This is a genomic window from Methylobacterium sp. WL120 (assembly GCF_008039465.1).
Taxonomy (GTDB): domain Bacteria; phylum Pseudomonadota; class Alphaproteobacteria; order Rhizobiales; family Beijerinckiaceae; genus Methylobacterium; species Methylobacterium cerastii.
Genome location: NZ_VRUT01000022.1, coordinates 1 through 43,845, shown reverse-complemented (window position 1 = coordinate 43,845; position 43,845 = coordinate 1). Strand labels below are relative to the sequence as shown.

General features: G+C 64.6%; 36 protein-coding genes and 3 pseudogenes. 18 read left to right on the top strand and 21 right to left on the bottom strand.

Annotated features, from left to right (window positions below):
- Nucleotides 1-110 precede the first annotated feature (110 nt).
- The 5 genes from FV229_RS06900 to FV229_RS06880 all read right to left on the bottom strand — a co-directional run bounded on the left by FV229_RS06900 (nucleotide 111) and on the right by FV229_RS06880 (nucleotide 6,505).
- Nucleotides 111-1,652 carry an autotransporter-associated beta strand repeat-containing protein gene (locus FV229_RS06900; protein WP_147751246.1) on the bottom strand — a complete coding sequence of 514 codons (1,542 nt, stop codon included), beginning with the start codon at nucleotides 1,650-1,652 and terminating at the stop codon, nucleotides 111-113.
- Nucleotides 1,653-2,752: 1,100 nt separating this feature from the next.
- Nucleotides 2,753-2,932, bottom strand: coding sequence for a hypothetical protein (locus FV229_RS06895; protein ID WP_147751245.1), 180 nt, complete (start codon nucleotides 2,930-2,932; stop codon nucleotides 2,753-2,755).
- A gap of 59 nt (nucleotides 2,933-2,991) precedes the next feature.
- Nucleotides 2,992-4,134 carry a glycosyltransferase gene (locus FV229_RS06890; RefSeq protein ID WP_147751244.1) on the bottom strand — a complete coding sequence of 381 codons (1,143 nt, stop codon included), beginning with the start codon at nucleotides 4,132-4,134 and terminating at the stop codon, nucleotides 2,992-2,994.
- A 2-nt stretch (nucleotides 4,135-4,136) separates the two neighbouring features.
- Nucleotides 4,137-5,327 carry an oligosaccharide flippase family protein gene (locus FV229_RS06885; RefSeq protein WP_187275080.1) on the bottom strand — a complete coding sequence of 397 codons (1,191 nt, stop codon included), beginning with the start codon at nucleotides 5,325-5,327 and terminating at the stop codon, nucleotides 4,137-4,139.
- Between the two features lie 110 nt (nucleotides 5,328-5,437).
- On the bottom strand, nucleotides 5,438-6,505 hold the full coding sequence (locus FV229_RS06880; RefSeq protein ID WP_348644174.1) for a glycosyltransferase: 1,068 nt from the start codon (nucleotides 6,503-6,505) through the stop codon (nucleotides 5,438-5,440).
- On the opposite strand from FV229_RS06880, the gene FV229_RS27970 reads away from it, so the two are divergent.
- Nucleotides 6,428-6,640 (top strand): hypothetical protein, encoded by a 213-nt coding sequence (locus FV229_RS27970; RefSeq protein ID WP_246688083.1) that lies wholly within the window; start codon nucleotides 6,428-6,430, stop codon nucleotides 6,638-6,640. The genes FV229_RS06880 and FV229_RS27970 overlap by 78 nt on opposite strands.
- Nucleotides 6,641-7,002: 362 nt before the next feature.
- Here the strand turns inward: FV229_RS27970 and FV229_RS06875 are convergent, their stop codons facing one another.
- The 5 genes from FV229_RS06875 to FV229_RS06855 form a co-directional block, all read right to left on the bottom strand.
- Entirely contained in the window at nucleotides 7,003-8,397 is a 1,395-nt protein-coding gene (locus FV229_RS06875; RefSeq protein WP_147751241.1) for a hypothetical protein, read from the bottom strand.
- Nucleotides 8,394-9,779, bottom strand: a complete 1,386-nt coding sequence (locus FV229_RS06870; protein WP_147751240.1) for an O-antigen ligase family protein — start codon at nucleotides 9,777-9,779, stop codon at nucleotides 8,394-8,396. Before FV229_RS06870 ends, FV229_RS06875 begins: the two co-directional genes overlap by 4 nt.
- Nucleotides 9,776-10,609, bottom strand: coding sequence for a glycosyltransferase (locus tag FV229_RS06865; RefSeq protein ID WP_187275079.1), 834 nt, complete (start codon nucleotides 10,607-10,609; stop codon nucleotides 9,776-9,778). Before FV229_RS06865 ends, FV229_RS06870 begins: the two co-directional genes overlap by 4 nt.
- Nucleotides 10,606-12,096 carry a hypothetical protein gene (locus tag FV229_RS06860; protein ID WP_147751238.1) on the bottom strand — a complete coding sequence of 497 codons (1,491 nt, stop codon included), beginning with the start codon at nucleotides 12,094-12,096 and terminating at the stop codon, nucleotides 10,606-10,608. Before FV229_RS06860 ends, FV229_RS06865 begins: the two co-directional genes overlap by 4 nt.
- A 221-nt stretch (nucleotides 12,097-12,317) precedes the next feature.
- Nucleotides 12,318-13,742, bottom strand: coding sequence for a GumC family protein (locus tag FV229_RS06855; RefSeq protein WP_281406700.1), 1,425 nt, complete (start codon nucleotides 13,740-13,742; stop codon nucleotides 12,318-12,320).
- Nucleotides 13,743-15,373: 1,631 nt separating this feature from the next.
- Between FV229_RS06855 and FV229_RS06850 the strand changes: the two genes are divergently transcribed.
- Entirely contained in the window at nucleotides 15,374-16,624 is a 1,251-nt protein-coding gene (locus tag FV229_RS06850) for a formyl transferase (RefSeq protein ID WP_147751236.1), read from the top strand.
- Nucleotides 16,625-17,175: 551 nt separating this feature from the next.
- Here FV229_RS06850 and FV229_RS06845 read toward each other — a convergent pair.
- Nucleotides 17,176-17,358, bottom strand: a complete 183-nt coding sequence (locus FV229_RS06845; protein WP_147751235.1) for a hypothetical protein — start codon at nucleotides 17,356-17,358, stop codon at nucleotides 17,176-17,178.
- 740 nt (nucleotides 17,359-18,098) lie between these two features.
- On the opposite strand from FV229_RS06845, the gene FV229_RS06840 reads away from it, so the two are divergent.
- A complete protein-coding gene (locus FV229_RS06840; RefSeq protein WP_348644173.1) occupies nucleotides 18,099-18,296 on the top strand; it encodes a dihydroxy-acid dehydratase in 198 nt (65 codons plus the stop codon).
- 325 nt (nucleotides 18,297-18,621) lie between these two features.
- Here FV229_RS06840 and FV229_RS06835 read toward each other — a convergent pair whose 3' ends face one another.
- Nucleotides 18,622-19,365 (bottom strand): SDR family oxidoreductase, encoded by a 744-nt coding sequence (locus tag FV229_RS06835; RefSeq protein ID WP_147751234.1) that lies wholly within the window; start codon nucleotides 19,363-19,365, stop codon nucleotides 18,622-18,624.
- A gap of 94 nt (nucleotides 19,366-19,459) precedes the next feature.
- On the opposite strand from FV229_RS06835, the gene FV229_RS06830 reads away from it, so the two are divergent.
- Nucleotides 19,460-20,389 (top strand): AraC family transcriptional regulator, encoded by a 930-nt coding sequence (locus tag FV229_RS06830; RefSeq protein WP_147751233.1) that lies wholly within the window; start codon nucleotides 19,460-19,462, stop codon nucleotides 20,387-20,389.
- 78 nt (nucleotides 20,390-20,467) lie between these two features.
- Here FV229_RS06830 and FV229_RS06825 read toward each other — a convergent pair whose 3' ends face one another.
- Complete coding sequence (locus tag FV229_RS06825; RefSeq protein WP_210246591.1) at nucleotides 20,468-21,331, bottom strand: alpha/beta hydrolase; 864 nt, start codon at nucleotides 21,329-21,331, stop codon at nucleotides 20,468-20,470.
- A gap of 252 nt (nucleotides 21,332-21,583) precedes the next feature.
- On the opposite strand from FV229_RS06825, the gene FV229_RS06820 reads away from it, so the two are divergent.
- Nucleotides 21,584-22,543, top strand: coding sequence for a LysR family transcriptional regulator (locus FV229_RS06820; RefSeq protein WP_147751232.1), 960 nt, complete (start codon nucleotides 21,584-21,586; stop codon nucleotides 22,541-22,543).
- A gap of 133 nt (nucleotides 22,544-22,676) precedes the next feature.
- Here FV229_RS06820 and FV229_RS06815 read toward each other — a convergent pair whose 3' ends face one another.
- A complete protein-coding gene (locus tag FV229_RS06815) occupies nucleotides 22,677-23,099 on the bottom strand; it encodes a MarR family transcriptional regulator (protein ID WP_147751231.1) in 423 nt (140 codons plus the stop codon).
- 93 nt (nucleotides 23,100-23,192) lie between these two features.
- Here FV229_RS06815 and FV229_RS06810 point away from each other — a divergent pair, with 93 nt between their 5' ends.
- Nucleotides 23,193-23,564 (top strand): VOC family protein, encoded by a 372-nt coding sequence (locus FV229_RS06810; RefSeq protein WP_147751230.1) that lies wholly within the window; start codon nucleotides 23,193-23,195, stop codon nucleotides 23,562-23,564.
- 168 nt (nucleotides 23,565-23,732) lie between these two features.
- Here FV229_RS06810 and FV229_RS06805 read toward each other — a convergent pair whose 3' ends face one another.
- A complete protein-coding gene (locus tag FV229_RS06805; protein WP_210246589.1) occupies nucleotides 23,733-24,260 on the bottom strand; it encodes a TetR/AcrR family transcriptional regulator in 528 nt (175 codons plus the stop codon).
- A gap of 313 nt (nucleotides 24,261-24,573) precedes the next feature.
- Here FV229_RS06805 and FV229_RS06800 point away from each other — a divergent pair, with 313 nt between their 5' ends.
- Together FV229_RS06800 and FV229_RS06795 are read left to right on the top strand one after the other, a co-directional pair.
- A complete protein-coding gene (locus FV229_RS06800) occupies nucleotides 24,574-25,362 on the top strand; it encodes an alpha/beta hydrolase (RefSeq protein ID WP_246688081.1) in 789 nt (262 codons plus the stop codon).
- A 3-nt stretch (nucleotides 25,363-25,365) separates the two neighbouring features.
- Nucleotides 25,366-26,325 carry an alpha/beta hydrolase gene (locus tag FV229_RS06795; RefSeq protein ID WP_147751228.1) on the top strand — a complete coding sequence of 320 codons (960 nt, stop codon included), beginning with the start codon at nucleotides 25,366-25,368 and terminating at the stop codon, nucleotides 26,323-26,325.
- 39 nt (nucleotides 26,326-26,364) lie between these two features.
- Here FV229_RS06795 and FV229_RS06790 read toward each other — a convergent pair whose 3' ends face one another.
- Nucleotides 26,365-27,267 (bottom strand): SDR family oxidoreductase, encoded by a 903-nt coding sequence (locus FV229_RS06790; protein ID WP_147751227.1) that lies wholly within the window; start codon nucleotides 27,265-27,267, stop codon nucleotides 26,365-26,367.
- A gap of 99 nt (nucleotides 27,268-27,366) precedes the next feature.
- Here FV229_RS06790 and FV229_RS06785 point away from each other — a divergent pair, with 99 nt between their 5' ends.
- From FV229_RS06785 to FV229_RS06775, 3 genes are all read left to right on the top strand, one after another.
- A complete protein-coding gene (locus FV229_RS06785; RefSeq protein WP_147751226.1) occupies nucleotides 27,367-28,221 on the top strand; it encodes a helix-turn-helix transcriptional regulator in 855 nt (284 codons plus the stop codon).
- A 229-nt stretch (nucleotides 28,222-28,450) separates the two neighbouring features.
- Nucleotides 28,451-28,915, top strand: a complete 465-nt coding sequence (locus tag FV229_RS06780) for an Rrf2 family transcriptional regulator (protein WP_147751225.1) — start codon at nucleotides 28,451-28,453, stop codon at nucleotides 28,913-28,915.
- Nucleotides 28,905-29,810, top strand: coding sequence for an NAD(P)/FAD-dependent oxidoreductase (locus FV229_RS06775; protein WP_147751224.1), 906 nt, complete (start codon nucleotides 28,905-28,907; stop codon nucleotides 29,808-29,810). Before FV229_RS06780 ends, FV229_RS06775 begins: the two co-directional genes overlap by 11 nt.
- 277 nt (nucleotides 29,811-30,087) lie before the next feature.
- Here FV229_RS06775 and FV229_RS06770 read toward each other — a convergent pair whose 3' ends face one another.
- The 3 genes from FV229_RS06770 to FV229_RS06760 all read right to left on the bottom strand — a co-directional run bounded on the left by FV229_RS06770 (nucleotide 30,088) and on the right by FV229_RS06760 (nucleotide 32,726).
- Entirely contained in the window at nucleotides 30,088-30,513 is a 426-nt protein-coding gene (locus FV229_RS06770) for a cupin domain-containing protein (protein WP_147751223.1), read from the bottom strand.
- Between the two features lie 250 nt (nucleotides 30,514-30,763).
- Nucleotides 30,764-32,239, bottom strand: a complete 1,476-nt coding sequence (gene fumC, locus FV229_RS06765; protein WP_281406698.1) for a class II fumarate hydratase — start codon at nucleotides 32,237-32,239, stop codon at nucleotides 30,764-30,766.
- Nucleotides 32,240-32,309: 70 nt separating this feature from the next.
- Nucleotides 32,310-32,726 carry a malic enzyme-like NAD(P)-binding protein gene (locus FV229_RS06760; protein WP_246688080.1) on the bottom strand — a complete coding sequence of 139 codons (417 nt, stop codon included), beginning with the start codon at nucleotides 32,724-32,726 and terminating at the stop codon, nucleotides 32,310-32,312.
- Here FV229_RS06760 and FV229_RS06755 point away from each other — a divergent pair.
- Nucleotides 32,712-33,853 (top strand): IS3 family transposase gene (locus FV229_RS06755; RefSeq protein ID WP_147751222.1). Its coding sequence is split into 2 segments (ribosomal slippage): nucleotides 32,712-32,979 and nucleotides 32,979-33,853, totalling 1,143 coding nucleotides; the frame shifts between segments, so codons are not numbered across the junction. The two genes, FV229_RS06760 and FV229_RS06755, sit on opposite strands and share 15 nt — an antisense overlap.
- 168 nt (nucleotides 33,854-34,021) lie before the next feature.
- Here the strand turns inward: FV229_RS06755 and FV229_RS06750 are convergent.
- Nucleotides 34,022-34,528 (bottom strand): CYTH domain-containing protein, encoded by a 507-nt coding sequence (locus FV229_RS06750; protein ID WP_147751221.1) that lies wholly within the window; start codon nucleotides 34,526-34,528, stop codon nucleotides 34,022-34,024.
- A gap of 180 nt (nucleotides 34,529-34,708) precedes the next feature.
- Between FV229_RS06750 and FV229_RS06745 the strand changes: the two genes are divergently transcribed.
- From FV229_RS06745 to FV229_RS06720, 5 genes and pseudogenes are all read left to right on the top strand, one after another.
- Nucleotides 34,709-36,412: a calcineurin-like phosphoesterase family protein gene (locus FV229_RS06745; protein WP_246688079.1), complete on the top strand. Its 1,704-nt coding sequence runs from the start codon at nucleotides 34,709-34,711 to the stop codon at nucleotides 36,410-36,412.
- Nucleotides 36,413-36,529: 117 nt separating this feature from the next.
- Nucleotides 36,530-37,000: a MarR family transcriptional regulator gene (locus FV229_RS06740; RefSeq protein ID WP_147751220.1), complete on the top strand. Its 471-nt coding sequence runs from the start codon at nucleotides 36,530-36,532 to the stop codon at nucleotides 36,998-37,000.
- 108 nt (nucleotides 37,001-37,108) lie between these two features.
- Nucleotides 37,109-38,686: pseudogene (locus tag FV229_RS06730) on the top strand (ABC transporter substrate-binding protein).
- Between the two features lie 57 nt (nucleotides 38,687-38,743).
- The gene (selB, locus tag FV229_RS06725; protein ID WP_147751218.1) at nucleotides 38,744-40,729 is read left to right on the top strand and encodes a selenocysteine-specific translation elongation factor; all 1,986 of its coding nucleotides are present in this window, start codon (nucleotides 38,744-38,746) and stop codon (nucleotides 40,727-40,729) included.
- A gap of 362 nt (nucleotides 40,730-41,091) precedes the next feature.
- Entirely contained in the window at nucleotides 41,092-42,018 is a 927-nt protein-coding gene (locus FV229_RS06720; protein WP_147751217.1) for an MBL fold metallo-hydrolase, read from the top strand.
- A gap of 234 nt (nucleotides 42,019-42,252) precedes the next feature.
- On the opposite strand, the pseudogene FV229_RS06715 reads toward FV229_RS06720, so the two are convergent.
- Nucleotides 42,253-43,467: pseudogene (locus FV229_RS06715) on the bottom strand (ATP-binding protein); the annotation flags it as partial.
- Nucleotides 43,468-43,705: 238 nt separating this feature from the next.
- Here FV229_RS06715 and FV229_RS06710 point away from each other — a divergent pair.
- Nucleotides 43,706-43,845, top strand: a pseudogene (locus FV229_RS06710) (IS3 family transposase); the annotation flags it as partial.

The following is a 43,845-nucleotide window of genomic DNA, read 5'->3' as shown; positions in this document are numbered from 1 at the left end:
CATCCTACGACGACATCGTCGATCGCTGCTGCAATGCCTGGAACGGGCTGACCGAGCAGCCATGGAAAATCATGTCTCTCGGACTGCGCGACTGGGCTCATCGGTGATGATCAACACCGATTGGTATAAGTCAGCGACGGCGTCAGGAAGGCGAAGTTCGCGGTCACGCCGGCGAACCGCCCCTGCACGCCGCCCGCGGCATCGAGGATTGTGTAGGTGGTGTTTGCGCGGTAGGTGCCGGCCTGCGCCTGCACGTCGACGAGACCGCCGCGCAACGTCGCGATGCCACCCGCCACGATCCGGTCGCTGTGGCCGGCAGCGTCCGCCTTCACCTGGTAGGTCGAGGCTGCCTCGAACAGGACGTTGCCGTTAGCCGACAGCGTACCAATCGCGTCGTAGCCGGGAGCCAAGCGGCCACCACTTCGGATGCTGAGGCCGCCGAGCGTGCCGGTACCCTCGATGATCGCGCCAGAGGCGACGGAAACGTCGGCCGCGCCGAGGTTGCCGCCGACCCGCAAGCGCCCCTCCGCCACCGTCACGCTGCCGGCGAGTGGGCTGTTGCCGGTGAGATCGAGCCGCCCGGCGCCGGCCTTCACCAGCGCGCCGGTGCCGTCGATGGTGCCGGAAAACAGCGCGTCGCCGCCATTCGAGCCCACGGTGAAGGTGGCGCCGCCGAGCGAAACCCGGCCGTCGCCATTGAGCGCGGCAACACTCTGGTTGGTGCCGGCGAGGTCGAGGCTTCCGGCCCCGGCGACGATCAGTGTCGTGCCCGTGGGGAGAGCGCCGGCGATCCCGGCCCGCAGAATCCCGTTGGTGACCGTCGTGGCGCCGGAATAGCTGTTCGCTTGGTTGAGAAGCACGGTGCCGTCGCCGCTTTTGGCAAGGGAGCCGGCGCCCGACAGAATTGCATCGACAGTGCCGGCCTGAAGCCCGTAGATTGCGCCGCGCAGGGTGCCGTTGCGGATGGTACCGGCGGTGAGCACCACCGGGCCGGCGCTCGCGCTGGTGCCGCCGAGGTCGAGCGTTCCGCCGCCGACCACGAGGGCGGCGTCCGCGGCGCCGAGGCGTCCGGTCGAGGTCAGTTTCACCGTGCCGCCGTCGACGCGGGTGCCGCCTGAGTAAGTGTTGGCGCCCGACAGCATCACCGTGCCAGTGCCGGACTTCACGAGCGGGCCGGAGCCGGTCAGCGCGGCATCGATACTGCCGGATTGCACGTCGTAGACCGAGCCGCGCAGCGTCCCGTCCCCAATGGTGCCGCTGGTGAGCCGGACCAGTCCGACGGCTTGCGTCGTGCTGCCGAGGTCGAGTCGTCCGCCCAAGACCACCAGCGCTGCGTCGGGCGCACCGAGCGTCCCAGCCCCCGTCGTCGACAGCGTCCCGGCAGTGAGACTGGTGCCGCCGGCATAAGTATTGGCGGCCGAGAGCGTGACGCTGCCCGTGCCAGCCTTCGAAAGGCCACCAGAGCCGCCGATTGAGCTCGCCAGAGTCACGTCGTCCGGCCCGTCGCAGGCGAGACTTGTCGTGGTCGCCGCGCAGGCGGCATGCGCCGGACCCACCGGCACCGTCATCGCCGCCATGCCGAGTATCAGCGGCAGCAAGGCGGTCGTCGCGAGCAGGCAACTCCGCGGCGGGCAGGAACTGGCGTGCGACATGCGGCCATCCGAAGGCGCGGAGAGACGGTCCGGCGGCCGCGTGGCCACCAGTCGGGTGCCGAGCGTGACGGCACGACGACGCGGTGAAGACGGATTCCAAGTGGCGGCGAAACAATTAACGCGACCTCAACCACGTTGAAAAAATACAATCGCGGGTTGTTTTTCTCGATCGACATCGGTGCCCCCCTTGGCAAGCCGCGTGTAAGTGCCTGACCGATCAAGGCCGTGGCGAGGTTGAGCGGCTAAAATGGCAGTGATCCCTACAACGCGCTGAAACCTGACCTGGACCTGCCATGTGGACTCCAGACAACCCGGCGGATGCATGGGCATTCGGGCCTATGCAATAAAAATGCTCTGACGGATGCCGAGTGGACCGTAATCACAGTTCATATGCTAAAACCGACGCCGTGTAATAAAATTCCAGTTCATATTATACGGGACATCCTGACAGCCACCTTCGACAAGCTGCATAGGAGTATTGCTTAGCGGCTGACCGTATTGGATCCTTAAGCACCCCAAACAGATGTGGCCCGACGGCCAATGAACGAACGCTTGCGGAGCGCGCCGACAACTATCGGCACGGCTGACAAGGGTCGAATGCGGAACGTCCGCTTCCTGGCGGGCACCGAACTTCCGCTATTGGCGCAAAGCGGCCACGCTGAATGGCGTCGTTGGGTGGATTGTTGCCGGTCCGGTTTTGAACGGCGATTCGTAAGAAGCAGACGTCCCACCGCGAAGCGATGATTGACGGGTTTGCGCCCATCTCAGCTGTTCGGCGGCGTCTGCCGAAGACTAAAGCTGGTCGAAACCCTATCCAGATAAGTGATAAGACAGTGGAATTTCTCAGGGTATGGATCGGCGTCGGAGCATGCACTTGGCAGAGTCGTCACTAACTACCTGATAGAACAGGCAAATCCAATTTTTATGTGAGATCAGAATCAAGGCCGATCGTGCTCCACCCGTGAACTAGCTTTGGTCGAACTTTCACCTACGAGATTAACCAAGTCTTTCGTGAAGTTCAAAGCATCTCCGCCCCGGCGCGTCGTAGCCCCAGCCGATCAGCTTGAGCGGCAGGCGCCAGCGTTGAATATCGGCGGGCTTCAATGGATCATTTCTGGACCGGTCATCAGCCCAACGAGACGAGCAAGCGCCATGAGATCGGCATCGCCAAGCTGCTCATCATCTACCTGCCATAAACCGAGGTCATCGCAAGTCGGCACGACCTTCCAGCCCATCGCGCGGAGAGCGTTAGCGGCTTCTTGAATGGGTTCGTCGTTCACGGTGCCTCCGTACAGTGCAACGATGCAATCGGATCACAAGGGTCGACCGAAAGCTCGCCTTAAGACAGCAGAAAATCCATGTACCGCCGACCTGCAAAGTCGAAGGAGAACTGCGTCAGGTGGGCCTTCAGCTCGACGGAAGGGAGCGGACGGGGATCGTCAAGTGTCTCCTTCATTGCGTTGGCCAGCATCTCGACATCGCCCACCGGAACCAGGCGACCGTACAGGCCCCCTCCAAGAACCTCGTTCGGCCCATGCCGGCAATCGGTGCTGACGACAGGTGTCCCGGCTGCCAGCGCCTCGACCAGGACGCCTCCTAAGCCTTCCGACAGCGACGAGAGGACGAACACGTCCGCAACGTGGATCAGCGGTAGGGGATTGGAGACAAAACCGGCGAACTCGACATGATGGACGATGCCAAGCTCCCCAGCGAGGGCTTCGAGTTCCGCGCGCGCATCACCCTCGCCCAGGATGACCAAGGTCGCCGGTATGCTGCGGCGGAGCAGAGCGAAGGCTCGCAGCAGTGTCGGGTAATCCTTGACCGGATGGAGCCTGCCCGCCGCGACGATCATCGGATGTCGGCATAGGGGTCGCGCAGCCATGGAAGGTTCGTGAAGCCGCGTCGCGAAATCCGGTAAGATGACCGGGTTGTAGACGAGGCCGATAGGGGGACCGCCTTTGCCGATTAGTCGCCGGAGCTGCCCTTCCACGCCTCGCGACACCGCGATAAGGTGATCAGCATAGCGATAGACGATTGACAGAAGAATCAGCCACGCCCATCGACGAGGGTCTCGCCATACCGTCGCAGCCCCGGTTAAGGCGTTGTCCTGCCGGACGACGAGACGATGACGATGCGACCCGCGCGCACGCGCCATGCAGGCGACGGCACTGGCGTTCTCGACGGAACTGATGACGACCCGTGGGCGAGCCTTACGAAGATACCGCTCATACCGCTTCAGGCTTAGCAAGACACGCTTGGCGTCGAGGCTCACCAGCCGCGCACCGATCGGAATGCTGTCGCCCAAAGAGCCAGCGCGCTTGCAGACGACGACGTCGACTTTGAGATGCTGCGCGAGGAAATATCGTGCTAAGATCAGCTGTATCCGTTCTGCGCCGCCACCGGTCAGGGTCGGCATGAACAGCGCCACGTCGGTTGCGCCTGCGTGCGCAGTGGCATCGCCAGTCAGGTAGCCTTCAGCCATACTCAGCTACTCATGCCCGGCGGTGAACGAATCGGGGATCCCGCATAGGCCTTCTTGTTGCGGTCTAAGCGCCACCATACGCCAGTGACGTAGGACACGACGACGGCAGAAGCGGGTCCGAGGAGGCCGAGAAACGGGGTCGCCGACAGCGTGACGGCAACGGACAGCACGAGCACGAGCAAGGCGCTGAACAAAGTGTTTCGGTCCTCATGGCGTGTGTAGAGGCCGATGCCCTCGACCTCGTACGCCATGCGCACCAAAAATCCCAAAAGCAGGACGAGCAAGACGAATCTTTGGCTGCTGAAAATCGGGCGGGGATAGAGCACGAGGCCTACGTAGGCGAGACACGCAGTCACGAGGCCGAGCGCCAAACTGGCAACCGCTGCCTCGACCCGAAGCGCGCCGAGCAGCCTCCGTTGCTCCTCGGGGTTGTGTCGCGACATGATGATCGCGGGTTGCTGCACCTGGAGCAAGCTCGTGCTGATGACGTTACTGAGCGCATTGGCAAACGACCAGAACAGGAAGTAGACGCCGGCCAATTCTAGGCCGAGCATCGCTCCCACGAGATAGCGATCGAGATATTGGCTACCGGTGTTCGTCATCTCGTTGAGGTATAAGGTTCGTGACCGCTCTATGAGGCAGGCGAGGGCCTTCGTGTCGCGGAATTGTGCATAGGCAACATGCCATGGCCAATTGCGGCAGTCCCACACGAAGCAGGCTAGCGCGACGCCGGCACCGGCCAGCCAGAAGGTCAACAGGACCGTGAGGGTGCGCATCCCGGGAATACAGTAGGCCAATCCTGTGTAGCAGACGATCCATGCCGCCGTACGAATGACGAGCAGACGATTAGCAAACTCTGGCCGCTGACGATGGTTGAGAATTACGAGAATGTCGCCGTTCAAGTGCTCAATAAATATCAGAATGCCGACGAGAAGAACCAGATGTGGCAGCAAATATTGACACATCAAGGGGAACGACATCGCTATGACGGCGAGGTATGCTACCGTCAGAAACGCCCAGTATGGGGCGAGGTCCGCTAGCAGGTCGGCCAGACTCTGATCGACGGAGTTTCTGCCAAGAGTGCCTAGGACACCTTGGCCGATGAAGATAGGGACGAGGACCACGGCACCCGTCATCAACCCGTAGATCCCCAACGTTTCAAGATCGAGAAAATGAGCGATGAAAAGGGTCAAGCCGAACTTCGAAGCGATCGCCCCGGCCCTAAGGACTAGGATTACCGCTCCAATCCTGAGTCGGCCGAGAAAGGCCGGTTCACGAACCCGTAGAAGGCGTGACACGCCGATCATCGACTCTCCGCCTGACTTCCAACAATGTCTGCGGCCGAGGCGATCTCCTTTACGCGATGGCCATTCGCGGCGAGTGACTGCATGAGGATGAAATATCGTCTTTCCATATCCTGGATGTCCGCGACCTGCTCCCATCGACGAAACGCGGCCGTTCGCATCCCCATCAGCGTCTCGCGATCCAATCCGGACAGGACGTCATGAAGTTCGCTGGCCGATGCCGGATCGAACAGGAAGCCAGATACGCCGTCCTCGACAAGGGTCGCGAGGCCGCCGATGCGGCTCGCAACGACCGGCGTCCCGAAACTCATCGCCTCGGCTGCCACGAGCCCATACCCCTCCCAGCGGGAGGGAACGACGACCGCGTCGGCATGGGCATAATAGGGCGCAAGATCCTGTGGGCGAAGCCAATCGATGTAGGTGATGTTGGAGAGTCTTTCGAGCTTGACCGGATCGGTCACCGCACGTCCGACGACCGTCAACGAGATCGGGAGAAACGGTGCATTAGTAAGAGCGGTTACGAGCAGATCGATCCCCTTCTGTCGGTCGAGGCGACCGACAAATAGAAGATTAATGGTGCCATCAAGGCGTGGATAGGGGGTCGGGCACGGAGCGCCGTCGGGCCGCGGCGTCCCATTTGGAACAAGATGTAGCCGACGGGCAGGGAGACCGAACCGTATCGCGGCGTGATACTCAGCTTCACTGATGCAGACGATCGCTGAAGTTAGGCGGGCGAGCACGCGCTCCACTCCCGCGAAGATTCGTGCGCGTTGCGCAGAGACGGACATCGTGAACGCCCAACCATGGGCGCAGTAAATGACTACGGGTCTGTACCACGGCCAGAAGAGGGCCAACACGATCCTGCCTGCCAGCCCCGCAAACGAGCTGTGGAGTATGACGAACGATGGCCTTAGCTTCAGCAATAGCCCGGCAAGGCAGAATGTGAAAGCAACGAACGAGCGAACGCTCCTCGATCGTCTCTCGAAGACGTGCGTGACGATTCCCGTCCCGGCATATTCTGCGGCATGATTCCGTGGGACGAGGACGTGGACACTGCCCTCGCCCAGACGTCCGATCTGCTTCTGACCCAGGCCGATAACGACCGAGTTTACTCCCCCGATTCCCGTCTCGGCGGCATGGAGGATCTCGATGGGGCGGAGCGGTTCGCCGCCGCTGTGCCTAGGCATCGTTATGTCGCCTGAAATTCGCCTATAGCGTACTGGCTTATAGACTGAAACAGGCGGCTACACGATTTAGATAAGCTCGGTATAGACTACTTAAGCGCACGTGTATTTCTATAAAAGATCTCACCTAGAAGTTGTATTGTTAAACTTATATCGGCGCGTGGTCGGCCAATACCCGCAGACTGGATTTGATGAGCCTCGCTCGCTTGATGCTGGCGTTCGCCGATCCACTGGATGCCTGGTGGATCGGTTCCGCGAGTTGATCCGGCCGGCATGCAATTGTGCGGCTCACGAACAGACCACGCGTCCACGCACGTCAGGCAGGACGACGACGCTTTGCCGACGATACGCCCCGGCGCGGCCTGCGGGCGATGGGACCATCACCTTCGGATTGCAGTCCCGTTCTGATCGTTGGACAGCCGCTTGATTGGGACGAACTGCACGTCGGTCGAGAGCGAGAGCGTGGCCGAGGTATCGTCCTGCGGTGTCGATGGCAGCCTTTGGCCGAGATGTCCGACGATCGGGCCCGAAATGCCCCACCCCTGGATGACGAACCGTAGGGGTTTATCCGGCATCTCCGTCGTCCAGGCCGCGATCTTACAGGCATTGTCCGGCCTGCAGAACATCAGGACCGTCGTACCCTTCGCCGTTTCCGGATCGAAGCGGGCGATCACGTTTCGCAGCGTGTGGCCGCGCAACGCCTGGGACAGCGTCCGGTAGGCCAGGAACCCGGGACGCAGGCGGCCCGTCCGGGTCACAAGACCGAACCGATCCTCCATCTCCCCCTCGTCGTCGCCGGTATCGACGAGACAGTACCAGTTCGTCAGGGCAATGTTCTCGACGATGTTCGTCAGGAACATGCGCGTCAGCCAACTGGCCTGGCGCGCCTCCGTGAGCCCCGAGCGATAGACCGAATCGCCCCATTCAGTATCGACAATGGGGATTTCGCGGGCGGACAGACCGGCTCTGATCTTGCGGAATACAGCGTAGTCACGACTCACCGTCTCCGGCGTCTGTCCAAAACGATGGGTATGTAGGCTGACGGCATCCAGGCACCGCATCAGTCCGACATCCCTCAGGACTTCGTTCACCAACGGCTTCGTAGCGTCCCAGACCGTGGGCATCTCCGCAGCGGCCGGCCCGACCACAAAGGCATCGGGGACCACGCTTTTGATCGAGTCGCACGTCGCACGAGCCAGACGCGTGTACTCCGTTGGGTTCGGCCGTGGCGGCCAGAAGCCTTCACCGTCAGGCTCGTTCCAGATTTCCCAGATCGGCCTGAGCGCTTTGAAATGGAGGGCTGCAGCTGCGGCCCAACGCCCGAAGGCGGTGATTTCGTCCGCGCTGCGCGGCGGCGCTACGACGGGTTCCTGGTCCCCTGAGTCGCGCGAGTCCAACGATCGCCCATGAAGTCGATTGGGCCGATGTAGTATGAATAGCGGCCGCAACCGGCGCTTCGATAATTCGGTCGCCAACGCATCATAAGTCGACCAGTCGTAGCGGCCGGGCTCGGTCTCGGTCCAGGGCCAATTGAAATCGACCCGAACCACGGACGCTCCGATCCGTACCGCCAGATCAAGGTCCTCACGCCAACGCACCGTGCGCAGCGACTGGTCCGTGAGTTGGACCGCCAAGGTCGCGGCGACGTCCTGGGGGGCGGTGGCGACCTCTTCGGCACAAGCGGCCAGTGCAATGGACGCGGCCAGGATGCATCCTGACGCGGCCAGGGTCCACGCTCCAGGGCCTGTCCCGCGCCCTGTGCCGGGAAGCTTCATACGGATTCCTGACGCGTACCGCTCCGACCGGCGTAGAGGCTTACGATCGCGATCAGAATCCAGGTTTCCGGCCGCCGAAAGGCATCGGTGCTAATACCCCCGACGAGGAGGGTAAGCGTAGACGACAGGATCGCAAGGTTGACGTAGAGTGCGAACGACCGGTCGGGCAACGACGAAGCTGACGCGGCGACCCGGTGCACGACTGTGATCCAGAAACCGAACCATATCAGCAGTCCAGGCATGCCGAGTTCGGCCCCGATCCGCCCGAAGACGTTGAACGAGGCCGGAAATTCCCCCTGGGTCTCGAAGAATCGTTCGATCTCGTAGCTGCTCCAGGCCCAGGACGGCAGAACATCGGGCACGTAGAAGCCGTATTGACCGAAACCGACGCCGATGAATGGATGCTCGGCGAAAATCGAAAGTTGCGCGGTAAGGAGGGCAGATCGCGTGATTGTCGAGACGTCTTCATTAGCGACTGCCGTCGCACTGATCGTCGAGATCCAATGCGAGATGAAGAAGACATAGCAGACGATGCATGCGGCGAGCGCAATCGAAATCGATGCGGCAGGCAGGCGTAGTCGTCGGAGGCCCACCCAGAACGTGGTCTCGGCCGCGACGATGGTTGCCAGCATTAGAAATCCTGTACGCGACTGGCTCAGCAGCAGAAGAACGAGGCCTGCCACGGACGCTGCATGTGCAAGGGCCCGGCCGTGTTCGCCGATTCGGGCGAACGTCAACCGCGATCCGAGCAGGAGCCAGGGCAACGCCATCGCGGTGAAGTAGGCCAGATCCGGAGCCTCAAATGTGATGCTCGTTAGTCGGCCGATGACCCGGCCCTGTTCGGTCTCCACCGTGTGAAACAACGCAGTCGTCGCTTGATAGACCGGCGTCATGGCCGGCGACACCCACGTCAGGAGTTCTGGGACTGCGAAGACCGCGCATAAGAGGACACCCCAACTCAGGGGACGAAGAAACGCGGTTTGGACGCAGTGCCGATCGCCCAAGATATGCGCCGCGACGATAGATACGGCGACGCCGAAACCTATAACCATCGACGACGTCAGAAATTTCCCGCCGCCGGATCGAACTCCCAGTGCGGCTGTCGCGATCAATTCGATGTTGAGTGCAGCATCCACAACGATCCAGGTTGTAAGGAGCGCGATGAAGACGAGCAAGACACGGGGCAATATCACACTCGCCAGCCGTCCATAGAAGCACATCGCCACGAGGACGAGAAGTAGGACGTAAACACTCGCCGAGCCCTTCAGTTCACCAAGCGCGTCCAGCCCGGTCAACCCTGTGATCGGGAGCAGGACTATCGCCAGGGCGAAGAGCGTGATCGCGATCCGCGACCGACGCGTCGCCTTCGTGACAGGTTTCACAAACCGCCGTCCGTTCGGCAAGGATGACGCCCTTTTTCCATCCTCTGCCAATAAAGTTTCGAGGCGCGGGCCCAGACGCTGGCCGGCATGACCATGGTCGCGAGCGTGCGGCACACACCGAGGAATGCCGCCATGCGCCGCCAATCTAAGTAACGCAGCTGTGCTCGTAGACGAGACCGCAATTGTGCTCCACGATTACGAATGCTCAGTCCGCCCGTCGTCTTCTCGTAGACGATGAGGACAGTATCGAGACACGCAATAACGCCGTACTTGGCGTAGCGCCGGGCGAACTCGTAATCCTCGGCATGTGGATAATGCCGCGAGTACAGCCCAAGCTGTGCAAGAGATCGCGCTCGCAGGAAAAACGTTGGATGTTTGAAGGCGGCATTGTCCCAAAGCTTCTGCTGGACAGCCTTGGCATCGCCTGGCGTGCCTTCGGTGAACAAATATCGATTATCCTCGTCGACAATTGATGCCAGAGCCCCCAGGAGATCCACGTCGAGTTCCCGATCCATGAAAGCTTGTTGGGCAGCGATTCGCTCAGGCAGGCAGGTGTCGCCACAATCCATACGGGCGATATAGTCGTATTTTTTTTCCAGAATATGGACTAACCCGCGATTGAGCGCACCGACGATGCCTTCGTTGCAGTCTAGGCGTATGACGGTGACATCTGTACCACCGCACAGGCCGTCGACGGGCAAATGCGATCCATCGTCGACAACGACGATGTCGGCCGACACGGTCTGGGCCCGCAGCGATTCGAGTGTTCTTCGAAGAGCCTTGGGATCCGGATTGTAGAGCGGCATCAGGAAGGCGGTCCGGGTCGTCATGCGCATATCGATCCTCGGAACGCGATCTCGTACGGAACCCGCCTGTCGACGCGCGTGTACCGTGTCGCGACCCATGCGCCACCTATGAATAGGCCGGCCAAGGCGGCGGCCGCGACGATGCTCGACCGTGGCACGGTCGGTCCCCTGGGCGTGTCCGCAGGACCGAGAAGACGCACGTCATAGGGACTTATCGAACTAACCTGATCAAGTTCGGCTGCGCGGCGGAGGGCTACCTGGAGGACGGTCCCGTCCGCCTTCGCGATCCTTTCGAGCTGGCGTACCTCGACCGACGCCGCGGAGGTCGCCAACACCGTTCGCTTCAGTTCCTCGGCGCGGACAGAGAGTGCCCCGGCGACGGCGCGGGCCCGGCCAGCCTCGTTGCGGATGGCTTCGGCGGTCCGGGTAAGCTCGCGTCGCAGAAGGGTACGGTTGCGTCTGCGTTGCTCAGATAACCGCATCACGTCCGGGTGACGTGGGCCGAGCTTGACCACAATCGCTCCCTCCTGACGTGCGAGCGCCGCTTCCTGGACGCGAAGAGCTTCGAGCCCTGGAAAGTCGGGGAATTGTACCGCGTCCAAACCGGAATCGGATCGAGACAGTCTGGCAAGGTAATCGCTCTGCGTCTGCAGATCCTGCGATCGCAGGCGCGCTTCCCCCAGAACCTTCGTCACTTCCTTCAGTTGCTGGTCGACCACGCTGCCGTCGGAGCCTCGCACGATCTGCAAGCGTCGCGAAGCCTCGACGATCCGGTCTTCATCGAGCTCGACGGCCTCTTGTAAGGCCGAAAGGCCGGATGTGACCTGGCGGCCCGCCTCGGTGAGCCTGCGAGACCGCGCCCTACGGATATCCTCGATGTAGGCTGTCGTGATCGCATCGGCGATCCGCTTCGCCATCGCGGGCTCGTTGCTCCGCGCCTGGACGACCACTACATAGCTGCCTGCTGCACGCCGAACGGTAACGTCTTTGGCAAGCCGATCGAGCGCAGCCCTGAACGTCAAAGTGCGGCACGCCGATGTGATCGGGGCCGCAGCCTCGCATTGGAGCGTAGGAGTATCTTTCACCCGTACCGGGCCTCCGTTTTCGGTATTCCCCGGTAGTAAACGCAATGCTTGAGCCCAGAGTGACGGCGCCGCCGTCGCATAATGCGGATCGTGGTTCAATCCGATTGTATCGATCGCATAGCCAAGTACCGTGGAAGACTTGAGGACGCGGACCTGGCTATCCAGAAACGCGATCGCCATCCGGTTGTCTGCGATCGCCTTCGCTTCGAGCTCAGGGAAAGGCATCCGCAGCTGTCTCGGATCAATCCTGATCCGTACCTCCGAGCGGTAGTCCGCGGGCGATACCGCAACATACGCCATGGCCAGAAAGGCAGCCCCGAGGACGGACACTACCAGAACGCGGTAGCCGCCAAGGAAATTCTGTCCGATTTCCCCAAGCGAAACCTCGTCATTCGCGAGAGTGCCGCCTAAAACTTGATGCATCATTCCGGCGAAGACCCTGCTGTCCGCGATAGGCGCGGACCCGATTACTATTCCGTTCAACCTCGATGATAAATTGATGCTCGTCAGAGCGTTGTGGGCGGCCCACGATAAGCGGGCGATGCGATCGTGATGGGTCGACAATGGCTCGGGTCGCTTTGGTCTCCCAGCCCTCGCGGCTCAGCGGCCTCGGGATTATTACTTTGATCGATACCCCCCGGTCAGCGTTAAAGTGCGGATCGCCGCCTGACCCCCTCAAACAACATCGCTGATGCCGCGGCCAGTGCGATCCCGAGCACGCCCCCGGCTAGAACGATCAGCGTGGCCGGAGGTCCGGTCGGCTTGTTTGGGGGGAGGGGCGGCGAAATGATCCGAACGTTTCCAGTATCGACGCCCTGCTGCTCACCGATCTCACGGCTTCGAGCCAGGTAGCTCTCATACACGGTACGGCTGGCCTGTGCCTTCCGCTCGAGCTCCCGGAGCCGGACGAGCGATTGACTGACGTCGAGCGCCTGCGTTTTCAGACTCTGCAGAGACCGCGCCAGCGCTTGATCGTTGACGCGCGCGCGCTCGTACTCGCTACGGGCCGCCGCGGCGATCCTAGACAATTCTGCGTTGATTTGGCCGCGCAGGCGGTCGATTTGATTGCGCAGCGAAAGTGTATCAGGGTGGCGCGGACCGAGGCGGGCCGCGGCGTCCGCCTGCAGGCGATCGGCCTCCGCAAACTGGGTTCGCAAAGACGTGATCGTGGAGGACTTTACGCTCTCCGGTAGGTTGTCGGGTACGACGCCGGATTTGGCGAGCGATTGGATCTGATCCGCGCGAGCTTTCAGCTCGCTGGTCTTCGTCTGAGCTGTGACAATCTGTAGATTGAGAGCACTCAATTCTTGAGCGCTCACGAGTTCGCCGCTGGCCCCAACCAACCGGTTTTTGACCTTGAAGGCTTCGACCGCCTCCTCCGCCTGCTTAACCCGCGTAGCGAGATCGTCCAACCGGTCACGTACCTCCCCGCCGGCGCGGCGAGCGGTCTCGCGCTTGGCTAACGCCTCACCCTCAATATACGTCTTCGCCACCGCGAGCCCCAACGACGCGGCCTTGTCTGCATCATGGGCCGTGACCTGAAGCTGTATCACGAAGCCGCGGTCCAACCTCTGCGCACGCACCTTATCCTGAAGACTCCTGAGCGCCACGGTCTCCAGAGGTTCCGCTTTTCCGTCGGAACCGAGGCGTCGTTTGATGAATTCGATGGCGGCCTGAATGGGGTTGCGTTCGGATCCGTCGAACTCTGGGTCGTGCGTTAAGTCCAGACGCGCAACCACTCTCTGAAGAACGCTGTCGGAGGTCAGAACTCGAAGCTGCGTCTCAACCAAGGCCGTCGTCATGTCTGCGGCTTGCCCCTGCGGCGTAAGATCTTCTGACGAAAAAATCTTTAATCCCCGCGGATCCTCAAGTATCTGTGTTTCACTCGTATAGTTGCGCGGAAAATACAGCACGAAAGACGCAGCCAACGCTGCCCCCAGCACCATCGTCATCGCCAACAGGAGTTTCCGCTTCTGCAGGACGTGCCACACTGGAACGGTATCTTCGTGCAAACGGATAACCCTGGCCTGAACCGGCCAATCTTGGAAGCCATTCGAAGCGGGCCTCGGCATCATCTTCCTCTCGGCCGGTTGTAAGACGGACAGACCCGACCGCACCTCGTATCGGCAAGCTCCTCAATACCAGTCCCTATTTGGGACGCGGTATGGCGTGAACCACCATTGTATTAGGGATCGAGCAACCGGCGTGCCACCATAGCTGCTTCGGTCAAACTACCTAGAATCCACGTGGGACCTTCGTAGCTCTGGAAGCCGTGAGCGGGGAGAGGGAGGCCGACGGCGTCTCGGACGACTGGTCGGGACAGCAGGTGAAGCGGCAGATTGCCCCCCCTTCGCGGCGAACATACAGTCCAGCACCAGTGGCTCAATAATATGACGAACACCTGCTCGGCCACGAGTCGGCTCACCATACTGGGTCGAAGGTGAAGCAGATCGATACGGTCCCAAGGGGGCCTGCGACGCGGTATGCGCGAACGCGGATCAGGCCGGAGCGGTCGTCGGCGCCAGCGGTCGCGACGTGCAGATCCGGCACTTGGCCCGAGGACATGGCCTTGCGGCGGCTTCCGTGAGGCGCCGACTCTGCGCAGGCGCACCGCGGCAGCTTGGCTAGATCCTTCTGGCATATTCGGCCGTCGCGGATCCCAGTTTCGTACGGACGGTCCCGCATCGTTCTTGCCGCCGGCAGAGAGGACGAGCGTTTGAGAGAGCTTGAGGCCCATAGGGTAAAGTTGTTGAAAGCCGAACCGGAACCCCATACCGATACGCATCTCCCGAACGAAGATGGCCAATTTCACGCGCGCCTGGACGAAAATCGGGTTCGGCGCCGAGGCGATGCCGGCGACCCGGACGTGGCGGATTGAGCGGTCGACGCGCAGGTCTCATGTCCGGGCTCCTTAACCTCTCAACCCTGCTGCGACGTCATGCACGAGCCTCGCCGGCCGGGTAAACCGCCCGCCCGTGTTACGGTAATTAAGCAACGCAGACACAACTTCATGGCCAGGAGGTCCAATCAGCTTTCTCCACATATAGTTTTCGGATTTTCAATCCAAGTCGATTGCCTTTCTGTCTTATGACACTGTAACCAGCATAGCGACCTTGTTTGATGAATCGCCCGCTTAGAGCGAGGTTTCCACGGCTCGCGATCGTTAGGCTTCTCTTGACAAAAGTGGGGGCGGGCTTTCGACCAGGCATACGTATTTCATGCATCTGATGTATGACCTTAAGGGACCGCTGCCTTTGAATGGCTATCAAGAGATTTAGAGATATAGTTCGAGGACCGTTCCGACGTTGGCTCTAATAGAATGAACGAATATGCGAATTTGCCAGTTCGGCTAGCGATTTTTTGGGCGCAAAAATACGGCCATGCAAATCATTCGAACACTGAGTCATATGTTGCATAGAAAAGAATTTTTAAAGGCGGCGTCACAATGAATCTTAAGTTAGGCGCCGCCTCCGGACGAGTCCATTTAAAATTTGGATTATGCCTATCTCGAACGTCCGTTCGTCAATGGCATACGGAGCTCGTGGATACATTGAAGGCTATGGATGTTCACCCCAGCATTCATTGGACTGGTGTGTCGGAACCCTGCCCTCCCGGTCTGGAAAGTTTATTTGCTCTGGAGCGCGTTCTATGGCCTCGACCGAGACAGCGACCGAGCATCCGGATCGCACCGGATCGTCTAGCTATGCCGGACTCGCACGGGCCTGAGAGCGTTCGGCTCGTGTTGCCCGGCGCGACCATGCCTTCTGAAGAGGGCACCATCTGGCGGATCCGGTTCGACGGACATCACGATGAGGCGTCCCTACTCCACGCCTTGCTTGAAGGCCGACCGCCGCTGGTTGAGGTCGTGGAAAACAACGAGGTCGTGCTGGCTCGGGGGATCGTTGCGTTGGACGCTGTGGCGACGCTTTGCGATGCCTACGAGGCCGTCGCCACGCGTCTCGTCCAGCTTGTCGCGATGGCGATTCGTGCACCTGATCGGCGTGCGCCCGCCGTTCCGATCACGGCGATCGGGTCTGGATCCCTGGGCGCTTATGTCTTGCGTCGGGTGGCTCGCTTGCTCGTTCGGCGCATGTACCGGCTTTGTGCCTATCCCAACCACTGGCGAACGGGATGGCGCTTCGCGCGCTCGGGCGAGACGGTTTGGGACAAGGGCACCCTCGACGGAGCCCCCTGGCGGGTCCTCACCGGGCCAGGCCATCATTTCTATGCCGACCCCTTCCCCTTTTCCTGGCAGGGTCAGTCTACCTTGTTTGTTGAGGATTTCGATCACCATGTAGGCCGGGCGGTGATCTCAGCCTTCGCATTCGGCCCAGACGGACCGGTCGGGCCTGCGATCCCGGTCCTGGAGGAAAGCTTTCATCTCTCCTATCCCTTCGTCTTCGCGCATGCGGGAAACGTCTGGATGATCCCGGAAACCGCGGCAAACCGGACGGTGTCGCTGTATCGCGCTGACCCGTACCCCTGGCGTTGGGTCCGGGACCGGGACCTTCTCACCGATCTGGTGGCCAGCGACGCGACAGTAATGAAGCATGGCGACCGGTGGTGGATGTTTGCGACCCTTTACGACGGGACAGGCTCCTATTCAGATACGCTCGGTCTGTTCACCGCTTCCGACCTCTTTGGACCTTGGATCGCCCATCCGCACAATCCCATCATCATTGATGCCGGGATGGCGCGGCCCGCGGGCTGTATGCGGATCCACGAAGGTCGGCTGTGGCGGCCCGCGCAGGACTGTACGCAGCGCTATGGAGGCGCCTTAGTCCTGGCCGAAGTCACCGAACTGAGCGAAAGCCATTTTGCTCAAATAATACGCCATCGCATCCAGCCTGGTCCGGATTGGACGGGGTCTCGGCTCCATACCATCAACTGCGCGGGCGGCATCGAGGCGATCGACGGCTCCGCCGTGTCGCTCAAGCTCTTTGGCCAAGGCTGATGCGCGCCACGAGTAAGGTGCCCGATCGTCCAGGTGGCACGGCCGGCGCCGGATGCCGTCTCGAGGACGCTCGTGACCAGCGGCCATGTGACGTGACGTCAGGGCGTGCCAGAATTCCTCCGCACCGGGAGCGAGCGTACCTGCATAGTTTCGCAACGGACTATCGGACATCGGGTGAGGATGGGGCCCATCGGACGACGGTCGTCAGTCTGATCGACCATCGCGGCCATGTCACGAGCCTACCGGGGCTACGCGCGGAGCCACAAGGACTTATTCGACGACGGATAGATCCCGCGCCCACGTCATCGGGACCTCGTCAGCATCGTCCAAGGCACGCAGACCCGGCCCCAAAGCAGGTGAGCATTGGCTCCTGGACAAGCCGCGAGTGCCGACTCGCAAGATGACGTCTATTGGAATGAGAGCATACACAAGAGCGGCAGATGCCACCTCGCTGGAAGAGAATGCCTAGCACGAATGGTGAGAGCATTTTCATGCTCTAGGAATCAGGGAAAATGCTCCAAATCCTTGGTTGGAGTCTCGCACACCGCCTATTAGGTCGCCGCCTTACGGAGAAAGGCTTTTGCCGCATTGCTCATCAGCAACGACACTTGGTCAAACGCGAAGACCAGCGCCGCCATCGGCAATGTGACAACGGCCAGGCCTGTCATCAACACGAGCGCACCAAGCCCCAGGTTTGAATCCCAGGAATCTGTTCGTTTATCGTCAGGGTGCATCGAGCGCTCTAGCCTTTCGCCGGCCCCATGCGCTAAACGAAAGCGCACCTTATACCCGGCACTTCAAGCCTTGTTAACATGTCTTAACGATCTCTAAAACCCCAATCTATCGCCTTATAACGACACGGTCGGACTGACAAAAATTGCACTTTCATCGGTAGAAAATACTGAGTTTACTGGAATGGCCTCCAAGCCTGATCGTGTGAGCGTGCGGGCCGAGATGCCGAAGAGTCTCGGCCTCGACTGTTTGGACATGTCAATAGTATTGGCTCGGTTTCGATCAAAATGTAAGCGCATCTCCAAACACTTTATCCGCCTCGTGCAGATCATGCAGATCATCAACGAAAATCGTATTTCTTCTGTGTACCATCACAGACCTAGCTTGGAGTCGATCGGTGATAATAACCTTTATTGGAATTTTATTCCTTTTTACGTTAGAGGCTTTGCGATACATGAGTCCGCTGGTGGCACTGAGCATGGCAATTGCAATGATTTTTCTGTCTGCCATTTACAGAAAATGTTGATTAATAATATTTGACGTGGGGTGATCCGTTTATACCTAGATGGCTTCTTGAACAAAGCTTAGCGTGATGTGTTGTGGTCGATACTAGTTCAGTATGTAGATTGCCATTAAAATTTGATCACTCCTATAGCTCTGCTAAGTCATTACGGAATCGGCTTAAAAGCCATTGACCTGGAGTCGCGATCAGCCCCGATCGCGACCCCACCCAAAGTTTTAGATCTCCTCGTTCTACCAAGCAGTTAGGGGCATCTCTGCCAGGGTCATGGTTCAACACCGATCCGCACCGGAGGCTGCCGAAGGGGGATTGATTAGGTTGTTCGAGCAGGGCGACCCCATCGAAATTGATGACCCGAACCGACGCATCCACCTCGCGATCGGCGCCGCCGGGCTGCAACGTCGGCGTGCAGCCCTTTAGACCCGGGGATGGCAGCCGGTCCTTCCGCACAAGCGCAAGGTCATCACGGCCCTGCAGGCCTGAGCCGCTTTAACGACGAGCGCCGCCAAGGGGGATGGTGCGGCAGGTATAGGGCTGGGCGCCTCGCGCACCAGCACCGGTGATCGTTCGAATGAGCGAAGCTGGAAGCCGTGTTGAACGGCCGCTTGCGAGAAGTGCAAACGTCAGTCGGTACGGCTGGCATGGGTCGGGATCTGCCGGTCCGCTCTACGACCGAGTTGGGTGGATATCTGCCAGTCCGCTTCCGCCCAAATATGTAGCGGAAGCAGACGTTCGCGGGTTCGTGTCAGGCCGCCGCCCAGGTGATCGCATCAGCGCCGGCAGGCAGGCGCATCGGGCAAGCCGGATCGGTTGCTGCACGCCAGACCGCCTCGGCGACGTCTGAGGCCCGGGTTAGCTCTTCCGTCGCCTGCTGAAAGTTCGCGAACACCTTGCCCGCCAAGTCTCCGTAGGCCTCCGGCACCTTCATCCCCATACGGGTGCGGGCGTTGGCCCCGAACGAGGTCTCCGGCGAACGGCCGGGAATGACGAGATGGGCGCGCACGCCGAGTGGCAAGAGCTCGTGCGCGAGGGACTCGGTGAAGGCGTTCACCGCCGCCTTGCTCGCGGTGTATACCGCCAGCAGCGGCAGCGGCCGCAGAGTCACGCTCGACGTGACGTTGACGATCACTCCCGCGCCCCGTTCCCGGAACTGCGGCAGCACGGCCTGGGTCATGGCGATCGTGCCGAGGGTATTCGTCTCGAACACCTCCCGGGCGGACTCCATCGACAAGCCCTCCAGGGCGTTCAACAACCCGACGCCCGCGTTGTTCACCAGAACATCGAGCGGCCCAGCCTCTGCGACTGCCTGGGCGATGCTGCCGGCATCGGTCACGTCGAGTGGCAGGACGGTGAGGCGGTCGGACTTCGCGAGCAGGGCCGCCTGAGGCGTGCGCATCGTGGCGACGACCCGCCAACCGCGGTCGAGGAACAGGCGTGCAGTCTCCAGGCCGAAGCCGGATGAGCAGCCGGTGATGAGGATCGTGTTCATGGGGACCTCCCGTGTGACGCACCACGGGGTGATAGGACTGCTCTGCCGGACGTGATACGGGCGTAAGTCCATATTGCATTGGCGAGCGTCCGAAGTGGTCGACCCGCTCACCCAGGTCGTCGGGCTGCTTCAGCCCAGCGCCTCGTTCTCCAAGTTGGTCCTGGCCGGCGGCGCCTGGACCGTGCGCCGCGACGACCACGGCCAGCCATTCTACGCGGCGGTGCTGGAGGGAGCGTGCCGGCTCGCGATCGACGGCGAGGCAGAGATCATCCTCGCGGCCGGCGACTTCGTGCTGATCCCCGCCGCCAGCGCCTTCGCCGCCTCCAGCCTCGTCGCGCCGTCGGCGGGTCGGGCGCCGCCGCCCGTCGAGGTCGACCCCGGCGTGTTCCGGCTCGGCCCTGCCGAGGTGCCGCCCGACCTGCGCATGCTGGTGGGGCACTGCACCTTCGCCTCCGACGACACAGAACTGCTGCTGTCGCTCTTGCCTCGGTTCGTCCATGTGCGCGGCGTCGGGCGACTGACGATGCTGCTCGGCCTCGTGAACGAGGAGACGCGGGCGGACAGGCCCGGCCGTGAGGTGGTCCTGGCGCGGCTCCTGGAGGTGCTCCTGATCGAGGCGCTCCGGTCAACCACGGGTCCGACGGCGCCCTCGGGCCTCCTGCGGGGACTTGCCGACGAGCGCGTGGCCGCCGCGTTGCGCCGGATGCACGAGCGACCGACCGTTCCCTGGACGGTCGCGGCCCTGGCCCGAGAGGCGGGACTGTCGCGCTCGACGTTCTTCGAACGGTTTCGGCGCGAGGTCGGCGTCGCGCCGATGGCGTATCTGCTGGCGTGGCGCATCGCGCTGGCGAAGGATCTGCTCGGTCGCGAGGGAGCCGGCGTGGCGGAGGTGGCCGAGCGCGTGGGTTACGGGTCTGCCAGCACCTTCAGCACCGCCTTCGCTCGTCATGTCGGCAGACCGCCAATCCACTACGCCCGCGAGCAGCGGGCCCAACCCCGCAGCCCTACGCCTTTGAATGTCTAAGAAGAGTAATTTGTAGGCGGTCCGCTTCCGGAAGAGAAAACAACGAAGCGGCCCCCCTTGGCGAGCGATAGAAAGCTGTCAGCCACGTGCCATTTTCCGTCCCAGGAAGTCGCGCATCAACCGGGCGACCTCGGGGGCGTGCGTCTCCAGGGCGAAGTGTCCCGTGTCGAGGAAATGGATCTCGGCGTCGGGTAGATCGCGCTTGTAGGCCTCCGCGCCGGGCGGGATGAAGTAGGCATCGTTCCGACCCCAGACCGCGAGCAGCGGCGGGAGGTGCTCGCGGAAGTAGGCCTGGAATTGCGGGTAAAGAGCGACGTTCGTGCGGTAGCTGAGGATCAGGTCGAGTTGGATATCCTTCGCTGCCGGACGATGCATGTAATGCATGTCCAGCGTCAGCCCGTCGGGTGATACGCGGTCGGCCGGCGCGCCGTGCTCGTATTGGGCATGGAGGGCCTCGTCGGTGAGCGCGGCCCGGCACGCCTCGCGCTTAGCCGGGCTCGGATCGCGCCAGTAGGCCTGCCACGGCTCCCACTCGGAGCTGAGACCTTCGACGTAGGCGTTCCCGTTCTGGGAGACGATGGCCGTGACCCGCTCGGGATGGCGCATGGCGAGCCGGAGGCCGACCGGAGCGCCATAGTCGAACAGGTACAGCGCGTAGCGTTTGAGGCCCAAGGCATCGACGAAGCCCCCGACCACGTCAGCGAGGCGATCAAAGCTGTACTCGAACGCATCGCGACCGGGCGCCGTCGTGTTGCCGAAGCCCGGAAGATCGGGCGCGATCACGCGGTAGCGGTCCGACAGGAGCGGGATCAGGTCGCGGAACATGTGCGAGGCGGTGGGGAAGCCGTGCAGGAGCAGGACGACCGGCGCATCGCGTGGACCGGCCTCGCGGTAGTAGACGCCGACATCGCCGACCTTCTGGGTGCTGTAGCTGACCGACATAGTGCTGTTCTCCGGTTGAAGGGGGGCGTGCGGAAGAGAGGCGTGCGGGGCCGCCGCAACGGGCCATGATGCGAACCCCACGGCGGTCGCGCCCAATGCGAGCGTTCCGAGAAGGGTGCGTCGCGTCTCGCCGTGTCTTTCCATCGTCATGATCCCCGCCGCTCCGCGTTACCGATGGGAAGGGATCTAGCGTTTTGCAGATGCCGCAATAAGTTCGACAATCAGCAAGCTATAATTTCAGGTTCTGCAACGATGGACCGTCTCGACGCCATGGCTGTGTTCGTCGTCGTCGTCGAGACGGGCTCGCTCGCAGCCGCCGGGCGGAAGCTCGGACATTCGCCGGCGACCGTGACCCGGGCGGTGGCGATGCTGGAGGAGCGCCTGGGCGAGCGCCTGCTGCATCGCTCGACCCGTGCCCTGCGGCTGACCGAGCGCGGCGAGCGGCAGGCGGCCCTCTATCGCGGCATCCTGTCCGAACTGGCCGAAGCGGATGGTGCCGATGCGGCAGGTGACCGGATCACCGGCAGGATCACACTGACCGCCCCGGAGCTGTTCGGCCGTTCGATTCTGATGCCCGTCGTCGAGTCGTTCCTCGACGAGCATCCCGACATCGGCTTGCGCATGCTCCTGCTCAACCGCGTAGTGAGCCTCGTCGAGGAAGGCGTCGACGCCGCAGTGAGGCTCGCGACGCTTCCCGTCTCCGGCTTGATCGCCGTCAGGCTCGGCGAGATGCGGCGGTTGGTTTGCGCGGCGCCGCACTACCTCGCTCGTGCTGGGCTGCCGCAGACGCCAAGCGACCTCGGTCATCACCGCTGCATCGGCACGGAGGACGGCGCCGAGCGCGAGCAGTGGCACTTCATCGACCGGTCTTCAGCCCGCGAACGTCGTCTCTCGACGACCATACGACCCCGCATCGCCCTCAACGGCGCAGGTGCTGCAATCGACGCCGCTCTCCGCGGTCACGGCATCTGCCGCGTCATGGCCTATCAGGTGACCGAGCACATCGAGGCTGGTCGCCTGACGACGCTCCTTCGCGAGTTCGAGCCGGAGCCCCTGCCGGTCCACCTACTCTTTCACCCGATCCCCCGGCGGAACAGGGCCCTTCGCGCCTTCGTCGACCATTCGACGCCGAGACTGAGGGCGGCGGTCAAGGACGTCTCGGATCGACTGGGACTGCCAGCGGATGGCTCGACGAACGCCCGGCCCAACTAATTCGCAAAACAATGGCTCGTACCGGGCGGACCACAGGTGGAGGGGTCCCGAGTGTCTAGGCGCCCGCCCGCCGGTGCCGCCGGACGGCAGTGGAGCGGGCGCTCGACCGGAGCGGGAATGCGCTGCCTACCGTTCAGCGGAACGCTTCCGCGATCCGCAGCAGCGTCGCGGTGATGACCCTGGGGTCGAGGGGCGCCGTGGCGGCCCGAACACGCTCTTCCGCATCGGCCACGATTCCGGAAGCCCTTTCCAGGATGGCACGCCCCGACACAGTTAGTTCGGTCCTGAGAACGCGCCCGTGATCGGGGTGGGCCGACCGCTCGACGAAGCCCGCACGCTCAAGCGCGACGAGGATCGCCTGCATCGTCTGCGGGGTCACGAAAGCGCTGCGGGCAAGCGTGGCGTTCGACGCCCCTGCCTTGGCCTGAAGGCAGGCGAGGACCGCGTATTGGGGCATGGTCAACCCGATCCCCCGCAGCTCGCCATCGAGACAGGTGCGGAGCGCGTGCTGGGCCTGCTTCAGGGCGAACCCGACCGTCCCGTACGGATCGCCCATGCCAGCCCCGGCGTCCACGCTTGACATATCAGGGCCCTTACATTTATCAGTGTACTGACAATATCGTCCAACGTCGGCCAAGGGAAGATCTTGGTGCCCCATCTCATCGGACCGGACTTCATCGGCATCCAGGTCGCCGACATCGAAGCTGCGCGGGCCTTCTACACGGACGTCGTCGGTCTGAAGGCGGCCGCCCATAACCCGCCGGGCGCCGTCGTCTTCGACACCAAGCCCATCCCGTTCGCCGTCCGCACGCCCGTGATCGACTTGGGGGACACAGAAGACCTCGGTCGGGGCATCGCCATCTGGTTCGGCTGCGATGACGCGGACGCCCTGCACGACCACCTCGCCCAGCACGGCACGGCAATCGTGTTCCCGCCCAAGGATGGACCGTTCGGCCGCTACTTCGCGTTCCGCGACCCGTTCGGCTACACGGTCACGCCGCACACCGTCGTGCGCCCATAGCCGCCCGGGCATCCGACCTTCGCACCATGGCCGGAGCGATGACGCGAAGGGCCCGGCACTAGGCCTCTCGCCAGGGCAATGGTCGTGAGCCGACCGTCGGCCGAGAAAGGGGGCGCAGCGGAGCCAACTCACGCTTGACGCCTTTTCCGGCATCCGAACCCGCCTCGTTCAAGCGTTGCGGGCGGCGATGCCGGCGACGACGTCCTCGACGATGCCCTGCAACTCCGACGATGCGACGCCGTCCCGCGCCTGGATCGAGATCCCCTGCATCACCGCGGCCACGTGCCTCGCCACCCGCCGCACCTCATCGTCCGGGGCAAACGGGGACAGGGTCTGCGCGATGCGGCCACGCAACGCCTCCCGCCGCGCAGCCGCATCGCGCGCCAATTCGGCATGGTCCGGATGACAGGCGACCAGCCCGCTTGAGATCATGCAGCCGCGCGCGTCCTCCCTCCGCGTGACGGCGGCCACGGCCCCTTCGAGCAGCGTCCTCACGGCGTCCGGCAACGACGAAGCGGACCCGATGGCCGCGAGGTCGAGACCGCCGTGCTCTTCTTCGTAGCGTGCCAACGCCTGCAGATAGAGGCCCGCCTTGCTGCCGAAGGCGGCGTACAGGCTCGGGGGCGCCACGCCGATTGCCTTCGTCAGGTCGCCGACCGAGACACCCTCGTACCCATGGCGCCAGAACAGCCGCATCGCGGTCTCGACGGCCGCGTCTCGGTCGAAGCTCCACGGCCGGCCGCCGCGCGGTCTCAAGCCACTTTCCATAACGAACACTAAACTACGCTTGACAGGACGGGTCAAGCGCGGTTTGCTAGTGATCGTTAAACAACAGAGCGAGCCCATGGATCCCACGCGACGCCACCTCGTGACCGCAGCCGCCGTCGGCGTAGGAATGATGCCGCCGAGGTTTGCAGTTGCCGGGCCGTCTCCGTCGACCGGCGCGGGTGCGTCCACCGCTTCCGCTGATGCAAGCGAGACCTTCTCGGCCCGCTCGTCGGACGGCACCGTGCTAGCAGGCGAAGCCAAGGGTGATCACGGTGCGCCGGAGATCCTGTTCATCCACGGGCTGCGCCAAAGCCGGCTCAGTTGGGACAAGCAGTTCGACGACCCGGCACTCTCGGGCCTTCGCCTGGTCCGCTTCGACCTGCGTGGCCACGGCGATTCCGACAAGCCGACCGCCCTGGAGGCCTACTCCGACGCCGACCGCTGGGCGGACGACGTCGCGACCGTGATAGATGCGGCCAAGTTGCGCCGACCCGTCCTCGTCGGCTGGTCGCTCGGCGGCTACGTGGCGGGAGCGTATCTGCGCAAGTACGGCGGTTCGCACATCGCCGGGGTCAACCTCGTCGATGCCGTGACCAAGCTAGCGCCCGACCTGCTCACCCCGCTCGCAGGCGACTTCACGGGAAGCGCGACCTCACACGACCTCCCGACGCGCGTCGCCGCGACGGCCGATTTCCTCGCCGCCTGTTTCTACCGGCCACCGACCGGCATCGAGCTCCAGCGAATGCTCGTGGTCAACGGCATGACGGCACGCGCCGCGAACGAGGGCTTCGTACGGACCTCGACCACGGACCTCGGGCCGGCCTTTGCGGCCTACGGTGGTCCGATCCTTCTAACGCATGGCGCCCACGACAGGCTCGTGCGCCAGGCGATGGCCGAGCATGTCCGCTCGCTCAAGCCGCAGAGCCGCCTGTCCGTCTACGCCGAGAGCGGGCACAGCCCGTTCCACGAGGAGCCCGTACGGTTCTCGCGCGAACTGGCGGCCTTCGTGGCCGAGGTAAACAGGAGCTGACGCATGACCAGGCCGCGTGAGCCCGACGCCATCCCCCCATCACCAAGCCCGGCATTCTTCCCAGGTTTCCGGGAACTGGACGTGGAGGCGGGGGGCGTCCGCTTCGGAGGCGTGCTCGGCGGTTCGGGACCGCCGCTCCTCCTGCTGCACGGCTACCCGCAGACGCACGTCGCCTGGCGCAAGGTGGCGCCGGTGCTGGCGCGCCGTCACACGGTGGTCGTCCCGGACCTGCCCGGGTATGGCGCGAGCCTGCAACGCGCGACCTCTCCGCGCTGGACCAAGCGACGGATCGCGGCGGCGCTGCTCGACCTGATGCGGACGCTGGGCCACTACCGCTTCGCCCTGGCCGGGCACGACCGCGGGGCGCGGGCCGGATACCGCTTGGTGCTCGATCATCCCGGTGTCGTGACGCGCTTCGCCTCGCTCGCGGTCGTGCCGACTCGCGACGCGCTGGCCGCGGTCGACCACCGGTTCGCACGGAGGAGCTTCCACTGGTTCATGCTGGCGCAGGGCGCGGATCTGCCCGAGCGGATGCTGGCCGCCGCCCCCGACGCCTTCCTCGATCATGCCTTCTCCGTGATGGGTGCGGACGGGGACGCCGTGATCGAGCCCCCCGCCCGGGAAGCCTACCGGGCGGCGTTCCGCGACCCGGCGGTCCGACATGCGATGTGCGAGGACTACCGGTCCGCCCTGGACGAGGATGCGGCCCACGACGACGCCGATCATGCGGCGGGGCGCAAGCTCGACTGCCCCGTCCTGGTGCTCTGGCCATGCGCCGACGGAAGCGGGGGGCGCCCGCGGGATGCCTGGGCCGCCTGGGCCGACGACGTCACCGACGTCACGACCACGGGCGGCCACCTCCAGCCGGAGGACCGACCGGACGAGGTGGCCTCGGCCCTGGTCGCATTCATGGCCGGGAGTCCGGACACGGATGCGATCCATCCCGCGCAAGACACCCTCTGACGTCGCCCCAACCGCCAGGCGCATGCGGACGCCGGCCCCTCACGCCGCACCGCGGGCGTAGTCCATCGCGTCGAGGTCGGCGATCAGGCCCCCGCCGTTCGGCTGCCAGCCGAGCCGTGACCGCGTCAGTGCGCTCGACGCCGTCATGTCGGCCCCGGCAAACCCAGCCAGCCACCCGAAATGCTCGGCGGCCGCCTCGGGTACGACGGAGACCGCCGGGACCCCCAGGCCCCTGCCGACGGCCTCCGCGATGGCCCGGAGCGAAACGCCTTCCTCGGAGACGGCATGGTACCGGGCTCCCGCCTCGGCACGCTCCAGCGCCATCACGTAGAGGCGGGCGACGTCGCGCCTCGGTCCCGCGGCCCAGCGGTTCGCGCCGTCGCCGATATAGACGGAGACGCCCTTGGCCCTGGCATGGGCCACGAGGTAGGTCACCAGGCCTTGCTTGACGGTGTCGTGCACCTGCGGGAGCCGCATGACCGACACGTTGACGCCCGCATCCAGCAAGGCCGCACCCGCCCGCTCGGAGGCGACGCGGGGGTTCGGGTGGTCCCGGTCGAAGACGTCCTCGGTGGCCGGCTGGCCGGGTGCCGGGCAGCCCATCGCCACGCCGGACGTGATCAGCAGGGGCCGGTCCGAGCCCTTGAGCGCGGAGCCCAGGGCCTCGATGGCCCGCCGGTCCTTCTCGCAGTTGGCGACGAAGTCCGAGAAGTCGTCGTGATCGAACGCGGCATGGATCACGCCGTCGGCCCGGGCGGCTCCGTCGCGCAGGCCGCTCAGGTCCGTAAGGTCGCCCCGGTGCGGCTCGACCCCCGCCGTGCGGAGCGCCGCCGCGCCGGCCTCGGACCGGGTCAGCCCGATGACCTGATGCCCGGCGTCGAGGAGTTCGGGGATGAGCGCGGAGCCGATGAAGCCGGTGGCGCCAGTAAGGAATACACGCATGGATGACTGTCCGCGTTGTGTGGAAGGCCCACTTTCCCGCGGCTCGCGTCACCATAAAATACGTGACCATATCAGGGTATAATCTCTCACAGGATCGCCATGCCGGCCGGCTCGGAGAACCCCCTCGGCGCCTACCTGCGGGACCGGCGAGCGAAGCTCGACCCGTCCTCGTTCGGGTTTTCCGGGCGGAGGCGGACGCCCGGCCTCCGGCGGGAGGAGGTCGCCCAGCGCTCGAATATTAGCGCGACGTGGTACACGTGGCTGGAACAGGGCCGCGGCGGTGCGCCCTCCGCGGACGTGCTGAACCGCATCGCCGCCGGGCTGATGCTGACCGACGCCGAGCGCGAGCACCTGTTCATGCTCGGCCTCGGACGCCCGCCAGAGGTCCGCTACGCGGTCGCCAAGGGGATCACACCCCGGCTGCAGCGACTGCTCGAAACGCTGGAGACCAGCCCTGCGCTGATCAAGACCGCGACTTGGGACGTCGTCGCCTGGAATCGTGCGTCGGCCGTCGTGCTGACCGACTGGGACACGGTCCCGCCGGGCGAGCGCAACATCCTCCGCCGCATGTTCGGCTCAAAACAGGTTCGCGCGATCCAACACGACTGGGACAGCGTGGCACGCTACGTGGTCGCGGCATTCCGCGCGGATGCGGCCCGCGCCGGTGCGGCGTCCGAGGTCGGCGAACTGGTCGAGGAACTGTGCCGGACGAGCGAGGACTTCGCAGTGCTGTGGCGGGAGAACGAGGTGCACCATCACGGCGAGGGGACGAAGCGACTGAAGCACCCGATCCTCGGCGCCATCGAGCTTGAGTATTCTTCGTTCGCCGTCGACGGTCGCCCCGACCTCGGCCTGATCGTCTACAACCCCACCACGCCGTCCGTCAGGGAGCGGATCCGCGGCCTAGTCGATGCCCGGTCCGACGACGGCATCCACGCAGCCTCGTCGCGATAATAGCGCGGTCGGCGGCGACGTTTGAACGCCCCGGAAGCGCCGAACGTATCGAGGCGTTCCGCCCGTCCGTCGCCTCGGACGGGCCCGCTCTGCCTTTCCTCACGACCCCTCCCGGTGCGCCTTGCCCTTCCGGGCCGCGAACGGCCGCACCAACCCCCGTCGCGTCTCTGTCCGTGACGAGCATACCAGCGAGTTGACCTCCGTGTTATTTCGTAGCATCAGTTGCTACATGAGATGCGACAGTCGCCTTTCCGGCATCCTGCACGTGCTGCTGCACATGGCGGAGGAGCCCGGACCGCTCACCTCCGAAGCCCTCGCCGCCGCCATGCAGACCAATCCGGCGGTGGTGCGCCGGACCATGGCTGGGCTGCGCGAGGCGGGGTTCGTCAGGTCCGGGCGCGGGCACGGCGGCGGCTGGACCATCGCGCGCGACTTGACCGAGATCACCCTTCTCGACATCCACGTCGCGCTCGGTTCGCCCGACCTGTTCGCCATCGGCAACCGCACCGAGGCGCCCGGCTGCCTCGTCGAGCAGGCCGTGAACGCAGCCTTGGACGACGGCTTTCGAGAGGCCGAGCGGGTGCTGCTGGAACGCTTCGGCGGCGTCACGCTCGCCGCGCTCAGCGCTGACTTCCACGCCCGCCTCGCCGCGCGCGGTGGCACTTTGACCCTGGAGCAAGCCCATGCCGTTTGACGTGATCGTCGTGGGAGGCAGCTTCGCCGGCTTGGCGGCGGCAACCTACATCGCCCGCGGGCGACGCTCGGTCTGCGTGATCGACGCGGGCAGCCCGCGCAACCGGTTCGCCGCGGCCTCCCACGGGTTCCTCGGCCAGGACGGCAGCGACCCGCGGACGATGCTCGCGCAGGCCCGCGCCCAGCTCGCTGCCTACCCTCAGGCGACCATCGTGGAGGGGCAGGCGGTCGATGTCCGCGCGGGCCGGGACTTTACCATCACCCTCGCGAGCGGGGCGACCATGAACGCGGCCCGCCTCGTCCTCGCCTACGGCATAACGGACGTGCTTCCGGAGATCCCGGGCCTGGCGGAGCGATGGGGCAGGAGCGTCCTCCACTGCCCCTACTGCCACGGCTACGAGTTCGCCGACGGGAAGCTCGGCGTGCTGGCCGTGTCACCCATGTCCGCGCATCAGGCGTTGCTGATAGCCGAGTGGGGGCCGACGACGCTCTACCTCAACGGCGGGGACATGCCCGACGATGCGACATGCGCCCGGCTCGCGAGCCGTGGCGTCGGGATCGAGCCTGCCGCCGTTGCGGCCCTCGTCGGCGAGGGCGGGTCGCTGTCCGGCTTGATGCTCGAAGACGGCCGCACGGCACCTCTCGACGCTCTGTACCTCGTCCCACGGACGCGCATGAACGGCTCGCTGGCGGAACGGCTCGGCTGCGCGCTGGACGAAGGGCCGTTCGGTCCGGTCATCCGCACGGATGCCTCCAGGCTGACGACGGTGGCGGGGGTGTATGCGGCCGGCGACGTCGCACGGGCGCCCCACAGCGTGAGTTGGGCCGTGGCGGACGGGGTCACGGCGGGTGTCTCGGTCCACCAGTCCCTCGTATTTGCGAGTTTGGCTGCCTGATCACCCACCATGAAGCCTATGTCTGCTTCGGGGCATCGACTGAGCGTTCCTGAATGGCCGTAGTGGGTCGGGAGCTGTCCGTCCGCTCTACGACCGGAATGGGCGGAATTCTGCCAGTCCGCTTCCGGGCAGCAGATTTATCAAGCAGACATAGCCTCTGAGACCGCTCACGATCCACCGAAGACATGACCGCCGATATCTGCGGACGTTCGATATGGGCCGCATACTGTTTATCGGATCGCGCGCCTGAAGCCGCTCACCGGATATGAAAGGGCGCTCATAACGTCGGAGCGTTGCGGGCCATGAAGGTCTCGGGCGACCCGTCGGCCGGATCGACGAAGACGATATCGGACGGTGCGCGACGCGGCGTATCGACCGAGAGGAAAACCACAGGTTCCTTGATGATCGTCGGCAGGGCGTGAACGGTACCGCGTTCGAAGAACAGGAGTTCTCCCGGCCCGAACTCTGCCTCCGTTGCGGCATCCCGCATCCAAAACGTGCCGCGCCCCGACAGCACGTAAAGGTATTCGTCGCAGGTCGCATGGTAATGCGGCGGCGTGGGGCGATAGACGCGGAAAACCCGAGCGCTCGCCGCCTCGTGGTCAGTCAGATAGGTGTCGACGAGAAGCGTCTGCGCCGTCTCGGGGAGCGCGGCCGCGATAGCCCTTAGGTCGAAACGTCCGGTCTTTGTCGAGTCTGACATGATCCCTCCTTAGCAATGATTGCTCGGGGTGGTTCGGCACATGCGAGTAGGGTGAAGACTTCGACCGGATGTTAAACGCGGGACGTACGTACGTCCTTGGAAAAAGACGCGGCGGTCGATCTGCGCGGCCAACATTCGGAGCCTTCCGCTGAAATCGGTTCACATCGCATTGTCTCTGAGCATCCGTAGGCCGGCGACCAGGGCCGAGGTAGTGCCGTGGGGTATGATCCGGATGTACAGGTTCGAAGCCTCAGCTGCCGCTTAAACCGGAACCGGTCATGGCTCGGGGAACCACGATCCGGTCGAATTCGCCCTCGGCGACCCCTTCCTTGATCGCGGCCTGACGCAAGGTGGTGCCCTCGTCGTTGGCCCTATGTGCGATCTTCGAGGCTCGGTCGTAGCCAACGACCGGCGCCAGGGCGGTCACCAGCATCAACGAACGTTCGACCATGGCGTCGATGCGCTTCCGGTCGAGTGTGGTTCCCTCGACCGAGTAGGTCCTGAACTTCTCGCAGGCGTCGCCAAGAACCCGTATCGAGTGAAGCGTGTTGTTGATGATGATCGGCCGCATCGCGTTCAGCTCGAAGTTGCCCTGGCTGCCGGCAAAGGCCACCGCGTTGTCCTCGCCGACCACCTGGATGCAGACCATCACCATGGCCTCGCACTGAGTTGGATTGACCTTCCCCGGCATGATCGACGAACCGGGCTCGTTGGCCGGTAGGATCAGCTCCCCGAGGCCGCAGCGCGGTCCGGAGGCAAGCCAGCGCATGTCGTTGGCGACCTTCATCAGGACGACCGCGAGGCCACGCACGCTCGTCATGGCCGCCACCATCGCATCCAGCCCGCCCTGCGCGGCGAACTTGTTGGGCGCGGTCACGAAGGGCTTGCCCGTGAGTTCGGCGATCTTGGCGGCGATGTCGCGGCCGAACCCGGTTGGTGCGTTGAGGCCCGTCCAGACCGCGGTCCCGCCCGCCGCGAGCTCGTAGAGGCCGGCGCGGGACGCCACCACGCCGTCGATAGCCCGACGGATCTGATGGGCGTAGCCCGACCATTCCTGGCCGACGGTCAGGGGCGTGGCGTCCTGAAGGTGGGTCCGGCCGGTCTTGACCACGTCCATCCAGCCGCTCGCCTTGGCCTCGATGGCCGCGGCGAGCCGGTCCGCCGCCGGCAGCAGGACTTCGTCGAGCTCCAGGACCGTCGCGATGTGCATCGCGGTCGGGAAGGTGTCGTTCGACGACTGCCCCATGTTGACGTCGTCGTTGGGATGCACCGGAGCCTTCGAGCCGAGGCGGCCTCCGAGAAGCTGGATGGCACGATTCGAGAGCACCTCGTTGACGTTCATGTTGGACTGCGTCCCGGACCCCGTCTGCCAGACGTAGAGCGGGTAATGACCGTCCAGCGCCCCGGATGCCGTCTCGTCGGCGGCCCGTACGATGGCCTCCGCCTTCCACGACGCCAGGCGTCCGGCGGCCGCGTTGACCAAGGCCGCCGCCTTCTTCACCGTTCCGTAGGCGTGGTAGACCCTCTTGGGCATGCGGTCGTCGCCGATGGCGAAATGTTGCAGCGACTGCTGGGTTTGGGCGCCCCAGTAGCGGTCCGCCGGGACATCGACGCCGCCCATCGAATCCGTCTCGTGGCGCTCGCCCGTAGCGTCGATCCCGATGGGAAGCTCGCGAATGGTCGGGCATCCGGCATGCTCGCCGGTTTGCACTGTTTCGATCTTCACGCTTGACCTCCCGTTTGGCCTGAGGAAGCGGTCACGGGACCGGTGCGATCCCGCCCCGTATACGGCGCGCTCATCGCGACGGGGCCGGGTAGGCCGGTGCGTAGGTCAGGGCTTCCAGCCATGCGCGGATGTCGTCCGGCCGTTCCACCCCGGCCTCGCCGTGGTCGAAGATGTGCTCAGCGACCCGCGCAGCCGTCGTGATCTCGGTCTCCAGGATATTGGCCTGGCTCGGGAACAGCATGCCCTTGCCCCTGAGGTCCGGACCGACCTGATCGGCGCTGGCCCTCGCCGCGGCGATGAACATCGCGTCCGTGATGCGCTTCGGCTTCGTCGCGTAGACCGCGAGGCCGATGGCCGGGAAGATGTAGAAGTTATTCGCCTGACCTGGATGGTAGGTCTGCCCGTCTGACCTGACTGGCTGGCTTTGGACCGGGCTGATTGAGAGGATCAGCCAGGACTGTAGGAGCTGGACATGAGGCGAGGACAAAAGACGGGTGCGGAGCAGGTGGTTCTGAAGCTGCGCCAGATCAAGGTTCAGACGGCACAGGGTAAGAGCTTGGCGCTGTCCTGCAAGGAGGCGGAGATTTCGGAGCAGAGCTATTATCGCTGGCGCAAGGAATACGGCGGCCTGCAGATCGACCAAGCGCGTCGGATGAAGGATTTGGAGCGCGAGAACGCGCGATTGCGCCGGCTCGTGGCTGATTTGTCTTTGGAGAAGCAAGTGCTTGCAGACGTCGCCTCGGGAAACTTGTAGCCCCGGAGCGACGCCGGCAGGCGGTCGACGGCATTCGAGAGAAGTATGGTCTCTCAGAACGCCATGCCTGCCGGATCGTTGGCCAGCACCGGGGCACGCAACGCTACGTGCCTACGGTGCCGGCCGACGAGGATGTGCTGACCCGCGCCATCGTTGCCCTCGCGTCCGAGTATGGACGCTACGGCTATCGCCGCATTACCGCGCTGCTTCAGGCGGCTGGGTGGCAGGTGGGGAAGGACCGGGTCCAGCGCATCTGGCGTCGCGAGGGGCTGAAAATTCCACAGAAGCATCGACCACGCAGTCGTCTATGGTTGAACAATGGATCATGCGTGCGGCTGCGGCCGCTTCACCGCAATCACGTCTGGAGCTTCGACTTCGTCCAGGGCCAGACCCATGACGGGCGCAGCTTGCGAATCTTGACGTTGATCGACGAACACAGCCGGATTTGTCTGGCGCTGAAGGTCGCACGGCGCATCAACAGCCTGGGTGTGATCGAGGCGTTAGCCGACGCGATGTGTCTACACGGCATCCCGGAGAATATTCGCTGCGACAACGGACCGGAGATGATCTCGAAGGCACTACGCAAGTGGGTCGCCAAAACTGGTTCTCAGATCCAGTATATTGCCCCGGGCTCGCCATGGGAGAACGGCTACTGCGAGAGCTTTAACGGGAAGCTCAAAGACGAGTGCCTGAAGCAGGAGATTTTCTACTCGCTTAAAGAAGCGCAGACCGTGATCGGTATCTGGCAAAACACGTACAACCGCGTTCGGCCGCATTCGTCGTTGGGCTACCGACCGCCCGCGCCTGTCACCTTCCCGGATCTGGCCTTCCGGCTACCCATGGCCGCCGTCATGCAGTAGCCTCTCAATCGGCTCGGTCCAAAATACCGGTCAGGTCAGCTTGGGCACATCTCCCGCGGCCGGCGAACGCCACGGCCATTGAATATCGCGACCCGGGCGAATGGGAGGTGGCGGCAATCCTTAGATGGATATGTGGAGCAGCGCGGACCGTGCCGCCTCCGGGACCCTTCAGAACCGTGCCGCAAGGACCTCGGCGAGGGTGATGTTGCGTCCCGCCTCCCGGGACAGTCGCAGCATCGTGGACTGACGGAAGCGAGGATCGTGCGTTACCTCGGTCCCGAGCCAGTCGGGTCGTTCCACAGCCTGCCCCTCGTCCCGCAACTCGATCTCCGCCAGCACCATGCCCGAGAGGGCGCCGCCATAGACGTCCACCTCCCAGTTCACTCCGGCATGGAGGACGCAGTGGCGCGTCTTCTCGATGAGGCACGGCTCGCAGACCTCGGTCAGCATGGCTTCGGCATCGGCCCCCGGGATCTCGTATTCGAATTCCGCCCGGGCGAGGCCCTTGCGCTCGCCCTTGACGGTCAGCCAGCCGCGTCCCTCGGCGATCCGCACCCGGACCTTCCCACCGGCGAAGTGCCCGACCAGGCCGTCCCTCAGAAGTCGCTGGCCGACGACGTCCGCGCGCCAGCCCTCATGGGCGACCAGGAACTTCCGCTCGATCTCGAAACGCATCTCACCCCGCCGGCCTGCCCCGGGAAGCCGATGCCCCGGACCTTCGGCGCGGCCGGGCCTATCCCTAAACCCGCCCGTGCGCCATCGGCCCCGAGGTCCCGCTGGCGACGGATGTCGGCCGCATCCTGTCACACGGTCGTCAGCCGCCGTATCCATGCCACCGCAAGGATGGAGCACGGCATGAACGATGGTATCGACGACATGGCGTCCCCCTTGACCCGACGTGCGGCCGTGTCCGGTCTCGGGGCCATAGCCGCGACGCTCGCCGCACCGGCGTTCGCACGGGGCACGGCGCCCGACCGGCCGGAAGGCTCCGTGACTGCCAGCGGCTTCGTATTCGAGGACCGCTCCGGGGCGGGACGCAGGCAGATTGGCGACCCGGGGCTGCCGGGTGTCGCCGTCTCGAACGGACGGGACGTCGTGCGCACGGACGAAAGTGGGCGCTACAGCCTCGCCGTCTCGGACGGCGACGCAGTGTTCGTCGTCAAGCCATCCGGGTACCGCGTTCCACTCGACGCGAACAACCTTCCGCGCGTCTCCTACATCCATCGGCCCGATGGCACTCCTACCGAACTCGGCTTTCGCTACCCTGGCCTCGCTCCGACGGGAGCGCTCCCGGAGTCGCTCGACTTCCCGTTACGGCGTGTCGACGAGCCCTCAGCGTTCGACGTCCTTTTGTTTACGGACCCGCAACCCGCGAGCGAGGACGAACTCGCCTTCGTGCGCGATACCGCCTTGACCAGCGTCCTCGGCACGTCCGCTGCCTTCGGCATGACGATGGGCGACATCGTCTCGGACGATCTCTCGCTCTACCCGCGCTACAATCGCATGATCGGCCGGGCCGGCATCCCGTGGTGGCACGTCGGCGGCAACCACGACCTGAACTTCGAGGCGCCCGACGCGGATCTCAGCCGCGAGACGTTCAAGCGGGTCTACGGCGCGCCGTACTATGCCTTCGAGCACGGCCAGGCGCTGTTCCTGATGCTCGACAACGTGCGTTACCTCGGTATCGGCACGGCTGCCCCCGGTGCCCGCGGCGGCCGTTACGAGGGCCGCTTCGGCGACCGTCAGCTCACCTTCGTCGAGAACATCCTGCGCGACTGGCCGAAGGACCGCCTCGTCGTCGTCGGCATGCACATCCCGCTCATCACGGATTGGGCCCCGGCGGACCCGGCCAACACCACCGTCGACCGCGACGCCCTCCTCGCCCTGCTGGCCGGACGGCCGAGCCTCAGCGTGGCCGGCCACACCCACACGACCGAGCATCATTACCTCGGTGGCGACGGCACGCATCACCACCACGTCCTGACGGCCGTGTCGGGATCGTGGTGGAGCGGCCCCTACGACCGTCGGGGCATCGCCTGCGCCGATAGCCGGGATGGCACGCCCAACGGCTACCACGTCCTTTCCATCGATGCCGCCCGCTACACCACGCGTTTCGTCGTCGCCTCCGAACCGGACCGGGCAATGCGGATCACCCTCGACAGCCAGTACAATGCCCGCACTCCGGAGCTCGCCCGAACCTATACGGTCGAGCGCCTGCTCGGCTCTCCGATCCCGGTCGAGGCCGTCGGATCGACCGACCTCGTGGTCAACGTGTTCGATGGCGGGCCCCGGACGCGGGTTACCCTGCGGCTCGGCACTGGACGTGCGGCGATCTCGATGGTGAAGACGCGTCAGCCCGATCCGTTCGTAACGCAGGTCTACGCGCGCAACGCGGACACCAAGAAGCCCTGGGTATCGGCGATCCCATCCTCGCACGTTTGGGTCGCCCGGCTGCCTTCGGACCTGGGGCCGGGGACGCACCGCGCGGACGTCGAGGTCCTGGACGAGTACGGCCGGGCGCGGCGCGAGGCGATGATCATCGAAGTCACCGGTGCGTGACGCTCGGGCTCGTTCGCCGCTGCCTCGGTTAGCCGCCTTTCCCCCTTGCGCAGGATACGGCCCGTTGACAACATCGTTCACGCGTGAATGATTGAAGTCTGAACGGAGCAGCGATCAGTGCCGACGTCGACGAAGCAAACTGGCCTGCGGCTGGACGACCAGCTTTGCTTCGCCCTCTACGCAGCGACGAACTCGGTCGTGCGCGCCTACCGGCCGTTGCTGGGCGAGCTAGGGCTGACCTACCCGCAGTACCTTGTCATGCTGGCGCTCTGGCAGGACGGCGTGACGGCGGTGCACGACCTGGCTGCCCGGCTGCAACTCACGTCCAGCGCAATCACGCCCCTAGTCGACCGGCTGGAGGCGGCGGGCTTCGTCACCCGGACCCGCGCGGTGGACCGGCGCATCGTCCTCGTCGCCCTGACGGAGATGGGCCGGTTGCTTGAGGACCAAGTCGCGACGGCGCAGCAGGCCGTAGTCTGTCGCACCGGCCTCGGCGACCGCGAACTCGCCGACCTACGCCAGGAGTTGAAGGATCTCGCCGACCGCGTCGCCGCAGCGGGCATGGCCCAGGGCGACGAGCCGGGCTGAGGATGCCCCGCACGCAGACGTGCGGACGAAGCTTCCCGCGGCAACGAACTGATACGCAAGGGTTCAACGGCGGCTTGGCCGGCGGCCCAGGCGAATAAATCGAGGGCCATGCGCAACTGCAGGCGCCTTCCATCCTGTCGGCTCGCGATGAGCCGGACGATGCCCGCACGCCATGCGGGTCGAATACGAGGAGGATACATGGACGCGCAAGCGACCGGGGATCCGGGGGGCGGCCAGCCCTGGGGACCCCACAACACGGTGACGGTGGTCGACCCGTCCCCGGTGAATTGGCTTTCCATCACCTGGAACACGATGGAGGAAGCCAACCGCGTCGACCACGACGGCATCGGCCAGCCGAGCCTCGCCGAGAGCTGGCGCTGGCTCGATGGCGAAACCCTCGAACTCAAGATGCGGGACGCGGTCTACCAGGACGGCGAACCCTTCAACGCTGCGATGTTCAAGCTCGGGTTCGACAAGGTCCAGGAATGGACCAACCCGCACCCGCCTGGCGCTTTCCTTAACTTCGCCCGGGACGTGACTTGCGAGACGGTCGACGACCGCACCGTGCGAATGCGCTTCCCCGGAGGCGACTCAGCGGCGCTGATGAAGCTGCGCGGCATGCACCTGCCCTCGACGCGGTTCTGGAACGAGTGGGGCTTCGTTGACCCAAAGACGGGGTCGGCAGAAGGCCATTGGTGAGTGATCGACGCGCCTGGTCCGTGGGGGACTGGCCCGTTTGTGCTCACCGAGGGCGTCTCGCTCATCGATAGCCGCTCCGACCGCGTGGTCATGGAGCCCAACCCGACGTACTGGAACCCGGCTCGCAGGCCGACGGTCCGGATCGTCTACGACAACGTCATCGGCAAGGACGAGGGCATCAAGTCGGTCGCGGTCGGTGACGGCCAGGTCGACGTCGTGTTCGACCTGACGCCGGACGAGGCGAAGTCCTTCCCGGACAGTGCGCACGGGAGAATCCAGACGAAGAAGGCGAAGGCGATCCTCACGGGCGTCTTCAACGAGAACCGTCCGGACTCGCCTTGGCGCAACCCGAAGGCCCGCCGGGCGATCAACCTCGCCATCGACCAAGCCTTCGTGCTGGAGCACGGAGCGCATGGCTACGGCACGGTGATCCCAGCCTTCATACAGCCCGGCCGCTACGGCGCAGATCCGGACTTGAAGCCGATGCCGCACGACCCCGAGGGTGCCAGACGCACGCTCGACGGCCTGGGGCTCGGGGGAAGGGAACTGGTCTTCGTCGCCTCACCCGCCTGGAAGGGCGTAGTGGACGCCATCGGCCAGTGCCTTGCTAAGGTCGGCCTGGGCTACCGCTTCGTCAGCGCCAAGGACGAAACGCCGGCGGAGTTCGACGTCAAGCTCGAATGGTACTTCGACTGGACGCCGCAATATCCGGTGGCGTGCGTGCACCGGGAGTTCTTCGGACGTGACGCGACCCTGCGCCAGGGTCCGGAGGATCCGAAGTTCGACGCCCTCTACGAGAAGCTCCTGCATACGCCGGAGACCAAAACGGAGGGGGTGGTTCGCGAGGTGGAGCGCTACATGCAGGACGAGGCCAAAGCCCTGTTCCTGTACGCGCCCTACACGCTGTTCGCGGTGTCGAACCGGGTGGAGTTCACCCCCTACGACACCTGCATGTCCGAACTCGCCGAGACCCGGATCAAGGGTTGAGGCGGAAGGCGGCGCGGGGTTTCCCGCGCCGCCACCTCTCGCGGGCATGAAGGCCATATGATCGTCGCCACCGCCGGCCATATCGACCACGGCAAGACCGCGCTGGTGAAAGCCCTCACCGGCATCGACGCCGACCGGCTGCCGGAGGAGAAGGCCCGAGGGATCACCCTCGACCTGGGCTTCGCTTACGCGCCGAAAGGCGGTCGCCTCCGTATCCCGCTCGGCTTCGTCGACGTTCCCGGCCACGAACGGTTGGTGCGTACCATGGTGGCAGGAGCCACCGGCGTAGCCTGCGCGCTGCTGGTTGTCGCCGCCGACGACGGGGTGATGCCCCAGACCCGCGAACACGCCGCCATCCTCGACCTTCTCGGCGTCGACCGCGGCGTCGTCGCGGTGACGAAGGCCGACCGCGCCGATCCGGACCGCGTCGCGGCGGTGACCGCGGAGATCCATGCCCTTCTCGCCGAAACCGGGCTGGCGGCGGCGCCGGTCGTCGCGTGCTCCACGCTGACGGGATCGGGCATCGATGACCTCGCCCGCTTGTTGGAGGCCGCGGCGGGCTCCCACGCCACGGCAGGTGCGGATCGCGGCTTCCGGCTTGCCGTCGACCGGCGCTTCACCGTGTCCGGTGCCGGTGTGGTCGTGACCGGGGCAGTGCACGCGGGCACGGTACGCGTGGGCGACCGGCTCCTCGTGTCGCCAGGCGCGCGCGAGGTCCGGGTGCGCGGGTTACGCGTTCACGACGCAGTGGCCGAGACCGCGTGCGCCGGGGAGCGCTGCGCCCTGAATTTGACCGGTCCGCGCCTGTCCCTCGCCGACGTAGGTCGGGGCACGTGGATCTTGGCGCCGGACCTGCACGGGCCGGCGACCCGCCTCGACGTATCCGTGCGCGTGCTGCCGCACGAGGGTCGGCCCCTGCGCCACCGTACCCCGGTGCATCTTCATCTTGGCGCGGCCGCAGTGACGGGACGATTGCTGCTCCCTGGAGCCGGATCGGTCGAACCCGGCGCGTCCGCCCAGGCGGTAATCACGCTCGACCGCGAGATCGGCGCCCTTGCCGGGGACCGCTTCGTTCTGCGCGACGTCTCGGCTGTGCGCACGCTCGGGGGTGGTCGAGTGATAGACGTGGACGGACCGCGCCAGGGCCCTTGGACGCCGGAACGCCGGGCGGTCGTCAACGCACTCGACACCCCGGACGACGGTCGCGCCCTTCGAGGTCTCCTCGCCTCATCCCGCCCTGGAGTCGACCTCGCCCGCCTCGGCCGCCTTCGCAACCTGCCCGCCGCAACTCTTGATGCACTCGTTGCGGATGCGGGGGCGGTCGTTGCGGAGGATGGCCGGCAGCTCGCGTTCCAGGGTTCACGGATCGAGGCGCTGGCCGCGGGCGTGGTGTCCGAACTCGCCCAGACGCACATGGCGCAGCCTGACAACCCCGGGCTTACGCGCGATGAGATTGCGGCGACGGTAGAGGCTGGGGACCGTTCGGCCGTCGCGGTAGCCCTCGATGGCCTCGTCCGGGAGGAACAGGTCTTGCGCCGCGGTTCGGTCCTGCACCTGCCCGGCCACACGGCGCGCCTTCGTCCGGCCGACGCTGTTGTCTACAATGCCGTTCGCGCTTTGCTGAAGGAGGCGGGCTTGGACCAGCCCCGCCTCACCGTCCTCGCCGACCGCCTAGGCCGCGAGCCGAACGATCTCCGACACCTCCTCGACAAGGTCGGCCGCCTCGGCTGGCTTCAGCGCATCTCGAAGAGCTACTACGCGTTGCCGGAGGCGGTCGCCGAACTGGCACGGATCGCGGACGCGGTGGCAAGCGAGCATCCCGAGGGCCTGCTGACGGTCGGGCGATTCCGCGAGACCACCGGCATCGGTCGCAACATGACCATGCCGCTTCTGGAGTTCTTCGACGAGCGAGGCTTCACGGTGCGGATCGCTGAGGGACGGCGTATCCGGGCCGACTGGCGCGTCCTGGCCCCCTCAAACCTGCATGACCCAGCACCAGAGGCGCCAGGTTCGGATCCAACGGACCTGCGGGTGTCAGCATAAAGGTTGGGACGCTTCTCATGGTTCCGACTTAAGCATTTCGGAGTGAGCCCTCATACAGGCCAGCATACATCAGGGTATCCGGAGTCCCACATGAACGACTGATTTCAGATTTCGTTCGAATCTAGTCCGACGGCGTGTTTGGGTCGACAACCGCCCGTCTGCGCCACGGCCAAGAGGAGTGGAAGGGAGACCGTATCCTTGAGGGCGTTTCGACCGAAGCGGTCATCCACCGGCCTCGATCCCTGACAACACATGTCACATTCGCGGCCCCGGTCTCGTCCCTGTGTGGAGGCGCGCGTTTCCGGATCCTGGTGAGCCGGATGTCCGCGTGTCCCGATCAAGGGGCGACCATGGACACTTCAATGACCGGCCAAACCGATACGAGAGATCCTCACCGAGCGCGTCCAAGTTCGGAGGAATTGGTGCCGTCACGATACGCGGTGCGCATCGGCGAGATCGACGTGCTGGTCGTCAGCGATGGGGTCTTGCCCCTTCCGACGGCAATGCTCGCTCACAATGCGGACCCAGCGCTTCGGGCGGAATGGCTGGACGACATGTTCCTAGCGCCGGACGCATTCGACTGGCCGCTGAATGCCGTTCTGGTGCGGAGCGGCGAGCAGACCATCCTCATCGATGCCGGGCTCGGGTTGGATCCGAACCTGGATCTGCCGCGAGCCGGCCAACTGGTCAAACGTCTGGAAGCGGGCGGAATCGATCTGGCGTCCGTGACCGACCTGGTGCTGACGCACATGCACATGGACCATATCGGCGGGCTCCTCATCGACGGGGTGAAGGAACAGTTGCGGCCCGACCTGCGGATCCACGTGGCGGCCGCCGAGGTCGCGTTCTGGGAAGCACCCGATTTCTCCCGCACCTCGATGCCGACGGGCTTCCCGGACGCCCTGCGATCCACCGCCAAACGGTTCTCCGAGGCATACAGCAGCCATCTGCGAACCTTCGAGGATGCGCATGAGGTCGCGCCGGGGGTGGTCGTCCATCGCACCGGGGGCCACACCCCCGGGCACAGCGTGGTCCGCGTGACAGCCGGCGGAGAGCGGCTCACGTTCGCCGGCGACGCCATCTTTCCGGTAGGCTTCGACCAGCCCAACTGGCACAACGGTTTCGAGCACGACCCCGAGGAGGCAGCCCGCGTTCGGATCCGTCTTCTCCGGGAATTAGCCGGGACCAGGGAACAGTTAGTAGCCACGCACCTGCCGTTCCCGTCCATCGGCCGGGTCGCCGCCGATGGCGATGCCTTCCGTTGGGTGCCGGTGTTCTGGGATTACTGACCACGCCTCCAGCAAGGACCAAGTCAGCGGCATCGTCGCGGCAGAACCTGCGGCGTTGCCGACCGAACCGCCGTCATCCCCGAGCGTGGCTCGGAAAGCGGCGGTTCTGCGAACCGCGCCGCAGGGACTTCCCGCATGTGATTTGGGAGGCGCCGCAGCGAACGCCTGGATAATAACCGCCGTTCCTGCTGTGGCGGGACCACGACGATGCCGGTCGGTACGTACCGGCATCGATCACGCATCGACCTGTCTCGGTATATGATCGAGTACGCCGCGCACCTTGCTCGCCAGCTGCTGCAGGGTGAAGGGCTTCGGCAGAAAATGCGTGCCGGGATCGAGCACGCCATTATGCACCACGGCATTGCGCGTGAATCCCGTCGTGTAGAGCACCTTGAGTTCCGGACGCCGCCGGATCGCCTCCTCGGCCAGTCGACGCCCATTCATGTCGGCCATGACGATGTCAGTGAACAACAACGCGATGTCAGGCTGGGAGTCTAGGATACGCAATGCGGCGACACCGCTCTCGGCGTGGCGCACGCTGTAGCCGAGTTCGCGCAAGGCCTCGACGTTGAGCAGGCGCAGGGCCTCCTCGTCCTCGACCACGAGGACGATCTCGCGTCGGCATCCGAGGGGCAGGACAGCCGTGAGCCGACCATCCTGAGGGGATCCGGCAGCTTCGCCCTCGCCATAGAAGCGCGGTAAGTAGAGCTTCACGCTCGTGCCCTGCCCGGGCTCCGAATAGATCCGTGCGTGTCCCTTCGATTGCCGCACGAAACCGTAGACCTGCGACAGGCCTAACCCCGTTCCCTTGCCGACCGGCTTGGTGGTGAAAAACGGATCGAACACCTTGGCCAGGACCTCCGGCGACATGCCGGTTCCCGAGTCGGTCACGGCAACCAGGACGTACTGACCGGGCGAGATCTCCACGGTCCTGGCATAGGCCTCGTCGAGGTGGGCGTTGGCCGTCTCGATGGTCAGGCGGCCACTTCCGGTGTCGGTATCCGGCATGGCGTCCCGCGCGTTGACCGCCAGGTTGAGGATGGCATTCTCCAATTGGCTCACATCGGCATGGGTGCGCCATAGGCCGCCGGCCAGCACGGTCTCCAACGCGATGCCCCCGCCGAGCGTGCGGCGCAGGATCTCCGACATCCCGGATACGAGCTTGTTGGCATCGATGGGCTCCGGCGCGAGCGGCTGTTGGCGCGAGAAAGCCAGCAGGCGTTGGGTGAGCGAGGCCGCACGGTTTGCACCATCCGTCGCGACATCGATGAAGCGCTCGATGTCGCTCTCGCCACGTGCCATGCGCTTGCGGATCAGGTTGAGGCTGCCGATCACGATGGCGAGCATATTGTTGAAGTCGTGCGCGATGCCGCCGGTGAGCTGGCCGACGGCCTCCATCTTCTGTAACTGCCGTAGTTGGGCCTCGGCCGTCTCACGGCTCTGCATCTCGCCAATGAGAGCGCGGTTCGCGTCGTCGAGTTCCTGCGTGCGCGCGGCGACTCGGTCTTCCAGCGCCAGGTTGAGGTCGCGCAAGGCGAGCTCGGCGACCTCGCGCTCGCGTGTCCGTGCCTGCAATTGAAGCGCCGCCGTCGCGAGCGCCGCCCCGATCCGGTTCACCTCCAGTGGTCAGCCCCCATTGAAGTGGTCCGCCCTTTGGTATGGCTTTTGAGCCTGGAGGACGGACGAGATGGCAAAACACCCGAAGCCCGAGGAGATCGTCGCGAAGCTCCGTCAGGCGGACGTGCTGATCTCACAGGGCCAGAGCGTGGCCGATGCAATCCGCGCGCTCGGTGTGAGTTCGGTGACGTACTACCGGTGGCGGCGTGA

Excerpts from the sequence above, each read along its gene's own strand:
- FV229_RS06805 (WP_210246589.1), bottom strand. The coding sequence starts at position 24,260 with ATGCGGCTGTTCTGGCGCCATGGGTACGAGGGTGTCTCGGTCGGCGAC.
- FV229_RS06865 (WP_187275079.1), bottom strand. The coding sequence starts at position 10,609 with ATGACGACCCGGACCGCCTTCCTGATGCCGCTCTACAATCCGGATCCC.
- FV229_RS06780 (WP_147751225.1), top strand. The coding sequence starts at position 28,451 with ATGAGATGCGACAGTCGCCTTTCCGGCATCCTGCACGTGCTGCTGCAC.
- FV229_RS06770 (WP_147751223.1), bottom strand. The coding sequence starts at position 30,513 with ATGTCAGACTCGACAAAGACCGGACGTTTCGACCTAAGGGCTATCGCG.
- FV229_RS06750 (WP_147751221.1), bottom strand. The coding sequence starts at position 34,528 with ATGCGTTTCGAGATCGAGCGGAAGTTCCTGGTCGCCCATGAGGGCTGG.
- FV229_RS06860 (WP_147751238.1), bottom strand. The coding sequence starts at position 12,096 with ATGATGCATCAAGTTTTAGGCGGCACTCTCGCGAATGACGAGGTTTCG.
- FV229_RS06785 (WP_147751226.1), top strand. The coding sequence starts at position 27,367 with ATGCCGGCCGGCTCGGAGAACCCCCTCGGCGCCTACCTGCGGGACCGG.
- FV229_RS06790 (WP_147751227.1), bottom strand. The coding sequence starts at position 27,267 with ATGCGTGTATTCCTTACTGGCGCCACCGGCTTCATCGGCTCCGCGCTC.
- FV229_RS06875 (WP_147751241.1), bottom strand. The coding sequence starts at position 8,397 with ATGAAGCTTCCCGGCACAGGGCGCGGGACAGGCCCTGGAGCGTGGACC.
- FV229_RS06820 (WP_147751232.1), top strand. The coding sequence starts at position 21,584 with ATGGACCGTCTCGACGCCATGGCTGTGTTCGTCGTCGTCGTCGAGACG.
- FV229_RS06775 (WP_147751224.1), top strand. The coding sequence starts at position 28,905 with ATGCCGTTTGACGTGATCGTCGTGGGAGGCAGCTTCGCCGGCTTGGCG.
- FV229_RS06900 (WP_147751246.1), bottom strand. The coding sequence starts at position 1,652 with ATGTCGCACGCCAGTTCCTGCCCGCCGCGGAGTTGCCTGCTCGCGACG.
- selB (WP_147751218.1), top strand. The coding sequence starts at position 38,744 with ATGATCGTCGCCACCGCCGGCCATATCGACCACGGCAAGACCGCGCTG.
- FV229_RS06720 (WP_147751217.1), top strand. The coding sequence starts at position 41,092 with ATGACCGGCCAAACCGATACGAGAGATCCTCACCGAGCGCGTCCAAGT.
- FV229_RS06890 (WP_147751244.1), bottom strand. The coding sequence starts at position 4,134 with ATGGCTGAAGGCTACCTGACTGGCGATGCCACTGCGCACGCAGGCGCA.
- FV229_RS06825 (WP_210246591.1), bottom strand. The coding sequence starts at position 21,331 with ATGTCGGTCAGCTACAGCACCCAGAAGGTCGGCGATGTCGGCGTCTAC.
- FV229_RS06835 (WP_147751234.1), bottom strand. The coding sequence starts at position 19,365 with ATGAACACGATCCTCATCACCGGCTGCTCATCCGGCTTCGGCCTGGAG.
- FV229_RS06745 (WP_246688079.1), top strand. The coding sequence starts at position 34,709 with ATGAACGATGGTATCGACGACATGGCGTCCCCCTTGACCCGACGTGCG.
- FV229_RS06795 (WP_147751228.1), top strand. The coding sequence starts at position 25,366 with ATGACCAGGCCGCGTGAGCCCGACGCCATCCCCCCATCACCAAGCCCG.
- FV229_RS06855 (WP_281406700.1), bottom strand. The coding sequence starts at position 13,742 with ATGCCGAGGCCCGCTTCGAATGGCTTCCAAGATTGGCCGGTTCAGGCC.
- FV229_RS06815 (WP_147751231.1), bottom strand. The coding sequence starts at position 23,099 with ATGGGCGATCCGTACGGGACGGTCGGGTTCGCCCTGAAGCAGGCCCAG.
- FV229_RS06850 (WP_147751236.1), top strand. The coding sequence starts at position 15,374 with ATGCCGGACTCGCACGGGCCTGAGAGCGTTCGGCTCGTGTTGCCCGGC.
- FV229_RS06845 (WP_147751235.1), bottom strand. The coding sequence starts at position 17,358 with ATGCACCCTGACGATAAACGAACAGATTCCTGGGATTCAAACCTGGGG.